The 55,158-nt window shown below is 68.1% G+C and carries 57 protein-coding genes and 2 tRNA genes (2 of these 59 running past the window's edge); 38 read left to right on the forward strand and 21 right to left on the reverse strand.

Going from position 1 to position 55,158, the window contains the following annotated elements:
* The 3 genes in view from pgmG to IFT87_RS06690 are tightly spaced (at most 34 nt apart) and all read right to left on the reverse strand, a layout consistent with a single transcriptional unit that may run on beyond the window.
* Positions 1-1,257, reverse strand: partial view of a phosphoglucomutase/phosphomannomutase PgmG gene (gene pgmG, locus IFT87_RS06680; RefSeq protein ID WP_192007916.1) — the 5' portion only. It extends 111 nt beyond the left edge of the window; the window shows 1,257 of its 1,368 coding nt (coding positions 1-1,257); it begins with the start codon at positions 1,255-1,257; its stop codon lies off the left edge, out of view.
* A 16-nt stretch (positions 1,258-1,273) separates the two neighbouring features.
* Positions 1,274-1,528 carry a molecular chaperone DnaJ gene (locus IFT87_RS06685; RefSeq protein ID WP_031396256.1) on the reverse strand — a complete coding sequence of 85 codons (255 nt, stop codon included), beginning with the start codon at positions 1,526-1,528 and terminating at the stop codon, positions 1,274-1,276.
* A 34-nt stretch (positions 1,529-1,562) separates the two neighbouring features.
* Positions 1,563-2,417, reverse strand: a complete 855-nt coding sequence (locus IFT87_RS06690) for a division plane positioning ATPase MipZ (RefSeq protein ID WP_042467017.1) — start codon at positions 2,415-2,417, stop codon at positions 1,563-1,565.
* A gap of 75 nt (positions 2,418-2,492) precedes the next feature.
* On the opposite strand from IFT87_RS06690, the gene panC reads away from it, so the two are divergent.
* Both panC and IFT87_RS06700 read left to right on the forward strand, forming a co-directional pair.
* Entirely contained in the window at positions 2,493-3,344 is an 852-nt protein-coding gene (panC, locus tag IFT87_RS06695) for a pantoate--beta-alanine ligase (RefSeq protein ID WP_031440480.1), read from the forward strand.
* A gap of 80 nt (positions 3,345-3,424) precedes the next feature.
* Positions 3,425-3,721 carry a sel1 repeat family protein gene (locus tag IFT87_RS06700; RefSeq protein ID WP_031440481.1) on the forward strand — a complete coding sequence of 99 codons (297 nt, stop codon included), beginning with the start codon at positions 3,425-3,427 and terminating at the stop codon, positions 3,719-3,721.
* 45 nt (positions 3,722-3,766) lie between these two features.
* Here IFT87_RS06700 and topA read toward each other — a convergent pair whose 3' ends face one another.
* Positions 3,767-6,388: a type I DNA topoisomerase gene (topA, locus tag IFT87_RS06705; RefSeq protein WP_031440482.1), complete on the reverse strand. Its 2,622-nt coding sequence runs from the start codon at positions 6,386-6,388 to the stop codon at positions 3,767-3,769.
* A 412-nt stretch (positions 6,389-6,800) separates the two neighbouring features.
* Between topA and IFT87_RS06710 the strand changes: the two genes are divergently transcribed.
* On the forward strand, positions 6,801-7,067 hold the full coding sequence (locus tag IFT87_RS06710) for a hypothetical protein (RefSeq protein WP_037531701.1): 267 nt from the start codon (positions 6,801-6,803) through the stop codon (positions 7,065-7,067).
* Here the strand turns inward: IFT87_RS06710 and dprA are convergent.
* A complete protein-coding gene (gene dprA / locus IFT87_RS06715) occupies positions 7,036-8,172 on the reverse strand; it encodes a DNA-processing protein DprA (protein WP_426290461.1) in 1,137 nt (378 codons plus the stop codon). The genes IFT87_RS06710 and dprA overlap by 32 nt on opposite strands.
* Positions 8,165-8,782, reverse strand: coding sequence for a glycerol-3-phosphate 1-O-acyltransferase PlsY (plsY, locus tag IFT87_RS06720; RefSeq protein ID WP_107930828.1), 618 nt, complete (start codon positions 8,780-8,782; stop codon positions 8,165-8,167). The genes dprA and plsY overlap by 8 nt, the downstream gene beginning before the upstream one ends.
* Before the next feature lie 306 nt (positions 8,783-9,088).
* Here plsY and murI point away from each other — a divergent pair, with 306 nt between their 5' ends.
* A complete protein-coding gene (gene murI / locus IFT87_RS06725) occupies positions 9,089-9,883 on the forward strand; it encodes a glutamate racemase (RefSeq protein ID WP_192007921.1) in 795 nt (264 codons plus the stop codon).
* A gap of 136 nt (positions 9,884-10,019) precedes the next feature.
* Complete coding sequence (hemA, locus tag IFT87_RS06730) at positions 10,020-11,282, forward strand: 5-aminolevulinate synthase (protein WP_192007922.1); 1,263 nt, start codon at positions 10,020-10,022, stop codon at positions 11,280-11,282.
* Between the two features lie 11 nt (positions 11,283-11,293).
* On the opposite strand, the gene IFT87_RS06735 is transcribed toward hemA, so the two are convergent.
* The 4 genes from IFT87_RS06735 to IFT87_RS06750 are packed head-to-tail and all read right to left on the reverse strand — an operon-like array spanning position 11,294 to position 13,487.
* Positions 11,294-11,758, reverse strand: coding sequence for a DUF3429 domain-containing protein (locus IFT87_RS06735; RefSeq protein WP_031440101.1), 465 nt, complete (start codon positions 11,756-11,758; stop codon positions 11,294-11,296).
* The gene (locus IFT87_RS06740; RefSeq protein ID WP_320481827.1) at positions 11,758-12,477 is read right to left on the reverse strand and encodes an anti-sigma factor; all 720 of its coding nucleotides are present in this window, start codon (positions 12,475-12,477) and stop codon (positions 11,758-11,760) included. Before IFT87_RS06740 ends, IFT87_RS06735 begins: the two co-directional genes overlap by 1 nt.
* Entirely contained in the window at positions 12,470-13,039 is a 570-nt protein-coding gene (locus IFT87_RS06745; protein WP_031441039.1) for a sigma-70 family RNA polymerase sigma factor, read from the reverse strand. Before IFT87_RS06745 ends, IFT87_RS06740 begins: the two co-directional genes overlap by 8 nt.
* A 10-nt stretch (positions 13,040-13,049) precedes the next feature.
* On the reverse strand, positions 13,050-13,487 hold the full coding sequence (locus IFT87_RS06750; protein WP_192007923.1) for a hypothetical protein: 438 nt from the start codon (positions 13,485-13,487) through the stop codon (positions 13,050-13,052).
* Positions 13,488-13,647: 160 nt separating this feature from the next.
* Between IFT87_RS06750 and rpiB the strand changes: the two genes are divergently transcribed.
* From rpiB to IFT87_RS06775, 5 genes are all read left to right on the forward strand, one after another.
* Entirely contained in the window at positions 13,648-14,106 is a 459-nt protein-coding gene (gene rpiB, locus IFT87_RS06755) for a ribose 5-phosphate isomerase B (protein WP_037529906.1), read from the forward strand.
* Positions 14,103-15,413, forward strand: a complete 1,311-nt coding sequence (locus IFT87_RS06760; RefSeq protein WP_031441042.1) for a serine hydroxymethyltransferase — start codon at positions 14,103-14,105, stop codon at positions 15,411-15,413. The genes rpiB and IFT87_RS06760 overlap by 4 nt, the downstream gene beginning before the upstream one ends.
* A gap of 5 nt (positions 15,414-15,418) precedes the next feature.
* On the forward strand, positions 15,419-15,598 hold the full coding sequence (locus IFT87_RS06765; RefSeq protein WP_031394946.1) for a hypothetical protein: 180 nt from the start codon (positions 15,419-15,421) through the stop codon (positions 15,596-15,598).
* A complete protein-coding gene (nrdR, locus tag IFT87_RS06770; RefSeq protein ID WP_031394945.1) occupies positions 15,599-16,063 on the forward strand; it encodes a transcriptional regulator NrdR in 465 nt (154 codons plus the stop codon).
* 194 nt (positions 16,064-16,257) lie between these two features.
* Positions 16,258-17,394 (forward strand): TrmH family RNA methyltransferase, encoded by a 1,137-nt coding sequence (locus IFT87_RS06775; protein WP_192007925.1) that lies wholly within the window; start codon positions 16,258-16,260, stop codon positions 17,392-17,394.
* A 266-nt stretch (positions 17,395-17,660) separates the two neighbouring features.
* On the opposite strand, the gene IFT87_RS06780 is transcribed toward IFT87_RS06775, so the two are convergent.
* On the reverse strand, positions 17,661-17,960 hold the full coding sequence (locus IFT87_RS06780; RefSeq protein ID WP_031394943.1) for a chorismate mutase: 300 nt from the start codon (positions 17,958-17,960) through the stop codon (positions 17,661-17,663).
* A 192-nt stretch (positions 17,961-18,152) separates the two neighbouring features.
* Between IFT87_RS06780 and rpsD the strand changes: the two genes are divergently transcribed.
* Positions 18,153-18,767 (forward strand): 30S ribosomal protein S4, encoded by a 615-nt coding sequence (gene rpsD, locus IFT87_RS06785; protein ID WP_031394942.1) that lies wholly within the window; start codon positions 18,153-18,155, stop codon positions 18,765-18,767.
* A 118-nt stretch (positions 18,768-18,885) separates the two neighbouring features.
* On the opposite strand, the gene IFT87_RS06790 is transcribed toward rpsD, so the two are convergent.
* Complete coding sequence (locus IFT87_RS06790) at positions 18,886-20,880, reverse strand: alpha/beta hydrolase family protein (RefSeq protein ID WP_249403232.1); 1,995 nt, start codon at positions 20,878-20,880, stop codon at positions 18,886-18,888.
* Between the two features lie 187 nt (positions 20,881-21,067).
* On the opposite strand from IFT87_RS06790, the gene IFT87_RS06795 reads away from it, so the two are divergent.
* Genes IFT87_RS06795 through aguB form a run of 4 tightly spaced genes read left to right on the forward strand, consistent with a single transcriptional unit; the run spans position 21,068 to position 24,887 of the window.
* On the forward strand, positions 21,068-22,699 hold the full coding sequence (locus tag IFT87_RS06795; protein ID WP_037529910.1) for a M28 family peptidase: 1,632 nt from the start codon (positions 21,068-21,070) through the stop codon (positions 22,697-22,699).
* The gene (locus IFT87_RS06800) at positions 22,700-23,668 is read left to right on the forward strand and encodes an agmatine deiminase family protein (RefSeq protein WP_037529911.1); all 969 of its coding nucleotides are present in this window, start codon (positions 22,700-22,702) and stop codon (positions 23,666-23,668) included.
* Positions 23,668-24,018, forward strand: a complete 351-nt coding sequence (locus IFT87_RS06805) for a DUF3147 family protein (RefSeq protein WP_031441049.1) — start codon at positions 23,668-23,670, stop codon at positions 24,016-24,018. The genes IFT87_RS06800 and IFT87_RS06805 overlap by 1 nt, the downstream gene beginning before the upstream one ends.
* Positions 24,019-24,026: 8 nt before the next feature.
* Positions 24,027-24,887 carry an N-carbamoylputrescine amidase gene (aguB, locus tag IFT87_RS06810; protein ID WP_037529912.1) on the forward strand — a complete coding sequence of 287 codons (861 nt, stop codon included), beginning with the start codon at positions 24,027-24,029 and terminating at the stop codon, positions 24,885-24,887.
* A 6-nt stretch (positions 24,888-24,893) separates the two neighbouring features.
* Here the strand turns inward: aguB and IFT87_RS06815 are convergent, their stop codons facing one another.
* Positions 24,894-25,565, reverse strand: a complete 672-nt coding sequence (locus IFT87_RS06815) for a uracil-DNA glycosylase (protein ID WP_031441050.1) — start codon at positions 25,563-25,565, stop codon at positions 24,894-24,896.
* A gap of 22 nt (positions 25,566-25,587) precedes the next feature.
* Between IFT87_RS06815 and folK the strand changes: the two genes are divergently transcribed.
* The 5 genes from folK (at position 25,588) to IFT87_RS06840 (ending at position 27,857) form a co-directional block, all read left to right on the forward strand.
* On the forward strand, positions 25,588-26,064 hold the full coding sequence (gene folK / locus IFT87_RS06820; RefSeq protein ID WP_037529913.1) for a 2-amino-4-hydroxy-6-hydroxymethyldihydropteridine diphosphokinase: 477 nt from the start codon (positions 25,588-25,590) through the stop codon (positions 26,062-26,064).
* Positions 26,065-26,082: 18 nt separating this feature from the next.
* A tRNA-Lys gene (locus tag IFT87_RS06825) sits at positions 26,083-26,158 on the forward strand.
* 75 nt (positions 26,159-26,233) lie between these two features.
* Positions 26,234-26,653, forward strand: coding sequence for an HIRAN domain-containing protein (locus IFT87_RS06830; protein ID WP_183936088.1), 420 nt, complete (start codon positions 26,234-26,236; stop codon positions 26,651-26,653).
* Between the two features lie 175 nt (positions 26,654-26,828).
* A complete protein-coding gene (locus tag IFT87_RS06835) occupies positions 26,829-27,098 on the forward strand; it encodes a DUF1488 family protein (protein WP_031395725.1) in 270 nt (89 codons plus the stop codon).
* Between the two features lie 6 nt (positions 27,099-27,104).
* A complete protein-coding gene (locus tag IFT87_RS06840) occupies positions 27,105-27,857 on the forward strand; it encodes a phosphatase PAP2 family protein (protein ID WP_192007926.1) in 753 nt (250 codons plus the stop codon).
* Positions 27,858-27,869: 12 nt separating this feature from the next.
* Here the strand turns inward: IFT87_RS06840 and galE are convergent, their stop codons facing one another.
* A complete protein-coding gene (gene galE / locus IFT87_RS06845; protein ID WP_031395727.1) occupies positions 27,870-28,850 on the reverse strand; it encodes a UDP-glucose 4-epimerase GalE in 981 nt (326 codons plus the stop codon).
* A 92-nt stretch (positions 28,851-28,942) separates the two neighbouring features.
* Here galE and msrA point away from each other — a divergent pair, with 92 nt between their 5' ends.
* Complete coding sequence (gene msrA / locus IFT87_RS06850) at positions 28,943-29,485, forward strand: peptide-methionine (S)-S-oxide reductase MsrA (RefSeq protein ID WP_197975165.1); 543 nt, start codon at positions 28,943-28,945, stop codon at positions 29,483-29,485.
* 88 nt (positions 29,486-29,573) lie between these two features.
* On the opposite strand, the gene IFT87_RS06855 is transcribed toward msrA, so the two are convergent.
* Positions 29,574-30,578: an L-threonylcarbamoyladenylate synthase gene (locus IFT87_RS06855; RefSeq protein ID WP_031438853.1), complete on the reverse strand. Its 1,005-nt coding sequence runs from the start codon at positions 30,576-30,578 to the stop codon at positions 29,574-29,576.
* A gap of 46 nt (positions 30,579-30,624) precedes the next feature.
* On the opposite strand from IFT87_RS06855, the gene IFT87_RS06860 reads away from it, so the two are divergent.
* Entirely contained in the window at positions 30,625-32,337 is a 1,713-nt protein-coding gene (locus IFT87_RS06860; RefSeq protein ID WP_031438852.1) for an acyl-CoA dehydrogenase, read from the forward strand.
* A 418-nt stretch (positions 32,338-32,755) separates the two neighbouring features.
* Positions 32,756-33,586, forward strand: a complete 831-nt coding sequence (locus IFT87_RS06865) for an arylamine N-acetyltransferase family protein (protein WP_192007928.1) — start codon at positions 32,756-32,758, stop codon at positions 33,584-33,586.
* A gap of 35 nt (positions 33,587-33,621) precedes the next feature.
* Here the strand turns inward: IFT87_RS06865 and IFT87_RS06870 are convergent, their stop codons facing one another.
* Together IFT87_RS06870 and IFT87_RS06875 are read right to left on the reverse strand one after the other, a co-directional pair.
* On the reverse strand, positions 33,622-33,978 hold the full coding sequence (locus IFT87_RS06870; RefSeq protein ID WP_031394568.1) for a GntR family transcriptional regulator: 357 nt from the start codon (positions 33,976-33,978) through the stop codon (positions 33,622-33,624).
* A gap of 37 nt (positions 33,979-34,015) precedes the next feature.
* On the reverse strand, positions 34,016-34,591 hold the full coding sequence (locus tag IFT87_RS06875; protein WP_192007929.1) for a nitroreductase family protein: 576 nt from the start codon (positions 34,589-34,591) through the stop codon (positions 34,016-34,018).
* A 164-nt stretch (positions 34,592-34,755) separates the two neighbouring features.
* Between IFT87_RS06875 and IFT87_RS06880 the strand changes: the two genes are divergently transcribed.
* Positions 34,756-36,549, forward strand: a complete 1,794-nt coding sequence (locus IFT87_RS06880) for a peptide MFS transporter (protein ID WP_192007930.1) — start codon at positions 34,756-34,758, stop codon at positions 36,547-36,549.
* 153 nt (positions 36,550-36,702) lie between these two features.
* On the opposite strand, the gene IFT87_RS06885 is transcribed toward IFT87_RS06880, so the two are convergent.
* Both IFT87_RS06885 and IFT87_RS06890 read right to left on the reverse strand, forming a co-directional pair.
* Entirely contained in the window at positions 36,703-37,695 is a 993-nt protein-coding gene (locus tag IFT87_RS06885) for an aldo/keto reductase (protein ID WP_037531563.1), read from the reverse strand.
* Positions 37,670-38,944 (reverse strand): dicarboxylate/amino acid:cation symporter, encoded by a 1,275-nt coding sequence (locus IFT87_RS06890; RefSeq protein ID WP_056406869.1) that lies wholly within the window; start codon positions 38,942-38,944, stop codon positions 37,670-37,672. Before IFT87_RS06890 ends, IFT87_RS06885 begins: the two co-directional genes overlap by 26 nt.
* 69 nt (positions 38,945-39,013) lie before the next feature.
* Here IFT87_RS06890 and glmM point away from each other — a divergent pair, with 69 nt between their 5' ends.
* The 7 genes from glmM to IFT87_RS06925 all read left to right on the forward strand — a co-directional run bounded on the left by glmM (position 39,014) and on the right by IFT87_RS06925 (position 45,718).
* Positions 39,014-40,354, forward strand: a complete 1,341-nt coding sequence (gene glmM / locus IFT87_RS06895) for a phosphoglucosamine mutase (protein ID WP_031439764.1) — start codon at positions 39,014-39,016, stop codon at positions 40,352-40,354.
* Positions 40,354-40,569 (forward strand): DUF1272 domain-containing protein, encoded by a 216-nt coding sequence (locus tag IFT87_RS06900; protein ID WP_031439763.1) that lies wholly within the window; start codon positions 40,354-40,356, stop codon positions 40,567-40,569. The genes glmM and IFT87_RS06900 overlap by 1 nt, the downstream gene beginning before the upstream one ends.
* A 206-nt stretch (positions 40,570-40,775) precedes the next feature.
* The gene (gene thiD, locus IFT87_RS06905; protein ID WP_192007931.1) at positions 40,776-41,567 is read left to right on the forward strand and encodes a bifunctional hydroxymethylpyrimidine kinase/phosphomethylpyrimidine kinase; all 792 of its coding nucleotides are present in this window, start codon (positions 40,776-40,778) and stop codon (positions 41,565-41,567) included.
* Positions 41,555-42,193, forward strand: coding sequence for a ribonuclease HII (locus IFT87_RS06910; protein WP_037531641.1), 639 nt, complete (start codon positions 41,555-41,557; stop codon positions 42,191-42,193). Before thiD ends, IFT87_RS06910 begins: the two co-directional genes overlap by 13 nt.
* Before the next feature lie 177 nt (positions 42,194-42,370).
* Positions 42,371-43,513 carry a site-specific DNA-methyltransferase gene (locus IFT87_RS06915; protein WP_037531642.1) on the forward strand — a complete coding sequence of 381 codons (1,143 nt, stop codon included), beginning with the start codon at positions 42,371-42,373 and terminating at the stop codon, positions 43,511-43,513.
* A 157-nt stretch (positions 43,514-43,670) separates the two neighbouring features.
* Positions 43,671-44,729, forward strand: coding sequence for a dihydropteroate synthase (folP, locus tag IFT87_RS06920; protein ID WP_192007932.1), 1,059 nt, complete (start codon positions 43,671-43,673; stop codon positions 44,727-44,729).
* A gap of 104 nt (positions 44,730-44,833) precedes the next feature.
* Complete coding sequence (locus IFT87_RS06925; protein WP_031396098.1) at positions 44,834-45,718, forward strand: bestrophin family protein; 885 nt, start codon at positions 44,834-44,836, stop codon at positions 45,716-45,718.
* Between the two features lie 42 nt (positions 45,719-45,760).
* Here IFT87_RS06925 and IFT87_RS06930 read toward each other — a convergent pair whose 3' ends face one another.
* Positions 45,761-47,176 (reverse strand): sigma-54-dependent transcriptional regulator, encoded by a 1,416-nt coding sequence (locus tag IFT87_RS06930; protein WP_031439238.1) that lies wholly within the window; start codon positions 47,174-47,176, stop codon positions 45,761-45,763.
* Positions 47,177-47,383: 207 nt separating this feature from the next.
* On the opposite strand from IFT87_RS06930, the gene IFT87_RS06935 reads away from it, so the two are divergent.
* The 7 genes from IFT87_RS06935 (at position 47,384) to IFT87_RS06965 (ending at position 53,045) form a co-directional block, all read left to right on the forward strand.
* Complete coding sequence (locus IFT87_RS06935; RefSeq protein WP_031396100.1) at positions 47,384-47,506, forward strand: aa3-type cytochrome c oxidase subunit IV; 123 nt, start codon at positions 47,384-47,386, stop codon at positions 47,504-47,506.
* Positions 47,507-47,510: 4 nt separating this feature from the next.
* Positions 47,511-48,632 (forward strand): NAD(P) transhydrogenase subunit alpha, encoded by a 1,122-nt coding sequence (locus IFT87_RS06940; RefSeq protein WP_192007933.1) that lies wholly within the window; start codon positions 47,511-47,513, stop codon positions 48,630-48,632.
* Positions 48,633-48,701: 69 nt separating this feature from the next.
* Complete coding sequence (locus IFT87_RS06945; RefSeq protein ID WP_031394789.1) at positions 48,702-48,995, forward strand: NAD(P) transhydrogenase subunit alpha; 294 nt, start codon at positions 48,702-48,704, stop codon at positions 48,993-48,995.
* Positions 48,996-49,023: 28 nt separating this feature from the next.
* A complete protein-coding gene (locus IFT87_RS06950; protein WP_192007935.1) occupies positions 49,024-50,457 on the forward strand; it encodes an NAD(P)(+) transhydrogenase (Re/Si-specific) subunit beta in 1,434 nt (477 codons plus the stop codon).
* Between the two features lie 100 nt (positions 50,458-50,557).
* Positions 50,558-51,508 carry a hypothetical protein gene (locus IFT87_RS06955; RefSeq protein WP_192007936.1) on the forward strand — a complete coding sequence of 317 codons (951 nt, stop codon included), beginning with the start codon at positions 50,558-50,560 and terminating at the stop codon, positions 51,506-51,508.
* 75 nt (positions 51,509-51,583) lie between these two features.
* A tRNA-Val gene (locus IFT87_RS06960) sits at positions 51,584-51,659 on the forward strand.
* Between the two features lie 66 nt (positions 51,660-51,725).
* Positions 51,726-53,045, forward strand: coding sequence for a M20/M25/M40 family metallo-hydrolase (locus IFT87_RS06965; RefSeq protein ID WP_037528846.1), 1,320 nt, complete (start codon positions 51,726-51,728; stop codon positions 53,043-53,045).
* Positions 53,046-53,067: 22 nt separating this feature from the next.
* Here the strand turns inward: IFT87_RS06965 and IFT87_RS06970 are convergent, their stop codons facing one another.
* Positions 53,068-55,158 carry the 3' portion of a hypothetical protein gene (locus tag IFT87_RS06970; RefSeq protein WP_052380808.1) on the reverse strand. 345 nt of this gene lie beyond the right edge of the window, so the window shows 2,091 of its 2,436 coding nt (coding positions 346-2,436); the start codon falls outside the window, past its right edge — the gene reads right to left on this strand; the stop codon is at positions 53,068-53,070.

The following is a 55,158-nucleotide window of genomic DNA, read 5'->3' on the forward strand; positions in this document are numbered from 1 at the left end:
GTTCGACGCGCGCAGCAGCCACCAGCCCTCGGGCGTGGTGACGCGCGCGCCATCGGTCAGGTCGACCACCGCGCCGTCGCGCGCCAGCCGTGCGACGACCGCGTCCACCACCGCGAACTTCTCCGCGTCGTCGACCGGGAAGCGCAGATCGGGCGTCGCGACCAGCGCCGGCATCGCATCGTGCAGCGCGGTCAGCGATTGTCCCGACAGATGCACCGCGCGAATGAGGCGGACCGCGGCATAGGCGGCGTCGTCGAACCCGTAATAGTCGCCGGCGAAGAACAGGTGCCCGCTCAGTTCCCCGCCGAGCGGGGCGCCGGTGCGCGTCATCGCGGTCTTCATCAGGCTGTGTCCGGTCGGCGCCATCACCGCCTTGCCGCCAAGCGCGGCGATCCGGTCGAACAGTGCCTGGGACGACTTCACGTCCGCGACGATCGAGGCGCCGGGATGCTCGCGCAGCGCGGGCTCGACCAAGATGGACAGGATCTGATCCCCCCAGATCACCCGCCCCAGCGCGTCGACCGCACCGATCCGGTCGCCATCGCCATCAAAGGCCAGTCCGAAGTCGAGGTTGTTTTCCGTGACGAGCCGCTTCAGATCGGCAAGGTTCGATTCTTCGGTAGGATCTGGATGATGATTGGGAAAATTGCCGTCGACTTCGGCGAAGATCACATGATGCTCACCCGGGAGGAGCTTGACCAGCGCCTCGATCACCGGGCCCGCGGCGCCGTTGCCGGTATCCCAGCCGATTCGGTACGCGCCGCCGGCATAGCCCGCCATCAGCCGGCCGACATAGGCGTCGCGCAGGTCGACGGTGGTAACCACGCCGGCGCCTTCGCTCCACGCGCCCGACGCGGCAAGCGCGGCAAGATCCTGGATGTCGTCACCGAAAAATGGGGCGTGACGCAATACCATCTTGAAGCCGTTATACTCGGCGGGATTATGGCTGCCGGTTACGTGGATGCCGCCATCCACTTCTAGCGTCGCCTCGGCATAATAGAGCATCGGCGACGGGCCGAGACCGATCCGGACGACGTCGACCCCGCCCGCGACCAGCCCGGCGACCAGCGCCGCCTCGAGCGCGGGGGAGGACAGGCGACCGTCATAGCCGACCGCCACGCGGGTGCCGCCGATGCCGCGGACGCGCGTCGCGAACCCCCGGCCGATCGCAGTGGCATCTGCAGGGCCGAGGCTTTTGCCGACGATCCCGCGAACGTCATATTCGCGCAGCGCGCTGGGGTCGAACTGGTGCGTCATACGTCTCTGTGTCGGCTTATCGCGTGCGTTTGAGCAGCAGGTCGCGCGCGGCGTTCACCCGCCGCGTCAGGTCGGTTGAGCCGCCGCGGTCGGGATGGACCGAGGCGATCAGCCGCCGGTGCGCGCTGCGGACCGCGTCGGCGTCCGCAAGCGCGTCGATCCCCAGGATCGCGCGCGCTTCCGCCTCGTCGGTCACCACGCGCTGTTTCGGCTTGGGGCGCAGATACCGCCAGGCCAGCCAGATCAGCAGTGCGGTGGCGATCCACGTCACGCCGCGGCCCTGCGGCGGACCGTGGTGCGGTCCGTCATGCAGCGACATCCGACACGGGGCCGGGCGACGCCGGCGCAGCGGCGCGCGGCGCGGTTTCGGCGACCAGCTCGGGCAGCTGCAGCGCCGCCATCATCTCGCGCAGTTCCTGGCGCGCGGCGACGTGTGCCAGCCCCATGCCGCCGAATTCCTTCGCATCGATCATCGTCAGCCCGGCGGGGAACATCTCACGGTAGATGACGCGCTCGCCGAGCCCCGGAATGATCCGGAATCCGACCCGCTTCGACAGCTGGACCAGCGCATCCGAGACGCGGCGCATGTTGCGCGCCTCGATATGCTGGAGGCGGTTGCGCAGCACGACCCAGTCGATCGTCGTCCCGTCCGCGCGGGCGCGCTGCTTGCGCGCATCCCAGATCAGCTCGGAATAGAAACTCGGCCGCGTCACCTGGAAGGTTTCGGGATCGACCTGCCCGATCAGATCGAAATCGACGAAGCTGTCGTTCATCGGCGTGACCAGCGTGTTCGAGAGCGCGGCGGCGGTGCGCGCAAACGGATCGTCGCGGCCGGGCGTGTCGACGACGAGGAAATCCGAGTCCGCGCACAGCGAATGCCACAGATCCTCGAACTGGTCCTCGGTCTGCGCCGACAGCGTCGCGTGACGCGGCATCGGCAGCGCGGAGCCGGTGCGCTTGATCGTCTCGGCGCGGTTGTCGAGATAGCGGCCGACGGTGCGCTGGCGGTGGTCGAGGTCGAGACAGGCGACGCGCGCGCCCCTGGCGGCCAGCGCGATCGCGACATGGACCGCGGTCGTCGATTTGCCCGTGCCGCCCTTCTCGTTGGCGAACACGATGACGTGCGTCGAAGCGTGAGGGGAATCCGGGCCCGTGGCCAACGCGCGTTTCCTTATTGATCGTGAGTGACGCCCTTCATAGAAGCCGCGACCGTACTTATCGAGTGGGAGTTTCACGTGGACACCGTCAGGGACCTGAATATGCTGCGCGAAAGCGTCGCCGCGTTCCGCGCGGCCGGCCAGCGCGTTGCGCTCGTCCCGACGATGGGGGCGCTCCACGCCGGCCATGTCGCGCTGATCGAGGCGGCGAAACGCCCAGGCACGAAGGTCGTCGCGTCGATCTTCGTGAACCCCAAACAGTTCGGCCCGAACGAGGATCTCGCGCGCTATCCGCGGCGCGAGATGGCCGACATCAGGCTGCTGAACGAGGTCGGCTGCGACCTGCTCTGGGCGCCGGGCGTCGAGGTCATGTATCCCGAAGGCTTTGCCACCAACGTCAGCGTCGCCGGGGTGAGCGAGGGCTTTGACGGGGCCGCGCGCCCCGGCCATTTCGACGGCGTCGCGACCGTCGTCGCCAAGCTGTTCAACCAGGTCGGCGCGGATGCCGCCTATTTCGGTGAAAAGGACTTCCAGCAGCTCGCCGTCATCCGCCGGATGGTCACAGATCTCGACTTCGCGATCGAGATCGTCGGCGTCCCGACGCAGCGCGACGATGACGGCCTCGCCATGTCGTCGCGCAACATCTATCTCGACGACGACCAGCGCCGGCAGGCGGTCGCGCTGCCGCGTGCGCTCGGCGTCGCCGCGCGTGCGATCGCCCGCGGCGAGGATGTCGCCGCCGTGCTCGACGACGCCCGGACCGCGCTGGTCGGCGCGGGCTTCGCGATCGACTATGTCGCGCTCGCGGATGCCGAGACTCTCGTCGAGCAGACGGGTGCGGAACAGCCCGGCGCGGCCCGCCCCCGGCGGCTGCTCGCGGCCGCGCGGATGGGCACGACCCGGCTGATCGACAACATCGCGGTCGACTAGGCAATCCTACGGAATGCCCCGTTAACCATTGAGCAGGCCGAGTCGGTCCAGTCTGTCGGCAGGAACAGCGGGGACCGACAATGGCTGGCAGGCTCAAGACCAAGAATTTCCTGATCGAACGGCGCCTCGCCGATGCCGCGCGCGGCGACGAGCGCGCCTGCTACGAACTCGGGATGGTGTATTCGACCGGCACCGCGGGCGTCGTGCTCGACCTGATCGAGGCGCATAAATGGTTCAACCTGGCGGCGGTGTCGGGCAATCACGCGGCGCAGGAATGCCGCGCGCAGATCGCCGAGGACATGAGCCCGCGCGACATTGCGGTGGCGCAGCGCGCCGCGCGCGACTGGATGCAGTTGACGCAACGCCGCGCGGCGTAAGCCTTCTGTCTGTATCCTCCCCCCTGACGGGGGAGGATCAGGGCGTCATTCCGCTGCGGCCTTCTTCTTCGGCGCTGCCTTTTTCGCAGGCGCCTTCTTGGCCGGAGCCTTCTTAACCGGCGCCGCCGTCGCCTCCCCGTCCTTGGCCGCCGCGGCCTTGGCCGGTGCCTTCTTCGCCGCGGGCTTCTTGGCGGGCGCCTTCTTCTTCTTCGTCGCAGGCGCCGCCGCGGCCCGCGCGTCGATCAGCGACGCGGCTTCCTCCAGCGTCAGCTGGTCCTTCTCGATCGACTTGGGCAGGGTCGCATTGGTCGTGCCGTCGGTGACATAGGGACCGTAACGCCCCTCCATCAGCTTGATCTCCGCCTCGGTGCGCGGATGGTTGCCGAGCACCTTGAGCGGCGCCTGCGCCCCGCGCGCGGTGCGACCGCCGCCGGCCGCCGCTTCGGCCAGCTTCACGACCGCCGCGTTCATGCCCGTCTCGAACACGTCCGCGGTCGTGGTGAGACGCGCATATTTGCCCTGATGCTTCAGATACGGCCCGAACTTGCCGATCGTCGCGATGATCGGCTCGCCGGTCTCGGGATGATTGCCGACCGTCCGCGGGAGCGAGAGCAGCTTGACCGCCCATTCGAGGTTGAGCTCGCCGATGTCCTTCGGGATCGACGCCATCTTGCGATCCTCGCCCTCGCCGATCTGCAGATACGGGCCGAAGCGTCCCGACTTGCGCTCGATCGGCTGGCCGGTGTCGGGATGCGTGCCGAGCGTCGACGGACCCGCATCCGTCTCGGCGTCACCGCCGGGCTGCGCGAAGCGGCGGGTGTATTTGCACTCGGGATAGTTGGAGCAGGCGATGAACGCGCCGAACTTGCCGCCACGCAGCGCGAGCTGCCCCTCGCCGCAATTCGGGCAGAGCCGCGGATCGCCTCCATCCGCCTTGGCGGGGAACAGGTACGGCGCGAGGAAGGTGTCGAGCTCGGCGGTGATCGCGCTGGGCTGCTGCTCCATCACCTCGGACGTGCGCGGCTTGAAATCGCGCCAAAACGCGTCGAGCACCGACTGCCACTGCGCGCGGCCGCCCGAGACGTCGTCGAGCTCCTCCTCGAGTTCGGCGGTATAGTCGTAGCCGACATATTTCTCGAAGAAGCGTTCGAGGAACGCCGTCACCAGCCGCCCGCTCTCCTCGGCGAAGAAGCGGTTCTTCTCGATCCGGACGTACGCGCGGTCCTTCAGCGTCTTGATGATCGAGGCATAGGTGGACGGGCGACCGATGCCCAGCTCCTCCATCCGCTTGACGAGGCTGGCCTCCGAGAAGCGCGGCGGCGGCTGCGTGAAGTGCTGCTCGGCGTCGACCTTCTTCTTGGCGGGCGCATCGCCCTCCTTCATCCGCGGCAGGCGGCGTGCGTCCTCGTCCTGCGTGTCGTCGGCGCCTTCCTCGTACAAGGCGAGATAGCCGGGGAAGAGCACGACCTGACCGGTTGCGCGCAGGATGTTGCGACCCGTGCCGTCGGCCATCTCGACCGTCGTGCGTTCCATCCGCGCCGACGCCATCTGGCTGGCGAGCGCGCGCTTGAAGATCAGGTCGTAGAGGCGCGCATGATCGCCGCCGCCGGCCTTGTCCTTGGAAAAGTCCGTGGGGCGGATCGCCTCATGCGCTTCCTGCGCGTTCTTCGCCTTCGACTGGTACTGGCGCGGCTTGTCGGGGACGTAGCTCGCGTCGAAGCGGTTCGCGACCGCGAGGCGCGCGGCGCTGATCGCGCTGCCGTCCATCTGCACGCCGTCGGTACGCATATAGGTGATCGCGCCGTCCTCGTAGAGGCCTTGCGCGATCCGCATCGTGTGATCGGCGGAGAAGCCGAGCTTGCGCGACGCCTCCTGCTGGAGCGTCGACGTGGTGAACGGCGGCGGCGGGTTGCGCGTGGCGGGCTTGGTCTCGACCGTCTGGACCGAGAAATTGCCGTCGAGCACCGCCTGCTTGGCCCGCAGCGCATCGCCCTCGTTGCCGATCGACAGGCGATCGAGCTTGTTGCCCTCGAACTGCGTCAGGCGCGCCTGGAACGCGGTGCCGTCATGCTCCATTTCGGCGGTGACGGACCAGTATTCCTGCGGCTTGAACACGTCGATCTCGCGCTCGCGCTGGACGATCAGGCGCAGCGAGACCGACTGGACGCGGCCCGCGGACTTGGCGCCCGGCAGCTTGCGCCACAGCACCGGCGAGAGCGTGAAGCCCACGAGGTAATCGAGCGCACGGCGGGCGCGGTAGGCGTCGATCAGGTCGTCGTCGAGCTCGCGCGGGTTCTTCATCGCCTCGGTGACGGTGGCCTTGGTGATCGCGTTGAACGTGACGCGCTCGACCTCCTTCGGCAGTGCCTTGCGCGCACGCAGCACTTCGCGGACGTGCCACGAAATCGCCTCGCCCTCGCGATCCGGATCGGTCGCGAGGATCAGGCGGTCGGCGGTCTTGGCGAGGTCGGTGATCGCTTTCAGCTGCTTCGACTTGTCGGCGTAATTCTCCCACGTCATCGCGAACTGATCGTCGGGATCCACCGAGCCGTCCTTGGGCGGCAGGTCGCGGACATGGCCGTAGCTGGCCAGCACGCGATAGTCGCTGCCGAGATACTTCTCGATGGTTTTGGCCTTGGCAGGCGATTCGACGATGACAAGCTGCATGGGGAAACCGGGATCCTTACGTGTACGCGTACGAGGGTGACGGCGTTCGGGTGGTGCCGTCAAGCAGGCGCTTGGTCGGCATGAATGCGCCAGATAGGGCGCCCGCGCCCGTTTGTCAGAGGCGGGGCGGGCGCGGTGGCGGCATCGCGATGCGCGATCGCGGGGGCGCATCGTGCAGACCGGCTGGCGTCCCCGCCCGGGACGGATCGAAGTGATGTCGATAGAGCATATGCTGGATAGTTGATCCAAATCAGGTTAATTGTTGGTGTAAGATCGCATCGATCGGCGCTCATTTCGGCGGATTGCATGACATATCAGGCCCTCTGCCGCGCTGTACTGCCCCCGACCGGGAAAGCGCGTCCTGCCGCGCTGCGACGTTGACCAGTGTCCAGTTGAATCCGGCGGGCGTCGCATGACCCCCGCGGCACTCGTCCTCGCGCAACGCAAATGCGCGGTGCTGGCGCGACGGATCGCGACGCTGCGCCGGGCCGCGCTGCGCACGACCACGCCGCTGCTGATCGAGGACGATCAGCGCGAGCTCGACGGACTGATCGCGACGATCGAGCGGGCCTGCGACGACGCGGACGCGCTTGCCCGGAAACAGCGTGCGGCGATCGCGCTGGCACTCGCGACCACCGGCGGCGCGCCTAGTCGGCGGACGCGGCCCAGATCAGGCTGACGCGCCCGCCCGCATGCCGTTCCAGCCGGCCCGCCAGTTCGAGTTCGAGCAGGATCAGCTGGACGATCGCGGGCGCCCGGTGCGACTGGCGGACGAGTTCGTCGATGCCGACGGGGACGGGGCCGAGCAGGTCGGCGACCGCGCGCCGGTCCGCCTCGCTCGCATCGTCGAGATACCCACCGCCGGTGTCCTGCCCGGTATAGGCGTCGACGGGGGAACGGACCGAGCGGCTGTCGAACGGGCGGATCTGTTCGAGAATGTCCGCGGCCGACTGGACCAGCGTTGCCCCCTCGCGGATCAGCAGATTGCACCCCTGCGCCCGCGGATCGAGCGGGCTGCCGGGCACCGCCATCACCTCGCGCCCCTGCTCGGCGGCGAGCCGCGCGGTGATCAGCGAGCCCGATTTGGGCACCGCCTCGACCACCACCGTCCCGATCGAGAGCCCTGCGATGATGCGGTTGCGCGACGGGAAGTTGCGCGCCTTGGGTTCGGTCCCGGGCGGCTGTTCGGCGAGCAACAGCCCGTGCGTGGCGATCGCGTCCTGCAGCGCGGCGTTGTCGGGCGGATAGGCAATGTCGATACCGCTCGCGATGACGCCGATCGTGCCGCCGGATCCAGTCCCCGTGCCGTTCTTCCCGAGCGCACCGACATGCGCGGCGGTGTCGATCCCGCGCGCGACGCCTGACACGACCGTCGTGCCCGCCTCGGCGAGCGCATGCGCGAGTTCGCGCGCGAAACGGCACGCGGCGGCAGAGGCGTTGCGCGCGCCGACCATCGCGATGCACGGCCGTGTCGCATGCACGATGTCACCGTGCAGGATCAGCACCGGCGGCGCGGTCTCGGTCTCGGCCAGCAGGCGGGGGTAATCGGGGTCGTCGACAAAGAGGTAGCGGGCGCCGAGCCGCGCCGTCGCCGCCATCTCGCGGTCGACCAGCGTCCGGTCCGCGACCCGCGGGACGCGCCCGCCGCCGCGTGCGGCCAGCGTCGGCAGCGCGTCGATCGCGGCCTGCGCGCTGCCGAAGCGCGCGATCAGCTGGCGATAGGTGACCGGTCCGATCCCGGTCGTACGGATGAGCCGAAGTCTGGCGACCGCGGTGTCAGCCACCGCGCGGCCGGCTGGTGCCACCGATCCGCGGCTCGGTCCCGGCGAGCAGCCGCTGGACATTCTCGCGGTGTTTCCACCCGACGATCAGCGCGAGCGCGAGGAGCAGCAGGACCAGATCCATGCGTCCGAACAGTGCGGCGGCGAGCGGTGCGCTGAACGCCGCGGCGATGCCCGCGACCGACGAGATCCGCAGCGTGCCGAGCAGGCCGAGCCACACCACCGCATAGACCAGCCCGAGCGGCCAGTGGAGCGCGACGACGATTCCCATCAGCGTCGCGACGCCCTTGCCGCCGCGGAACCGCAGCCAGACCGGGTAGCAATGGCCGATAAAGGCGCCGGCCGCCGCGAGCAGCGCGTTGCCGGGGAACAGATGCGCGACCAGCAGCACCGCGACCAGCCCCTTGGCCATGTCGAGCAGCAGCGTCGCCGCGGCGAGGCCCTTGCGCCCGGTCCGCAGCACGTTGGTCGCGCCGATATTGCCCGATCCGATCGTCCGCAGATCGCCCGCGCCGCCCAGCCGCGTCAGGATGACGCCGAACGGGATCGACCCCAGCAGGTAGCCGAGCGCCAGCGACAGCGTCGGCGCGACCCAGAATATGTCCGTCTGCAAGAAAGCTCCCCCGTTCCGCCCCGCTATAAACGACCCGCGGCGGACGGCAAATCCCGCGTCCGTGGGCGTTGGGTGCGCGCCCGGACATCTCCACCCCGTCATCCTGACGAAAGTTAGGATCCAGAGCCAGGTAGGACGGCGCCCGTAACTCTGGATCCTGACTTCCGTCAGGATGACGGAAGAAGGGGGCGGATACCGTAAGGCGCGGGCGGCGGGAGCGCCGTGCGGGCGACGGGCAACACCCCTGCCAACCTTCGGCCCGCCCCCAGGCTGTCACCCGCCATCGATACCGCCTAAGGCGCGGTGATGGACGTTCGCCCCATCCTGTTCTTCGATTCCGGCGTCGGCGGCTTGTCGATCGTCGGCCCCGCGCGCGCTGCCTTGCCCGACGCGCCGTTCGTCTATGCCGCCGACTCGGCCGGCTTTCCCTATGGCACCAGGAGCGAGGCGGAGATCGCCGCGCGCGTGCCGGTGCTGCTCGGGCGGCTGGCGGAACGGTATCGGCCGCGGCTGATCGTGATCGCGTGCAACACCGCGTCGACGATCGCGCTGCCGGTGGTGCGCGCCGCGCTCGATCTGCCGGTGGTCGGCACGGTCCCCGCGATCAAGCCCGCCGCCGCGCTGTCGGTGACGCGGACGATCGGCGTGCTCGGCACCGAGGCGACGGTGCGCCAGGTCTATGTCGACGATCTCGCGGCGCGGTTCGCGGCCGACTGCACCGTCCTGCGCCACGGCTCGGCGGCGCTGGTCGAGATGGCGGAGGCCAAGCTCCACGGCCGCGCGGTCGCGCCCGACCGCTATGCCGCCGTCCTCGACGGCCTGTTTGCGCAACCCGGCGGCGAGGCGATCGACGTGATCGTCAACGCCTGCACGCATTTTCCGCTGGTCGCCCCCGAGCTGGCCGCCGCCGCCGGGACGCGGGACATCCGCTTCGTCGATGGCGGCCCCGGCATCGCGCGCCGGATCGTCCACCTGATGCAAGGGGAGTCTTGGGCCGGTGGCGGCGAAGGGGTCGCGGTCTTCACGCGACTCGGCCCCGACGAGCAGGCGCTCGCCCCCGCGATGGCCCGGCACGGGTTCACCCGGATGGAGCAGCTCTGACGCGCGGCTTGGGACAATATGCCCGCTTGCGTCATGCGCGCAGCATGGCAATGTTCTACAAGGACGAGGAAAGCGATCACCGTAACAACGGTATTGCGCTGGATTAGACGGAAAGCGAGGCGTAGTGCCCCAGGTCATGATTACGGATGTCTCCACGACGGCCGACGGCATTGCGGGCCCACGAGTCGATTATTCGCGCGTCTTCACGCAGGCGATCGACCGCCTCCATGCCGAGGGCCGCTACCGCGTCTTCATCGATATCCTGCGCAACAAGGGCGCGTTCCCGAACGCGCGCTGCTTTGCCGGGCATAACGGCCCCAAGCCGATCACCGTCTGGTGCTCGAACGATTATCTCGCCATGGGCCAGCATCCCAAGGTGATCGCGGCGATGGAAGAGGCGCTGCACGATGTCGGCGCGGGCTCGGGCGGCACGCGCAACATCGGCGGCAACACGCATTACCATGTCGACCTGGAAGGTGAACTCGCCGACCTGCACGGCAAGGAAGCGGCTTTGCTGTTCACCAGCGGCTATGTCTCGAACGAGGCGACTCTGGCGACGCTCGCCAAGGTCCTGCCGGGCTGCATCATCTTTTCGGACGAGCTGAACCACGCGTCGATGATCGCGGGCATCCGCAATTCAGGCTGCGAAAAGCGTGTGTTCCGGCACAACGACCTCGCGCATCTCGAGGAGCTGCTCGCTACCGAGGACCCGAGCGCGCCCAAGCTGATCGCGTTCGAGAGCGTCTATTCGATGGAAGGCGACATCGCGCCGATCTTGGCGATCTGCGATCTCGCCGATCGCTACAACGCGCTGACCTATTGCGACGAAGTTCATGCGGTCGGCATGTACGGCGCACGTGGCGGCGGCATTTCCGAACGTGATCAGGTCGCGCAGCGGATCACGATCCTCGAGGGGACGCTCGGCAAGGCGTTCGGCGTGATGGGGGGCTATATCGCCGCCGATCGCACGATCGTCGACGTGATCCGAAGCTATGCGCCGGGGTTCATCTTCACGACCTCGCTGTCGCCCGTACTCGTCGCGGGCGTGCTCGCCAGCGTCCGGCATCTGAAGGCGTCGAGCGTCGAGCGCGACGGGCAGCAGGCGTCGGCGGCGATGCTGAAGGCGATGCTGAAGGATGCCGGGCTGCCGGTGATGATCGGCGACACGCATATCGTGCCCTTGATGGTCGGCGATCCGGTCAAGGCGAAGAAGATCAGCGACGTGCTGCTCGCCGAATACGGCGTGTACGTCCAGCCGATCAACTATCCGACCGTGCCGCGCGGTACCGAGCGGCTGCGCTTCACGCCCGGCCCCGCGCATACCGAGGCGATGATGCGCGAACTGACCGACGCGCTGGTCGAGATCTGGAGCCGTCTGGACCTGCGCAAGGCGGCCTGAGCCGGACCGGCCTATAGTGCCGCCGCCGTGAGGGTCAGGACACCGAGCCCCAGCGACAGCGGCACGCGCAGCGCCATCCACCCCGGTGGCGCGATGCCGGCGCGGACCAGCGCCCGATCGACGAGCAGCGCGCCGATCAGGCTGATTCCGAGCACCACCAGCGACGGCCCCGGCCAGCGCAGCCCGACCATCCACGGCCAGGCGGTCACCAGTGCGATCAGCGACGGTGCCACGCTCGCGAACCACAGCCAGCGCGGCGCCCCCTCGGTGCGCGCGGCCAGCCCCCACCACAGCCCGCCGAGAAAGCTGAGGATCAGCGCGGCATAGGCATAGGCGACCGCCAGCGCGGAAAATCGGCTCGCAGGGTCGTTGCCGAGCAGCAGCGCGACCGCGCCGATCTGCGGCAACAGCCCCGACAGCCCGAGCAGCCGCGCGATCGGCGGAATGCCACCGGAGGGCGCAGGCGCGGGCGCCATCAGACGCGCGCGACCACGCCGGTCGCGACGACCGGACCGGTCGGCAGCCCGGTCGGCGAGCCGCCCAGCGGTTCGATCGAGATCGCCAGCGTCGCGCCCGGCGCGATCCGGCCGCGATCCGCGCCCCGCGGCGCCAGCACCGTCGGCCGCGCGGCAAGCAGCCCGAGCGAATGCGGCACGCCGTCGCCGCCGATCACCCAGAGCTGCGCGACACGCGCATCGGGCACACCCGGCCCGGCCGCGACGCGCAGCGCCCCGGTCGCGGGGTCGTACACCGCGGCGACGGGCGACTTGGCATCGCCCAGCATCGCGACCAGCACGCTGCTCGGCCGCGCCGCCGGGATCGGCTGCGACACCGGTGGCGCCGACCGCGGCTCGACCGCGATGAACAGCAGCAGGCAGGCGGCGACCGCGCTGCTCGCCGCCGCCAGCCACGGCCAGGGCGACCGCGCCCCGCTGCGGAGCGTGGTCACGCCGTCGGCCGTGCGACCCGATTGGCGGGTGAGGGCGTCGAGACTCGTCTCGACCCGCGCCGCGAGCTGCGGTGGCGCGTCATGCTCGGGCCACAGGTCGAACAGCGCCGCGAACTGCGTGCGCCACCATTCCACATCGGCGGCGAAACCGGGTTCGGCGAGCAGGCGGCGCACCGCCGCCGCCCGCTCGTCGCCCTCGAGCAGGCCCAGGGCGAATTCGCCCGCAAGCGGATCACGATCAGCCACCGAGGCAATCCTTCAATCGGGCCAGCCCGCGCCGCACCCAGCTCTTCATCGTCCCGAGCGGCACCGCGCGACGCAGCGCGAGCTCGGCATAGGTCACGCCATCGAAGAACGCGGTCCGGATCACGTCGCGCTGCTGCTGCTCCAGACCCTCGAGACAGGCGTGCAACCGCCGCGTCGCCTCGTCGTCGAGCAGCAAGGCCTCGGCGCTCGGCTGCGGGTCGGCAATGTCCGGTGCATCGTCGATCGGCGAGGCGCGGCGGACGCCCTGTGCGCGCTGCCAGTCGATCGCACGATTGCGCGCGATCGTCGCCAGCCAGGTGATCGGGCTCGCACGACCGGGTTCCCAGCCGCCGGCGCGCTTCCAGATCGTGAGATAGACGTCGTGCAGCACATCCTCCGCGGCTTGAGCATTGCCACAGATACGCAGGGTGATCCCGAAAAGCTTCGCCTGGGTCAGCGCATAAAGCTCGCGAAAGGCGTCACGGTCTTCCTCGCCGGTCCGGATCAGGACACTCGAGAGATGGGCGCGGGCGGCATCCGCCTGGGGCTTGGACAGGGTCACGCGACCGACACTAGCGCGTTGATCCGCGGCGACAATAGCCTTCGCCCGTCTTGACCGTCAGGCAGTCGGTCTTGCCGGCCAGATATTTCAGACCCGTCGCGTCGCCGTTCGTCGGCCGCAGGATCTCGCGCACCCCGTCGCGCGTGAAGACGATCGTGTCGCCGACCGCGCGCGCATCGAACACCCCCTTGTGGTCGAGATCCCACTGCATCGCGAGCCGGAACTGCCCCGGTTCACCCGCCGGCGTCACGTCGAGGACCATGCCCTCGACGCCGATCCACCGCCCCGACAGGTCGCGCGTCGGTTCTGCGACGACCTTTTCGGGGCGCGTCGTCTCGGTTGCGCCCACCGACGTCATGCTCGCATCGCCGCGCGTCTCGGGTGCCGGTCCGGAACAGGCGGCGAGGACGAGGGCGGCAAGGGCGGCGGTTAGGGCGAGAGCTTTCATGGGGATCTCTTTGCAGGCGGCAGGGCGGTCATTGCAATCCTCCCCCTGGCGGCGGGGGATCGTCAGGCTCTATGCGCCGCCTTCGCGAACAGGTGTGGCAAATCCCGGCTCGGCTCGGTAAAGGGCTGGGCACCCGATCCCGATCACAGGAATACGCCAGGTGCGCATCGCCATCGCGTCCGACCATGCCGCCGTTTCGTTGAAAGCGGTGCTGACCGCGTGGCTGCGCGAGGCCGGGCACGACGTGCTCGATCTCGGGCCCGAGGGCACCGCGAGCGTCGATTATCCCGATTACGGCTATGCGCTGGCCGCCGCGATCGAGGACGGTCGCGCCGAGCGCGGCATCGCGCTGTGCGGCTCGGGCATCGGCATCTCGATCGCCGCCAACCGCAATCCCGCCTGCCGCTGCGCGCTCGTCTCCGAGCCGCTGTCGGCGAGCCTCGCGCGGATCCACAACGACGCCAATGCCATCGCGATGGGCGCCCGCCTGATCGGCGAGGAAATGGCAAAGGCGTGCGTCGAAGCCTTCCTGTCCGCCGATTTCGCCGGCGGCCGTCATCAACACCGTGTCGACAAGCTCTCCGCCGTCGACCGGACTTCCGCAAAGGTCCCCGCATGAGCACCCAGCCCAACACGCTCCATGACGTCCAGCCGGACGGCTTCTTCACCCGCGGCCTCGCCGATGCCGATGCCGCCGTCTTCGCCGGCGTCGAGGCGGAGCTCGAGCGCGAGCAGACCCAGATCGAGCTGATCGCTAGCGAGAACATCGTCTCCAAGGCGGTGCTCGAGGCGCAGGGCTCGGTCTTCACCAACAAGTACGCCGAGGGCTATCCGGGCAAGCGCTATTACCAGGGCTGCGCGCCGTCGGACACGGTCGAGACGCTCGCGATCGAGCGCGCCAAGCAGATCTTCGGCTGCGGCTTCGTCAACGTCCAGCCGCATTCGGGCGCGCAGGCGAACGGCGCGGTGATGCTCGCTTTGGTCAAGCCCGGCGACACGATCCTCGGCATGAGCCTCGACGCGGGCGGCCATCTGACTCACGGCGCCAAGCCCGCCCAGTCGGGCAAGTGGTTCAACGCGATCCAGTACGGCGTCGACGCGACAACGCACCTGATCGATTACGACCAGGTCGAGGCGCTGGCGGTCGAGCATCAGCCGAAGCTGATCATCGCGGGCGGCTCGGCCTATCCGCGCGTCATCGACTTCGCCCGTTTCCGCGCCATCGCGGACAAGGTCGGCGCCTATTTCATGGTCGACATGGCGCATTTCGCGGGCATCGTCGCGGCGGGGCTTCACCCGACGCCGTTCGGTCACGCGCATGTCGTGACCACGACCACGCACAAGACGCTGCGTGGTCCGCGCGGCGGCATGATCATGACGAACGATGAGGCGATCGCGAAGAAGATCAACTCGGCGGTGTTCCCGGGGCTCCAGGGCGGGCCGCTGATGCACGTGATCGCAGCCAAGGCGGTCGCGTTCGGCGAGGCGCTCCAGCCCGACTTCAAGAGCTATATCGCCGCGGTCGTCGAGAATGCGAAGGTGCTCGCGGCGACGCTCAAGGAGCGCGGCTCGGACGTCGTCTCGGGCGGCACCGACACGCATCTCGCGCTGATCGACCTCACCCCGCTCGGCATTACCGGGCGCGACGCGGACGAGGCGCTCGAGCGTGCAGGCATCACCTGCAACAAGAACGGCATCCCCAACGATCCGCTCCCGCCGATGAAGACCAGCGGCATCCGCGTCGGCACCCCCGCCGGCACGACGCGCGGCTTCGGCCCCGCCGAATTCCGCGAGATCGGCAACATGGTCGCCGACGTGCTGGACGGGCTCGCGAAAAAGGGCGAGCATGGGGACCCGCAGGTCGAGGCGGACGTTCGGGCACGTGTTCGCACGCTGTGCGCGCGCTTCCCCATCTATCAAGGATAACGAGCATGTCGAAGATCGATGACATCCAGAACGACATCAAGGCGACCCCCGGCCTCGGCAAGAGCATGGCCAAGTGGAGCGCACTCGGCGCGGTCGTCGCGATCCCGGTGCCGGTGATCGGCCCGATCTTCGGCGCGCTCGCGGGCGCGGGCTATGCCTATTACAAGGGCAAGAAGAAGGTCTGAATGCGCTGCCCCTTTTGCGGACATGAAGACAGCCAGGTCAAGGACAGCCGCCCCACAGAAGACGGGGCGGCGATCCGGCGCCGGCGCCAGTGCGAAGGCTGCGCCGCGCGTTTCACGACGTTCGAGCGCATCCAGCTGCGCGAGTTGTTCGTGCTGAAAAGCGAGGGGCGCCGGGAGCCGTTCGACCGCGAGAAGCTGCTCCGCTCGCTCTCGATCGCGACGCGCAAACGCGCGATCGAGCCGGGACGGATCGACAAGCTCGTCAGCGGGATCCAGCGCCGGCTCGAGACGCTCGGCGAGAACGACGTCACGTCGAAGCGGATTGGCGAGATGGTGATGGACGGGCTCAAGGGGCTCGATTCGGTCGCGTATATCCGGTTCGCTAGCGTGTACCGCGACTTCAGCGAGGCGAAGGACTTCGAGGCATTTGCCGGGAGTGTCGAGGAGGTCGGGCGGGCGGAGTGATCTGACCGTCGGTCGTTTCCCTGGCGGGGGCCCTTCGACTTCGCTCAGGGCGAACGGAAGGGGGCGAGGTCCTGCGGGCCACCCGGCCCCGAGAGCCCGCGCGCTCGTCGAGACGCGCACCACCCCCACCCCGTTCGTCCTGAGCGAAGTCGAAGGACTTGTTTGACCACCACGCCACCGCGTAAGCCCCGGCCATGACATTCTGGGCCTATATGGTGCGCTGCGCCGACGACAGTTATTACACCGGACATACGGACGATCTCGAACGCCGGATCGGCCAGCACAACCTCGGCGAGGTGGCTGGCTACACGCAGACGCGCCGCCCCGTGACGCTGATGTGGAGCCAGGACTTCCCGTCCCGACACGAGGCCCTCGCGGCCGAGTTCCAGGTCAAGGGCTGGTCGCGGCGCAAGAAGGAAGCGCTCTCGCGTGGCGATTGGGCGGATCTGCACGATGCGGCGATCCCCCCGCGGGAGCGTGCCCTTCGACTTCGCTCAGGGCGAACGGAGGAAGAGGAGGGTGCCGCACCACCCTCCGCCGTTGATGCCTCACTCCCTCCCCCCGTTCGTGCTGAGCGAAGTCGAAGCACCGTGGCGGACCCAACCCCACCCCCCGTCATAATCCTAGTCCGCCCCCAGCTCGGCGAAAACATCGGCAAGGCCGCGCGCGCGATGCTGAACTTCGGGCTCGTCGAGATGCGGCTCGTCTCCCCGCGCGACGGCTGGCCCAACCCGTCGGCCGGCCCCGCCGCCAGCGGCGCCGACATCGTCCTGCAAAACGCCAAGGTCTATGACAGCGTCGCCGCCGCCACCGCGGACTGCGCACAGGTCTTCGCGACAACGGTCCGCAAGCGCGGCGTCACCAAGCCCGTTATGACCCCCGAACAGGCCGCGACCGAGATCCACACCGCCCCCGGCCGCTCCGCCATCCTGTTCGGACCCGAGCGCTCAGGGCTAGAAACCGACGACGTCGCGGTCGCGCGGACGATCATCACCGTGCCGATCAACCCCGAATTCGGCTCGCTCAACCTCGCCCAGGCGGTGATCCTGGTCGCCTATGAATGGTCGAAGGGGCTGACCGCGGAGCGCGAGCTCAGCCAGCCGTCGATCAACCCGATCATGCCGCCCGCACCGCAGGAGGAGCTCGACGGGATGATCGGCCAGCTCGACACGATGCTGATGGGCGCAGGCTTCTTCTATCCGCCCGACAAGATCCAGACGACGCGCCGCACGTTGCGCACGCTGCTGACCAAGCCGGGCTGGTCGAGCCAGGAAATCCGCACGATGCGCGGCGTGCTCTCGTCGCTGGCGGGGAAGAAGCCCAGGGCCTGACGGGGGGCGAGAGGTGCGTTCAGGCCCGTTCTCCTACCCCCCCCGTTCGTCCTGAGCGAAGTCGAAGCGCATGCCCCAAGCGAAGGTGCTTCGACTTCGCTGAGCACGAACGGGATGGGGAGGGGAGGGGGCGGTTGCATTACCCTCGGCCCCGTCGCGTCCTCCTACCCCCGTTCGCCCTGAGCGAAGTCGAAGGGCATGCCCCAAGCGCAGGTGCTTCGACTACGCTCAGCACGAACGGGGCAGGGGGGCGTACGTTGGAAGACTCAACGCCGGTCGAACGCCGCCAGCTCATACGCGATCGACGCCTCGACCAGCCCCTCCCACAGATCCGCGATCGCCGCGTCCGGCAACCCCAGCCGCGCGGCCTCCGCCCGGGCATTCTCGATCACCTGAGTCTTGCGCGCCTCGTCGCGCACATGCCCCCGCTCGGGCTTGATGCGCGCGGCGGCGTCCATATAGGCAAAGCGTCTGGCCAGCAGCGCGACGAGCTCGCGGTCGAGCGCGTCGACGCCCGCGCGGACCTCGGTCATGGTGGTACAGTCGGGGCCGGATAGGATGGTCATGCCGCCTCTTGCCGAGCGGCCCGCACGCTGTCCAGCTTGACTCTGGCAGGCGCGGCGTCTAGGCGCCCGCCTTCGCAATGGCCCTGCACCCCGGTGAAGCGGTGGCCCTGCCTTGTCCGGACCCTTGGGTCCTATGACGACCAGCAGAGCGATACCGGGACCAACGTTGTTTGCATTTGCAAAGGTTTTATCATGTCGAAGCGTCAGAGCGCAAAGTACAAACTCGATCGCCGTATGGGCGAGAACATCTGGGGTCGCCCCAAGTCGCCGGTCAACAAGCGTGAATACGGCCCCGGCCAGCACGGCCAGCGCCGCAAGGGCAAGGTCAGCGACTTCGGTATCCAGCTGCGCGCCAAGCAGAAGCTCAAGGGCTATTACGGTGACGTGACCGAGAAGCAGTTCCGCGCCTGCTATTTCGAAGCCGCGCGCATGAAGGGCGATACCAGCCAGAACCTGATCGGCCTGCTCGAGCAGCGCCTCGACATGATCGTCTACCGCGCCAAGTTCGCGCCGACGATCTTCGCGGCCCGCCAGATCGTTTCGCACGGCCACATCCGCGTCAACGGCGTGAAGTGCAACGTCGCATCGCGTCGCTGCTTCGTCGGTGACGAGATCACGCTGGGCACCAAGGCGCAGGAGATGGCGCTGGTGATGGAAGCACAGACCCTCGCCGAGCGCGAGATCCCCGACTATGTCGCCACCGACGGCGCCGCCAAGGTCACCTTCACGCGCGTGCCCACGCTCGACGAAGTGCCCTACCCGGTGAAGATGGAACCGAACCTCGTCGTCGAGTTCTATTCGCGCTAAGTCGAGCGACGCGAGACCGGCCGGCGTCGCGCAGGCGACGTCCGACGACGTGGCCCCGCCACGGCGCGGTTCGAAAAAGGAAAAGGGCGGTCCTCCGGGGCCGCCCTTTTTCGTTGCGCTACATCCCCATCGCGTTGCGGAGAAATGCATCCGCCTTGGCAAGCATCAGGGTACGCGCACCATCGTCGTCCAGCTGGTGATCGAGACCGGGGAATTCGACGAGCTCGACCTTGCCGCCCGCCCCCTTCAGCCTCGATGCCATCAGCCGCGATTCGTCGATGCCGACATTTCGGTCGCGGTCGCCGTGGAACATCAGGACGGGCGCGGTGATCCGGTCGGCATGGCGCGCGGGCGATCCCGCCTGAACGTGCGGACCGTGACCAATAAAGGCGTCGACCACCGTATAACTGGTAAACCCGCGCGCTTCCTCGCGAAATGCATCGAGATCGGTCACCGGCGCGACCGCGACGATCGCCTTGAACAGCCCGGGTTCGGTGACCGCCGATTGCAGCGCGGCATAGCCGCCATAGGACCAGCCGACGATCGCCAGCGTGGCGGGCGCGGCAATTCCCTGTGTCACCAGCCAACGGCCGGCATCGTCGACATCGCCGATCGCGGTGCGCCACGACTGGAAGCCGTTTTTCTGGAACCAGGCCGAGCCATAGCCGGTCGAGCCGCGGAAATTGGGCTGAAGCACGGCAAAGCCGCGCGCGGCGAAGAATTGCGGGAGCCAGTCGAACCCCCATTCGTCGCGCGCACCCGGCCCGCCATGCGGCATCACGATCGCGGGCAACCCCTTGCCGCTGCTGCCGGCGGGAAGCGTCAGATAGCCCGGGATCATTGTCCCGTCGGCCGCGCGAAAGCTGATCGGCTTGACGCTGCCGAGCGGGATGCCGGCGAGCTGCGCGCGCGCCGGCATCACCTCGCCCATTTTCCGGGTCTTGCGGTCGAGCAGGTAATAGCGGCCGGGATCGACGTCGCTGCCCGCGAACAGCAGCAGCGTGTTCTCATCCGCACTGGCATCGATGAACGTCACGATCGGCTTCCCCGGCAGCGCCGCGTTGAGCGACGCCGCCAGCGCGCGCAGCGCAGGGTCGAAGAACGCCACCTCGCGCCGATCGGTCGCATAGGTGGCGCCGACCACGCGGCTCTGCCGGCCGATGCGGATCAGGCCGTCGACATCGACATCGGGGTGGGCCAGCACGAGCTCGCGCTTGAGCGTGCCGTCCAGCGCGACCTTGAACAGCGCCTGGCGGCCATCCTTGTCGTCAAAGCCATAGGCGATGTTGAGCGCCGGATCGACGGCATAGGGATTGAACCCGGTACCGTTCTGATCGCCCTCCAGCCGGCTCAGCGGCAACCAGGCGCGATCGCCGGGCTTCCGGTACAGATAGTCGGTCCGCCCGGTTTCGTAGCCGGAGTTGCTTCGGCTGCGCAGCCCCATGATCCGCACCATGCCGCGACCGTCGCTGATATACTCGTCCGCCGTCCCGCGCGGCGCCTCGATCGTCCGCCGTGCGAGCGTGACGCTGTCGATCCGTTCGACTCCCAGGCCCTCGCCGCTGCTCGCAGTCTGCATCCCGGTCGTCATCTCGGGCACGAAGCTGCGCGTCATCAGCACAGCGCCGGCGACGCCGTCGGCGGTCCAGTCGATCACGCTGCCGCCGTCCTGCATCATGCCGAGCGAACGGTCGTTGGTGCGGGCGCTGAGCATCTTCATCGCGCTGCCGTCGCGATTGATCGCGACCGTCCGGCTGAAGCCGATCAGCCCGAAACTGCTCTTCGACGCGGTCCGGATCTGGCAGATCACGCGGATGTCGGTGGCCCATCGACAGGAGGTCAGCGTTTCGGGATCCCCCGCCGCGGACAGGATCGGCTGTGCCACTTCGCCCGTGGTCATGTTCGCGATCCGCAGCGCGGCACCGTGCCCGCGAACGGGTACGATCATCGCGACATGCGTCCCGTCGGGCGACAGGCTCATCTGCTGGACCGCCTCGCGCGCGCCGAACGCCGCCGCCATCGGCCCGGCCGGGTCCGCGGCGCCCGCCGTCGTTGAAATCCCCACGCACAGCGCCATGCCCGCGCGCACGCGCATCATCGATCGCAACCGCATTCTTATCCCCCGAACCAAGCCCCGCTACGTAACCTAGCAACGCCGCGCGCGATGACAAACGCGCACTTTCGTCCAATTTGCACCAGACCGGGGGCGGGGACCGAGGCGACCACCGCGGGGGTGGCGCATGCCTTGCGCGGCGGGGGGCACGCTGCCAGAACGCGCGGCACTTACTCGGGAGATCCCTATGCGCGCTGCCCTTCTGCCCTTGCTCCTTCTCGGCACCGCCGCCTCGGCGCAGACCGCGCCCGCCATCTCGGTCGAAACGCTCAAGACCGTCACCCAGACGCTGTCATCGGACGCCTATGAAGGCCGCGCGCCGACCACGCCGGGCGAGGCGAAGACGGTCGCCTATCTCGTCGCGCAGATGGAGGCCGCGGGGCTGAAACCCGGCAACAAAGGCAGCTGGACCCAGGACGTGCCGATGGTCGAGATCACCGCCAAGGACGTCCGGCCGTTCGTCTTCACCGGCGGCACCGCTCCCGTCAGCCTCGCCTATCGCACCGACATGGTCGCCGGCACCTACCGCGTCGCGCCGACGTCGACCGTGACGAACAGCGACGTCGTGTTCGTCGGCTACGGGATCACCGCGCCCGAAAAGGGCTGGGACGATTATGCCGGCGTCGACGTGAAGGGGAAGACCGTCGTCATCCTCATCAACGACGCCGACTGGCAGACAATGGGCCGCGAAGGCCCGTTCGAGGGCCGCGCGATGACCTGGTATGGTCGTTGGCCGTACAAGTTCGAGAATGCGGCCAAGCACGGCGCGGCCGCGGCGATCATCGTCCACGACACCGAACCCGCAGCCTATCCCTGGGCGGTGGTGCAGTCGTCCTGGACCGGGCCGCAGCTCGAGCTCGACGAGAAGGGCGATCATCTCGACCAGTCGCAGGTCATCGGCTGGATGCAGAAGCCTGCCGCCGAACGCGTCTTTGCGAGTGCGGGCAAGGACTATGCCGCGCTCGCCGCGGCCGCCAAGGTGAAGGGCTTCAAGGCGGTACCGCTCGGCCTCAAGCTGTCGACGGGCTTTGCCAACACGATCCGTCGCCAGGCATCGAAGAACGTCATCGGCGTGCTGCCAGGCACGACCGCACCGGACGATTACGTGCTGTATTCGGGGCATTGGGATCATCTCGGCCGCTGCGATGCGGTGGGTGGCGACGACATCTGCAACGGCGCAGCGGACAATGCGACGGGCACCGCAGGGCTGATCGCGCTCGCACAGGCGCATGTGAAGGCCGGCCCGGCGAAGCGCTCGATCGCGTTCCTCGCGGTAACCGCGGAGGAATCGGGGCTGCTCGGCTCGCGCTATTATGCCGAACATCCCGTCTATCCGCTCGCGCGGACGGTCGGCGGCGTGAACATGGACGTGCTGAACGTCGACGGCCGCGTGAAGGACTTCGTGCTGACGGGGGCGGGCAAGTCGGAGATCGAGGATCTGGTCAAGCCGTTCGTCGCCGCGCAGGGCCGCGTGATCGGCGTCGAGGCCAACCCCGAACGCGGCGGCTATTATCGCTCGGACCATTTCAGCTTCGCCAAGCTCGGCGTGCCGATGCTTGACGGCGGCAGCGGCGAGGACCTCGTCGTCGGCGGCACCGCGGCGGGTCATGCCGCGCGCGAGGACTATGTCGCCAACCGCTATCACAAGCCCGCGGACGAATATGACGCCACATGGGACTGGTCGGGTGCGGTCGAGGATCTGACGATCTATTACGGGCTCGGCCGCAAGCTCGCCGACGACACCGCGCTGTGGCCCAATTGGTATAAGACCGCCGAATTCCGCAACATCCGCGACAAAGATCGCGCAGGAGCCAAGTAAGTGACGACACTCCCCCCGCCCGCCGAATGGGCGCATCACAAGGCCGTGTGGATCGGCTTTCCGAGCCATGCCGATCTGTGGCTCGACGATCTCGAACCCGCGCGTGACGAGGTCGTCGCCTTTGCCTCCGCAGTCCATGCCGACGGCAAGGGCGAGACGGTGATCCTGGTCGCCGCGGACGAGGGCTCGGCGCGGACCGCACGCCGGCTCGCGCCGTTCGCCGAGGTCGTGGTCGAGCCGTTCGGCGATATCTGGCTGCGCGACACCGCGCCGATCATCGTCGGCGACGGCACCGCGCATCAGTTCGTGTTCAACGGCTGGGGCGGCAAATACGACCTGCCCGGCGACGACACGATCGGCCGCCGTCTGGCCGAGAGCCGCGGCAAGACGCTCGCGGCGTTCGACTGGGTGCTCGAAGGTGGCGCGGTCGATGGCGACGGCACGGGCGTGGTCGTCACGACCGAACAGTGCCTGCTCAACCGCAACCGCAACCCCGACCTCGACAAGGCGGGGATCGAGGCGCGGCTGAAGTCCGACCTCGGCTTCAGCCAGGTCGTGTGGCTCGGCGACGGGCTCGTCAACGACCATACCGACGGCCATGTCGACAATCTCGCGCGCTTCGTCGGCGAGGGCCGCGTCGCGATCCCCGAGGCAGCCGAGAACGACCCCAACTGGCAGGTCTATCAACTCGCGAAGCGCGATGCGGAACGTGCCGGCCTGACGGTGGTCGGCATCCCGTCGCCCGGCCGCGTGCTGCGCGACGAGGAGATCGTGCCGGCCAGCTACATGAACTTCTACATCGGCAATGCCGCCGTCGTCGTGCCGCTCTACGGCGCGGAGAATGACGATGCCGCGGTCGCGGCGATCCAGGCGATCTTCCCCGACCGTCAGGTCGTCGGGCAGCGTGCGGACCATATCCTGACCGGCGGCGGCAGCTTCCACTGCATCAGCCAGCAAATCCCCGGCTGATGCTCGCCTTCGCGGTCCGCGCGGTCCTGTCCGGGATCATCGTCGCGCTGATCGCGCTGGTTGCCCGGCGGAGTCCGGCGGCAGGGGCGCTGGTCGCGTCGCTGCCGCTGCTGTCGGTGCTCGGCATGATCTGGCTGTGGCACGACACCGGCGACCGCGTCCGGCTGGCCGCGCATGCCGAGGCGACCTTCTGGTACGTGCTGCCCTCGCTGCCGATGTTCCTGCTGATTCCGGTGCTGCTGCGGCACGGCGTCGGCTTCTGGCTTTCGCTCGCTGCCGGTTGCGTCCTGACGATCCTTCTCTATCTCGCGGTCGTCGCAATCGCGGCGCGCTTCGGCGTGACGCTATAGGAATTCGCATGACCGAGATCACCGTCGCCGCGCTCCAGCTCGGCTTCACTGCCGATATCGACAAGAACATCGCCAACGTCTCGCGGCTGGTTCGCGAGGCCGCGGCGCGCGGCGCGCAGGTGATCCTGCCGCCCGAATTGTTCGAGGGCGAATATTTCTGCCGCGTCGAGGACGAGGGCCTGTTCGCCAACGCCGCCCCCGTCGGCGAACACAAGGCGGTGCTCGCGATGCAGGCGCTCGCCGAGGCGCTCAAGGTCACGATCCCGACCAGCTTCTTCGAGGCCGATGGCCCGCATCACTATAACAGCCTCGCGATGATCGGCCCCGACGGCGAGGTGCAGGGCGTCTATCGCAAGAGCCACATCCCCGACGGCCCGGGCTATGAGGAAAAATTCTATTTCCGCCCCGGCAATACCGGCTTCAAGGTCTGGCCGCACACTGCAGCGCAGGGCCGCTCGACGCTCGGCGTCGGCGTCTGCTGGGACCAATGGTATCCCGAGACCGCGCGCGCGATGATGCTGATGGGCGCCGAAGTCCTGTTCTACCCGACCGCGATCGGCAGCGAGCCGCACGACACCAGCCTCGACACCGCGCGGCTGTGGCGGCGTGCGATGGTCGGGCATGCTGTCAGCAACGTCGTCCCGATCGTCGCCGCCAACCGCGTCGGTGTCGAGCATGGCCAGACCTTCTACGGCACCAGCTTCATCGCCGACGAGCGCGGCGACATTCTCGCCGAACTCGGCCGTGACGACGAAGGCGTGATTACCGCGACGATCGATCTCGACATCGTCAAGCGCCACCGCGCCGCCTTCGGCTTCTTCCGCGACCGCCGCCCCGATCTTTACGGGCGGCTCGTCGCGGACGTCTGACGCAGCTTATGCTGCGGCGATGCTGCGCCGCAATTCCAGCGCCCGTGCGAAGACCGCCTCGAACATCTCGGGGGTCAGGACGCGGGTGTTCTGGTTGTAGCGCGAGCAGTGATAGCTATCGATCAGGATGCGGCCGTCGGGCATGACATGCTCGGCGAGATGGCCGAACTTTGCCTTGGGCAGGCGTCCGCCGAGCAGCTTGACGCTGGTCTGGTGCGCGATCTGGCCGAGTGCGATGAAGATCCGCGCCTTGGGCAGTTCGGCGAGCTGCGATTCGACGAACGGGCGGCAGGTGCGGATTTCCTCCGGGGTCGGCTTGTTCTGCGGCGGCAGGCACTTGACCGCGTTGATGATGATTGCGCCGTTGAGCTTCAGCCCGTCATCGGGTTTCGCCGCGAAGACGCCGTCTGCCAGCCCGAATTTGCCAAGCGTATCGTAGAGCAGCTGCCCCGCGAAATCGCCGGTGAACGGGCGGCCGGTGCGGTTGGCGCCGTGCTTGCCGGGGGCGAGGCCGATGATGCCGAGCCATGCGTCGGGATCGCCGAAGGCGGGGACGGGCGCGTTCCACCAGGTCGGGAATTCGGCGCGCAGCTCGTTGCGGAAGGCGACGAGGCGCGGGCAATTGGGACAGTCGTGCGGCGGCTCGGTTTCGGGCAGCGGGGAGGGTGCGAAGTTCATCGCGGTGCGTTAGGCGGGTCGGATGGAGCGGACAACCTATGCGATCGCGCTCGGCTCGAATCGGCGCGGGATCCACGGCGCGCCCGCCGCGACGATTCGCGCCGCGCTGGCCGCGGTCGGCGGTGTCGTCGCCGTGTCGCCGATCATCGCGAGCGCACCGCTCGGGCCGTCGATCCGGCGCTATGCCAATGCGGTCGCGCTGATCGAGACGCGCGACTCGCCGCCCGTGCTGCTCGCGCGGCTGAAGCGAATCGAGACCGCGTTCGGGCGGCGGCGCGGGCGCCGCTGGGGATCGCGGGTGATCGATCTCGACATCATCCTGTGGTCGGAGGGCGTTTGGCGGGGGCCGGGGCTGAACGTGCCGCACGCCGCCTATCGGGACCGAGGCTTCGTGCTGGCACCGCTCGCGCGTATCGCGCCGCGCTGGCGCGACCCGCTGACCGGGCAAAGCGTCCGCCATCTCGCGCACAAGGTTGACCGACCGCGGCTGCGCCCCTAGTGGCTCGCAGCCGATGTCGGGTCCGTAGCTCAGTTGGTAGAGCAAGCGACTTTTAATCGAGAGGTCCCGGGTTCGAGCCCCGGCGGACCCACCATCGGCACCTCCTCCTCTCGCAAGCCCCCGATTCGCACCGCTTGATTGGCAATGCCCGCGCGCGCATCGTCGCGCGATGGACGAATTTACCACCTCGATCGTCGGCATCGACTTCCCCAATGCGGACAAGACCAGGAGCAACCGGCGGATGGAAATCCTGCTCTGTGCGCCGGGCGACCGCGTGACCCTGCGCCGCGAACCGAAGAATCCGCATGATTCGAATGCGGTCGGCGTGTGGAGCGAGCGCGACATCCAGCTCGGCTATATCAGCGCCGAACGCGCGCCGATGATCGGCCGGCGGCTGCAGGCCGAGGAGACCAGCGCGCTGTTCCAGGCGATGCATCAGGGCAGCGCCTATATCCGCATCCGCTTCGGCGGGGGCGACCCCGCGCTGCCGCCGCCGATCGCGGATCCCGGCCCGCCACCACCCCCGCCCGAACCCGACCGCGACGACGGCTTCTACCGCGACGAGGACGGGCCCGAATGGGGCGCCTGATCGCTGGAGGTGGTGAAACACCGCAGCGCGGACCTTTCCCGGATCGAAGGCCGGGCTCACGGGTTATCGCTGCCTGACCAACCCTGTATCGGCGAAGCGCAAAACGCGTTTTACCGGCTTGCCCTGCACGAGGGGCGAGGGCAGGGACGATCGCGTAACCCCGGGAGTTCAAGACATGGCCAGCAGCCTCGTAATCGACCAGAACAGCCTTACCGACAACGACCGCGAGCGGCAGGTCGAGTTCACCGCCGAGATCGACGGCGACGACCGTGATTTCGCGGTGAAATATGCCGTGCTGAAGGAACTCAGCGGCGACGAGCCCGAGGACGACGCGCTCGAGCTGTTCGAGCGTTTCAGCGACGAGATCGTCGACGTCTGCGCCGAAGCCGCGATGAAGAAGCCGTCCGCGTCGCTGATCGTCATCGACGAGGGCGATCTGGAATAATTCCGCATGACGGCGTCGGCCGGCCGTGGCGACGGTGATCGCAGCGTGACGCCCGGCGTCGCCACCCCGGGCGAGGCGCATCGCCGTCGCCTGCCGGTGGTGCTTGCGGGCGCATCGGTCGGCGCGGTCGCGATCGCGCTCGTCCTGCTGATCGGTCTCGCGGTCGGACACTGGCCGTTCGATTTCGACCGCGCGATCATCCTCAACCTGCGCGCCTGGGGCGGGCCGTCCTGGCTGCCCAAGGTCGCCGCCGACGTCACCGCGCTCGGCGGCGGCGTCGTGTTGACGATCATCGTGGTGCTGGCGGCGGGGCTGCTCGCGGTCCAGCGGCTCTGGCTCAGCGCGGCGGCGACGCTCGCCGCCAGTATCAGCGGCGGGATGGTCGTCGCGCTGGTCAAGACCGAGGTCGCGCGCCCGCGACCCGACATCGTCGACCATCTGGTCCAGGTGTCGAACATGAGTTTCCCGAGCGGGCATTCGGCGAACAGCGCGATCGTCTATCTCACGCTCGCCGGGCTCGCGTCGCAGGTCACCGTGTCGAATGCGGCGCGGCGCTACATCCTCGTCATGGCGATCCTGATGGTCGGGGCGATCGGATGCAGCCGCGTCTATCTCGGCGTCCACTGGCCGAGCGACGTGCTCGCCGGCTGGAGCTTCGGAACGCTGTGGGCGCTCGGCTGGTGGCTCGCCACGGCGCGCGCCCGGGCGGCGATCGGCGGCGAGCGCCACGCCTTTGGCCGCCCGCCCACCGACGCCTGATCGGGCCTGTCGCTAGCGCTGGCGTTCGGCGAGCGTGCGTTCCCAGGCCAGCGCATCGCGGACGATCCCGTCGAGATCGGCATGCCGCGGCGTCCAGTCGAGCGTCGCGAGGATCGCGCTGTTGTCCGAGATCAGCATCGCCGGATCGCCCGCGCGACGCCCCTCGAGACGGCGGTCGATCGTCATGTTGGTGACCTTGTCGACCGCATCCAGCACCTCGAGCACCGAGAAGCCCGTGCCATAGCCCGCGTTCAGCGTGTGGCTCTTCGCCGGCTCGGCGACCAGCAGGTCGAGCGCGGCGACATGCGCGGCGGCAAGGTCGCTGACATGGATATAGTCGCGCACGCCGGTACCGTCGGGGGTGGCGAAATCGGTGCCATAGACGCCGACATGGCTACGCTTGCCCGTCGCCGCCTCGACCGCGATCTTGATCAGGTGAGTCGCGCCGACCGTCGACTGGCCGCTGCGCCCCTGCGGATCCGCGCCCGCGACGTTGAAGTAGCGCAGCGCGGCATAGTTGATCGGGTGCGCCGCCGCGACGTCGCGCAGCATCGCCTCGGTCATCAGTTTCGACATGCCGTAGGGATTGATCGGCACGGTCGGATCGCCCTCGGCGACCGGCACCTTTTCGGGCGTGCCATAGGTCGCCGCGGTCGACGAGAAGATGAAGTGCGGCACGCCTTCCGCCACCGCGCTCTCGATCAGCGACCGGCTGGCGGCGGTGTTGTTGCGGTAATATTTGAGCGGGTCGCTGACCGATTCGGGCACCACGACCGAGCCTGCGAAATGCATGATCGCGCGGACCTTGTGATCGCGGATCGCCGCGCGGACCTTCGCATCGTCGGCGACATTCGCCTCGACCAGGGTTGCGCGCGGATCGACCGCCCAGTCGAAGCCGGTGACCAGATTGTCGACCACGACCACCTCGTGCCCCGCGTCGAGCAGCGCCAGGACCGCATGGCTGCCGATATAGCCGGCGCCGCCCGTTACCATCACCCTGCCATCAAGCCTTGGACCGTCGATCACATGCGTCTCCTCTTTGTTGCGGGGTAGCGGCTTCCTATCTTGGCGGAAAGGAGATCGTGATGACGGATTATGTAACGCTGGCGGGCGGGTGCTTCTGGTGCACCGAGGCCGTGTTCAAGGACGTGATCGGCGTCGAGAGCGCCGAGAGCGGCTATATCGGCGGGCATGTGCCTGATCCGACGTACAAACAGGTATGCGGCGGCGATACCGGCCATGCCGAGGCGATCCGGATCGGCTTTGATCCCGAACAGCTGAAGCTTGGCGACCTGCTCGACATCTTCTTCGCGACGCATGACGCGACGACGCTCAACCGGCAGGGCAACGACGTCGGTACGCAATATCGTTCGGCAATGTTCCCCGCCGACGACGCGCAGAAGGCCGAGATGCAGGCCGCGCTCGAGCGTGCGCAGGCGGACAGCGCCAAGCCGATCGTCACGACGATCGAGCCGATGACCACCTGGTACGAGGCCGAAGGCTATCACCAGGACTATTGGGAAACCTCGGGCCGTTCCAACCCCTATTGCATGGCGGTGATTCCCCCCAAGCTGCAAAAGCTCCGCAAGAGCTTCGCCGCGCGGTTGAAGGCGGCAGTCAGCGCGTAACGATGCCGTTCCCCCGCGGATGCGGGGGTCCAGCTAACTACCGGATGCCAACGCGACTCCTGGACCCCCGCCTGCGCGGGGGTACAGGTCAGCGGTGCGCGGCGCGGCGGAGGCGGTCGTTGATCGCCTCGCCGATGCCTTCGGACGGAATGGGTGCGACGGCGATCCTCGGACGGTCGTTCGCATCGGCAGCGTGGAGCAGGTCGAACAGCTTCGCGGCTGCTTCGACGAGGCTGCCTGACGTCGACAGCGAGACATCCCCTGCAACCGCCCCGAACCCGATCAGCCACTCGTCGGCCTCGGCATCGAGCGCGTTCAACCGAAGCGCCTTGCTCGGCGCATAATGGCTTTCAAGCTGCCCGGGCGCCGTAACCGCACGCCCCCCCGGCGAAGGCCGGGGCCCAGTTGGGGGACGATCGTGAGGCCCGTCGTCCTCCGTTACAGCGACCTTTCCACCTGGGCCCCGGCCTCCGCCGGGGAGGTGGTCGAGCAGAGCCGCGCGGGTCACCGGCCCCGGCCGCAGCACCGTCCGCCCCGCCACGATCGTCGATTCGAGCCCCGCCTCGGTCGCGCCATCGTCGAGGATCAGCGGCACGTTCCCCCCCAGACTCGCCGCGACATGCGCCGCGGTCGTCGGCGAGATCCCCCCGCTCGCATTGGCTGACGGTGCCGCGAGCGGCCGCCCCGATGCTGCGATCAGCGCCTGCATCGCGCGGTGTCGCGGTACCCGGATCGCGATCGTGTCGAGCCCCGCGGTCACCAGCGCGGCAATCCCCGAATCGCTGCGCACCGGCAGCACCAGCGTCAGCGGCCCCGGCCAGAACGCCGCGGCCAGCGCGCGCGCATCCGCATCGAACACCGCGATCCGTTCGGCCGCGGCGAGATCGGCGACATGCACGATCAGCGGGTTGAAGCTCGGCCGTCCCTTGGCGGCATAGATGCCCGCCACCGCCTGCGCGTCGGTCGCGTCCGCGGCGAGTCCGTAGACCGTCTCGGTCGGCACCGCGACGAGTCCGCCGGCGCGAATCACCGCCGCCGCCTGCGCGACCGCCGCTGTGCCGTAGGGTAAAATCAGGGGGTGTGGACGCGTCATTCTGAAGGCCTATAGCGGGCGCAAAGCATAGCGATAAGAGGATGCCATGGCCTTCACCCCAGCAACCACCGAACAGCGTTTCGTGCTCGATCACGTCGTGCGGATCGGCGAACTCGCCGCCACCGACCGGTTCGCCGCCGCCAGCGACGACGTCGTCGACGCGGTGCTCGAAGGCGTGGGACAGTTCGCCGCGGGCGAATGGGCGCCGCTCAACCGCGCAGGGGACACCGTCGGCGCGAAATGGACCCCCGACGGCGTCGTCATGCCCGACGGCTTCGCGCAGGCGTACAAGGACTATGTCGAGGGCGGCTGGGGCACGATCGGCGTCGAGGAGGAATGGGGCGGGCAGGGCCTGCCCTTTGCGATCCAGACCGCGGTGCTCGATACGCTCGGCTCGGCGAACATGGGCTTCGCGCTCTGCCCGACGCTGACTGTTGGCGCGATCGAGGCGCTCGCGCATCACGGCAGCCCCGAGCAGCAGGCGCTCTATCTCCCGCATCTCGCGACCGGCGAATGGACCGGCACGATGAACCTGACCGAGCCGCAGGCCGGCTCCGACGTCGGCGCGCTGCGCGCCACCGCCACCCCGCTGGGTGACGGCAAATGGTCGATCAAGGGCACCAAGATCTACATCTCGTTCGGCGATCACGACATGGCGCCGAACATCGTCCACCTCGTCCTCGCGCGGACGCCCGGCGCGCCCGCGGGTACCAAGGGCATCTCGCTCTTCCTCGTGCCGAAATACCGTCTGAACGACGACGGCACGCCCGGCGACTTCAACGACGTCCGCGTCGTCTCGATCGAGCACAAGATGGGGCTTCACGCCTCGCCGACCTGCGTGCTGAGCTTCGGCGATAATGACGACTGCGTCGGCGAGCTGATCGGTGCGGAACTCGGCGGCATCCGCGCGATGTTCACGATGATGAACAATGCGCGGCTGAATGTCGGGCTCCAGGGCGTGCAGGTCGCCGAGGGCGCCACCCAGGGTGCGGTCGCCTATGCGCTCGACCGGGTCCAGTCGGCGCGCGCGGGCTCGCCGAACAAGGAGTCGGTCAAGATCGTCGAGCATCCCGACGTTCGCCGCATGCTGCTGCGGATGAAGGCGCAGACCCAGGCGGCGCGCGCGCTCGTCTATTATGCCGCCGGGCAGGTCGACCGCGCCAATATGGGCGACGCCGCGGCGCGCAACCGCCTCGAACTCGTCACCCCGCTGGCCAAGGCGCACGGCACCGACATCGGCAACGAAGTCGCCTCGCTCGGCATCCAGGTGCACGGCGGCATGGGCTATGTCGAGGAAACCGGTGCCGCGCAGTATTTCCGCGATGCGCGCATCACGCCGATCTACGAAGGCACCAACGGCATCCAGGCCGCCGATCTGGTCGGCCGCAAGCTCGCGCTCGACAATGGCGGCGCGTTCGCCACGCTGATCGCCGACATCCGCGCGGAAGCCAGGGACGAACGGCTGCTCGCGCTCGTCGACGCCTGCGACGCGATCGGCCGCCGCCTCGCCACCGCGGACGCCGACGACAAGCTCGCCGCGAGCTACCCCTTCCTAACGATGCTGTCGGTCGCGACCTGCGGCTGGCTGATGGAGCGCCAGGGCGCGGTCGCCGGCACCGACGATTTCGGACGGATGAAGGCGGCCTCGGTGCGCTTCTACCTCGAACAGATCGTCCCCGAAGCCATGGGCCTCGCCGCCGCCGCCAGCGCCAGCGCGGCGGTGCTCTACGCGATCGAACCGGCGCTGTTCGCGGCGTAAGCCCCCCTCCCGTCATCCTGACGAAAGTCAGGATCCAGAGCCACGCATGCGGGCGTCCGTGGCTTTGGATCCTGGGTCGAGCCCAGGATGACGGAGGGGGCTGGTGCGCACACCCACCCCGTTCGCCCGCTTCCATTCGCCCCATTCCCAAACACCCCACCCCCATTCGCCCTGAGCGCAGTCGAAGGGCCGCCCCAAGCCCAGGTGCTTCGACTTCGCTCAGCACGAACGGCGGGGGCGAGGGGCGAGGGGTGAGGGACGGGACGGCGACGGAGGCGCGGGGCGGGGGCGGGACCTAGGCGCACGCCCGCCCCAAAACCGCGGCCATGCCCCCCAACAGCCCCCACCCGCCCTTCAGCACTCGACGGCCGCGCCACACGCACGGTAAGGGCAAACCCAAACGAGGACCCCCCGACCGATGTTCGATCTCGACGCCTATCTGACCCGTGTCGCCATGCCCGCGCGGCCCACGCTTGATTCGATCGGCCTCGGCCGGTTGCAGCTGGCGCACCGGCTCGCCATCCCGTTCGAGGATCTCGATGTCGTGCTCGGCCGCGGCATCGCGATCGACAGTGCCTCGGTGTTCGCCAAGCTCGTGACCGCGCGCCGCGGTGGCTATTGCTTCGAGCATAACCGGCTGTTCCTCGACGCGCTCGCCGAGCTGGGCTTTGCCGCCCGCCCGGTGCTCGCCCGCGTCTGGATCGCCGCGACCGAAGTGCCGCCGCTCACGCACACCTTCGCGCTGGTGACGATCGACGGGCAGGCCTGGATCGCCGACACCGGCTTCGGCGGCAGCTACACCCCCGTTCTCCCGCTCGCGGACGGTGCCGAGGCGACCGCGCCCGATGGCGCGCGCTTCCGGCTCGAGGCGACCAGCCGCGATCACGGCGAACAGGGCTGGATGCTGCTGCGCGACGGCGATCCGATGACCACCGACGGACGCGGCGCGAGCGGCGGGTTCCAGCCGCAATACAGCTTCACGATCGCCGAGGTGTTCGACGCTGACCTGCTGCTCGGCAATCACTGGACGTCGACCGCCCCCGCGAGCCGCTTCACCCAGACCGCGATCGCCAGCATCGTCCTGCCCAACGGCTTCGCGTCGCTGATGGGGCGCACCTATCGCCGGCGGTCCGGCACCGACACGGCGGCAGGCGAGATCACCGACCCGCGCGTCTACCGGATCCGCATGAGCCTGTTGTTCGGGATCGACCTGAGCGTCGAGGACATCGCCGCGCTGAATCTGTTCTGAGCCACCCGCCGCGCGGGATCACCCCGCGGGGTGGCTCAGGCCCGTTCGTGCGCCAGCAGGTCGCGCGCGTCGAGGCCGAGCAGGTCGATATGCCCGAGGATGCGCGGCCAGTGCGTGGTGACGAACGTCTCGCGTTCCGCCACGCGCAGGGCCTCCGCGGCCCCCGGCAGGACGAACATGCCGACGCCGCGCCGGACCTCGACATAGCCGTCGTCCTGGAACGTCTGATAGGCCTTGGCGACGGTCAGCGGGTTGGCGCCATGCTCGGCGGCAAAGGCGCGGACCGAGGGCAGCTGATCACCCGCGCGATAGTCGCCGCGTAATATCCCGGCGGCGATCGTGGCGCGGAGGCGGAGATATACGGGGCTGTCTTCGCTGCTGAGCGCTGTCATGCTGCCTTAATACAGCAATTGGCCATTTCGTCGAGTCCTAGGGCCGCCAGCGCGAGACGACACGTTCCATATCGGGGCGGGGCCGTTCGTCGAGCGGCCGCGACGGCGTGCCGACGAACAGGAACCCGGCGATCCGCTCATGGCCCTCGCCGAACGCATCGCGCACCGTGTCCGAATAGCTCGGCCAGCCGGTCAGCCAGCCGCCCACAAAGCCCAGCGCATGCACCGCGTGGAGCAGGTTCATGCACGCCGCGCCGGTCGACAATTCCTGTTCGAACACGGGGATATGGCTCGGCTTGGGTGACGACAGCACGACGACCAGCGCGGGGGCCTGATGCGCAAACTGGTCGAGCGCCTCGATCTCGGTCCGCGACGCGGTCGGCCGCTCGACGCGGTACGCATCGATGATCAGCGCGGCGAGCGTGGTGCGCTGGTCCTGGCCGACCACCACGAAGCGCCACGGCGCCAGCTTGCCATGATCGGGGGTGCGCGCCGCGATCGCCAGGATCTGCGCGAGCTGGTCGGCATCGGGACCGGGCGCGACAAGGTCGCGCGGCTTGCCCGAACGGCGGGTCGCGAGCAGCGAAAGCGGGCTGGAAGTGTCGTTGAACATCGCCCCGCAGATAGGCACGGGGCGCGGCAATTTACAGCCGCATCCGCGATTTAGCGGGCGGTCCCGCGGCCACCGATATTTACAGTCCCGGCTTTGCCGCTAGGTAAGGCCGCAATGAAGCCGCCGCGTTCGACGGCGGCCCAGCGTTTCAGGGAGCGTAAAAGATGGTGGACACCCCGACCGCGGATACGCCGCGAGAACCGGATATCACCCATGTGAACCCCGCCAGCGGGGAGACGTGGTTCGGCCATCCCCGCCAGCTCGCGCGACTGTTCACCACCGAGATGTGGGAGCGTTTCGGCTATTACGGCATGCGCGCGCTGCTCACGCTGTACCTCACCAAGCATTTCGTGTTCGGCGACCGCGAGGCGACCGGGCTGTACGGCGGCTATACCGCGCTGGTGTATCTGACGCCGCTGGTCGGCGGCTATCTCGCCGACCAGTATCTCGGCTCGAAGCGCGCGGTGAAGTTCGGCGCGATCATCATGGCGATGGGCTATCTGCTGCTGTGCTTCGGCGGCGAGACCGCCAAGCCCTATGCGACGATCGCCAACCAGCGCTACGAGATCCAGGTCGTCGAACAGGCCGACAGCGAGGTCCGCTACCTCGTCGACGGCGCGAACAGGCTGAAGATCAAGGGCAATGACGACGGCACCGTCTCGCTGCTCGCCGCCGACGGATCGACCGCGCGCACGGTCGAGAAGGGCGGCTTTGAATCGGGCGCGGAACGCAGCAGCTTCTACGTCACGATCATGCTGCTCGCACTCTGCATGATCTCGGTCGGCAACGGCTTCTTCAAGCCCAACATCTCGACGATGGTCGGCGAGCTCTATGCGCAGGGCGACAAGCGCCGCGATGCCGGGTTCACGATCTTCTACATGGGGATCAACCTCGGCTCGCTCTTCTCGCAGCTGCTCTGCCCGTTCCTCGCGGTCGCGTTCGGCTGGTGGGCCGGCTTTGGTCTGGCGGCGATCGGCATGCTGTTCTCGTGGACGCTGATCCAGTTCGATGGCGGCAAACTGAACGGATATGGCGAGCCGCCGGTGCGCAGCGGCCCCGACCGCGCGCTCGGCATCTATGCGCTCGCGCTGCTCGGCATCCCGATCTTCTACCTGCTGTTCGTCAACCTGATGAACGCCGAGCCGCCGGTGCCGGGGTCCGGGATCATCGGCTACATCGTCTCGCTGTCGCTGATGGGCAAATTGCTGTTCGGCACGTTCCTGGTCGCGGTGCCGGGCATCCTGATCTGGTCGTTCGTCAATGGCGAGCGGCGCGAGTTCCAGATGATGCTCGCGGCAATGGTGCTGATCGTCTTCAACGTCGTGTTCTGGACGCTGTTCGAGCAGGCCGGCTCGAGCCTCACGCTCTTTGCGGACCGCAACACCGATCTCAGCGTGTTCGGCCTGTTCAGCATTTCGGCCGGGCAGACTCAGTTCTTCAACGCGTTCTTCATCGTCGCGCTCGCGCCGGTGATGTCGATCCTGTGGACCAAGCTCGCCGCCCGGGGCATCGAGCCGTCGATCCCGGTCAAGTTCGGCATCGCGCTGATCGGCGTCGGCGTCGGCTTCCTGTTCCTCGTCTGGGGCGCGAGCATGGTCGGGCCGACGTTCAAGGTCGCGATCTGGTGGCTGGCCGGGCTCTACTTCATCCACTCCTTCGCCGAGCTCTGCATCTCGCCGGTCGGGCTCAGCATGATCACCAAGCTGTCGATCGCGCGCGTCGTCGGGCTGATGATGGGCGTGTGGTTCCTGTCGATCTCGGTCGCGCAATATGTCGCGGGCATCGTCGCACAGGTCGCCAGCGTCGAGACGGTCGGCGGTCAGGTGACCAATCTGAAGGTCAGCCTCGACACCTATGCCGGCGTGTTCTGGACGATCGGGCTGGTCTCGGCAGGAATCGGCGTGCTGCTGCTGGTCATCTCGCCGCTGATCAAGAAGTGGATGCACGGGGTCCAGTAATTCGGCTGGACCTACCAACGCATCATTCCCAATAATCCGTCATCCCCGCGGAGGCGGGGATCCAGACACTCTGCAGTTCGTGATAGACCACGGCTTGCCAGTCTGGATCCCCGCCTGCGCGGGGATGACGATTCTAGGGGGTTAGCGGATCTCTCAGATCCGCGTCATCGACAGTGCCTTCTCACCGTAGCGCGGCCCCGCCGTGCCGCCCCTCGGCGCCGCCGCATCAAGCTTCGCCAGATCATCCGCCGACAGCGTGACCTCGGCCGCCTTCATGCTGTCCTCCAGCGTGACACGGCGCTTCGACCCCGGGATCGGCACGATATCGTCACCCTGCGCCAGCAGCCACGCCAGCGCGACCTGCGCCGGGCTCGCGCCATGCGTGTCGGCGATCGCCTTCACCACTGCGACCATCTCCATGTTCTTGGCGAAGTTTACGTCCGAATAGCGCGGGTCGTTGCGGCGATAATCGCCCTCGGGCAGATCCGATCGCGCGGTAATCTGCCCGGTCAGGAACCCGCGCCCCAGCGGCGAATAGGGCACGAACCCGATCCCCAGCTCACGGCACAGCGGCAGGATTGCGTCCTCGACCCCGCGCTCCCACAGCGAATATTCGCTCTGCAGCGCCGCGATCGGATGCGTCGCCGCCGCGCGCCGGATCGTGTCGAGCCCGGCCTCCGACAGCCCCAGATGCCGCACCTTGCCCTCGCGGACGAGCTCCGCCATCGCGCCCACCGTCTCCTCGATCGGCACGCCCGGATCGACGCGGTGCTGGTAGAGCAGGTCGATCGTCTCGACGCCGAGCCGCTTGAGCGATCCCTCGCACGCGCGCCGCACATTGGCGGGCGTGCTGTCGACGCCGGTCATGCCGTTCTCGTCATAGCGGAAGCCGAACTTGGTCGCGATCACGACGCCGTCGCGCTTGCCCCGGATCGCCTTGCCGAGCAGCTCCTCGTTGATCAACGGACCATAGATTTCGGCGGTGTCGAACAGCGTCACGCCCAGTTCGATCGCGCGGTGGATCGTCGCGATGCTCTCGTCGGCGGGGGCGCTGCCGTACATGTCCTTGCCGACCCCGGCCATCGGCATGCAGCCGAGGCCGAGCGCGGAAACCTCGAAATCAGGGCCGAGCGTGCGATACTTCATGCGGAATCTCCTCGGCGCCGCCGCCGTGATCGGACCGCGCCGCGACGGAGATAGTGACGGCGGTGTCCATCGTCACGTTCCCGACCGTGCGAAACAGGTCGGGAATGGTCTCCACCGCGATGAGCAGACCGAGCACCTCGAGCGGGATGCCCATCGCCAGCGCGACCGGCGCGACCGAGGCGACGAAGCTGATCGTGCCGGGCAGCGAGATCGATCCCATCGTCGTGATCGCCGCGGTCGCGACGCCCGCGGCCATCTGCCCCGGCCCGATCGGCAGCCCCAGCCAGTGCGCGACGTACAGCGCGACCGCGAGGTTCATCGCCGGGCTGGTCGCGCGGAACACCGCGACCGACAGCGGCAGGACGATCCCGGCGGTGGCGGGCGACGCGCCGAGCTCGGTCGAGGCCTTCAGCATCGCCGGCAGCGAGGCGAGCGACGACTGGGTGCTGATCGCGACCGCCTGCGCCGGCGCGACCGCACGCGCGAACCGGCCCAGGCTGACCCGGCCGCCGATCATCCCGATCGGATAGGCGCTCAGCAGGACGATGAAGCCGATCGCCGAGACGCAGACGATATAGTGCAGCAGCGCGCCGAACGCCGCCGTCCCGGTGCGCGCACCGACCCCGTAGGCGAGCGCGAAGATGCCGATCGGCGCGAGCTTCAGCACCCATTTGATGATGATCAGCAGCGCGTCGACGACCGCCTGGAAGAAGCCGGTCAGCACCCGGCGGCGATCGTCGGGCAGTTTCGTCACGGCAAAGGCGAACGTCAGCGCGAAGACGGTGAGCGGCAGGAACGAATCGCTCGATGCCGCAGCGACGATGTTGGTCGGCACGATCGTGTCGAAGAACGCGCCGATCCCCGGCACCGGCCCGACCGGGGCGGCACCGGTCAGCGCGGCGCGCAGAGCGGCGCCGAGCCCGCGTGGCAGCGGGAAGGCATCGAGGATCAACGGCATGACCAGCGCGGACATGATCGTCGAACTCCACAGGATGACGACGATCATCACCATCGCCCGCATCGTGATCCGCCCGGCGCGTGCCGCCTCGGTCGTCGCGCCGATTCCGGTGACGAGCAGCCCGACGACGAGCGGCACGATCACCATCTGCAACCCGTGCAGCCAGGCCGCGCCGATCGGCTGGGTCACCGCCGTCGCCGCGAGCGCGTGGGCCGGCGACCAGGCGGCCGCGGCGATGCCGATCCCGATGCCGCCGAACAGCGCTGCGAGTATCCGTGTAGTCTGCGACATGCTCGCCCTTCGTGTTCCACCGCGCTATCAGCGATGCCAGAGAGCGATACCGGACGGAAAGCATTGACGATGGCAAGGAAATATTTTGGCACCGACGGCATTCGCGGTGCCACCAACGCATCGCCGATGACCGCGGAGATGGCGATGAAGGTCGGCATGGCGGCGGGCGCCTATTTCCTGCGCGGCGATCATCGCCACCGCGTCGTGATCGGCAAGGACACGCGGCTGTCGGGCTATATGCTCGAATCCGCGCTCGTTGCGGGCTTTACCAGCGTCGGCATGGACGTGGTGATGGTCGGGCCGATGCCGACGCCTGCGGTCGCGATGCTGACCCAGTCGATGCGTGCGGATATCGGCGTGATGATCTCCGCCAGCCACAACCCCTATGCCGATAACGGTATCAAGCTGTTCGGCCCCGACGGCTTCAAGCTGTCCGACGAGGCCGAGACCGCGATCGAGGCGCTGATCGACGGCGACGTGCCGCTGGTCGCGTCGAGCAAGATCGGCCGCGCGCGCCGGATCGACGATGCGCAGGGGCGCTACATCCATTTCGCCAAGTCGACCTTCCCGGAAAATCTGCGGCTCGACGGGATGCGGATCGTGCTCGATTGCGCGAACGGCGCCGCCTACAAGGTCGCCCCCTCGGCGCTGTGGGAACTCGGCGCGGACGTCGTCGCGATCGGCGTCACGCCCGACGGCACCAACATCAACGACGGCGTCGGCTCGACCGCACCGCAGGCGCTTGCCGAGACGGTCGTCGCGAGCGGCGCGGATATCGGCATCGCGCTCGACGGTGACGCCGACCGGCTGATCGTCGTCGACGAGACCGGCACGATCGTCGACGGCGATCAGCTGATGGCGACGATCGCGGCAAGCTGGGCGCGGCAGGGGCGGCTCAAGGGCGGCGGCCTCGTCGCCACCGTGATGTCCAATCTTGGCCTCGAACGCCATCTCGCCGCGCAGGGGCTCGGGCTGGTCCGTACCCAGGTCGGCGATCGTCACGTGCTCGAAAAGATGCGGTCGAGCGGCTATAATGTCGGCGGCGAGCAGTCGGGGCACATCATCCTCAGCGACTATGCCACGACCGGCGACGGCCTGGTCGCCGCCCTCCAGATCCTCGCCGAGGTCAAGCGCTCGGGCGCGCGCGCGGGCGAGGTGCTCCACCGGTTCGAACCCTTGCCGCAACTGTTGAAGAACGTACGGTTCGGCGGCGGCAAGCCGCTCGACGACGAGGCGGTGAAAGCGGTGATCGCGCAGGCCGAGGCCGAGCTCGCCGGCAAGGGGCGGCTCGTCATCCGCCCGTCGGGCACCGAACCCGTGATCCGCGTGATGGCGGAAGGGGATGATCCGGGTCAGGTCGGGCGCGTCGTCGACCGGATCTGCGAAGCCGTCCGCAAGGTCGCCGCCTGATGCTCGAGATGCGCCCCACCTGCGAACGCTGCGCCGCCGAGCTTCCCGCCGACGCGCCCGGCGCGTTCATCTGCTCGTACGAATGCACCTTCTGCGCCTCCTGTGCGGACGCGCTCGACGAGCGCTGTCCCAATTGCGGCGGCGAACTCCTCGACCGCCCGACCCGGTTCGGCGATGCCCCGCCACAGAGACCCGCCTCGGGCCGGCGGCACTAGACCCCGCTCCAAACCTCAACCACCCCGGCGAAGGCCGGGGCCCAGTTGGCAAGGTCGAGGTAACGGATCGCTGCCCTCCGTCAGGAGCAGTCCCCAACTGGGCCCCGGCCTCCGCCGGGGAGGTGGCGAGGGCATGGCCCTGTCCCGCACCGCACCGACTATGCCATAGCCCGACCCATGACCTCCAACCCCGCCCGGCACCGCCAATGACCGCGAGACTCCTCATCATCGCCGGCTCCGATTCAGGCGGCGGCGCCGGCATCCAGGCGGACATCAAGACCGTCACGATGCTCGGCGGCCACGCGATGACCGCCATCACCGCGATCACCGCGCAGAACACGCTCGGCGTGCAGGCGGTCCACCCGGTGCCCACCGACATCGTCCTCGCGCAGATCGACTCGGTCGTGTCCGACATCGGCGTCGACGCGGTGAAGATCGGCATGATCGGCTCGGCCCTGACCGCCAACGCCGTCGCCGACCGCCTGACGTCAATGTTTTCCCGCGACCCGATACCGATCATCTTCGACCCGGTCATGATCGCCAGCAGCGGCTCGGTGCTCGCCGCCCCCGACACGATCGCCGCCTTCGCCCGCCTCATGCGGATCGCCACGCTCGTCACCCCCAACCTCCCCGAACTCGCAGCGCTCGGCGGCGAAGCCGCGGTACGCGCACTCGGGCCCGCCGTGCTCATCAAGGGCGGCCACGCCGAAGGCCCGCTTGTCACCGACCGCCTCGTCACCGACGCCGGCGAAACGCTGTGGACCAACCCCCGCATCGAAACCCGCCACGCGCACGGCACCGGCTGCACGCTCGCCAGCGGGATCGCCACCGGGCTCGGCCAGGGCATGCCGCTCGACGCAGCCATCGCGCGCGCGATCGCGTTCGTCCACGCCGCGCTTGCGCAGCCGCCGGGGCTTGGCGCAGGGCACGGGCCGATGGGGCACGCGCTCGGCGTCAGCCCGTTCGACCAGCTGAAAGACCGCACATGCCCGGCATGAAACATGAAAAGCTCTGCGTCGGCCCCGTCGCCGGCGTCGACGAAGCCGGTCGCGGTCCGCTCGCCGGCCCGGTCGTCGCCGCCGCGGTGATCCTGCCCGCAAAGGGCGTGCCCCGCGGCATCGACGATTCGAAGAAGCTCTCCGCCTCCGAGCGCGAACGGCTCTGCGCGCGGCTCAAGGGCTGTGCGATCGTCGGTATCGGCATCGTCGAGCCCGATGAGATCGACACGCTCAACATCTACTGGGCGACGATGAAGGCGATGACGCTCGCGGTCGATGCGCTTGCCACCGAGCTCGGCCACGCGCCCGGCCATGTGCTGGTCGACGGCAACCGCCTGCCGCGCTGGAGCTACCCCGCCACCCCGCTGGTCGGGGGCGATGCGAAATCGCTGTCGATCGCCGCCGCCTCGATCGTCGCCAAGCACACGCGCGACCTGATCATGATCGCCGCCGCCGACGTCCACCCCGAATATAACTGGCATTCGAACAAGGGCTATGGCTGCGCGCACCACATGAAGGCGCTGCGCGATCACGGTCCCACACCGATTCACCGCCGCAGTTTCGCCCCCGTCGCGGCGGCCTATCTGACGCGCGAGGGCCTTTTCGCGAAGGAAACGACGAGCTGAGTCTTTCGCGCCACACCCCAAGGGCTTGAGGCGCGAGTCTGTCACGACTCAACATCTGGGCGACGGCGACTCGTTTGGTCGCACCGACGGATTCGCGCGCGCGCGCCGTTCATGAAACTCTGCTTGACGGAGTCGGACAATTCCGCAGCTATGGGGGTCGACAAGGGGCGCAAAAACATGGGTTTGATCGACACGATCGCGCGGCCGCGCGCGGTAAAGAAGGGAACGGCGCCGGCGGTGCAGCCCGCGCTGCCGCTCGACCAGATCCTGCGCGGCGACTGTATCGAGCGCATGAAGGCGCTGCCGTCGAACTCGATCGACATGATCTTCGCCGATCCGCCCTACAATCTTCAGCTCGGCGGCGAACTCTATCGCCCCGATGGCAGCCATGTCGACGCGGTCACCGACGAGTGGGACAAGTTCGACACCTTCGCCGCCTATGACCGCTTCACCCGCGCCTGGCTGAAGGAAGCGCGCCGGATCCTCAAGGACGATGGCAGCATCTGGGTGATCGGCAGCTATCACAACATCTTCCGCGTCGGCGCGGCGGTGCAGGATCTCGGCTACTGGATCCTCAACGACATCGTCTGGCGCAAGACCAACCCGATGCCCAATTTCCGCGGCACGCGCTTCACCAACGCGCACGAGACGCTGATCTGGGCGTCGAAGGGCGAGAAGGCGAAATACACCTTCAACTACCGCGCGATGAAGACGCTCAACGACGAGCTGCAGATGCGCAGCGACTGGGAATTCCCGATCTGCGGCGGCCCCGAGCGCTTGAAGAAGAACGGCACCAAGGTCCATCCGACGCAGAAGCCCGAGGCGCTGCTCTACCGGATCCTGCTCGCCTGCACCAAGCCCGGCGACGTCGTGCTCGACCCGTTCTTCGGCACCGGCACGACCGGCGCGGTCGCCAAGCGGTTGGGGCGTAGCTGGATCGGGATCGACCGTGAGGGCGAGTATATCGAGGCGGCGCAGGAGCGGATCGAGGCCGCGCTGCCGCTCGACGAATCCGCGCTCGCGACGATGATGAGCCCGCGCGCGCAGCCCAAGGTCGCGTTCGGCGTGCTCGTCGAGAACGCCTATCTCGCGCCCGGCACGGTGCTGACCGACGGCAAGCGCCGCTGGCGCGCGACGATCCGTGCGGACGGCTCGCTGCTCAGCGATTGCGGCACGATCGGCTCGATCCACAAGCTCGGCTCGACGCTCCAGAACGCGCCGGCCTGCAATGGGTGGAGCTTCTGGCATTACGAGAGCGACAAGGGGCTGAAACCAATCGACGATCTCCGCCAGACCTATTTGCTGGCGACGACGGTCTAGCGAATTGCCGTTCGTGCCGAGGAGAGACCGAGCGTAGTCGAGGGCTCGTATCGAGGTACATGTCCCTCGATACGGCATCTCGACGTGCTCGATGCCTATACGGGACGAACGGGATTAGCCGTTTGAACGGCATGCGGATTTGGGGAAAAGGGGGGGCATGACCAGCCTCCACCTCCGCCCCGTCCAGTTCGTCGACACCCCGATCGGCCATCCCGACGGCAGCGTCGCGCGGCTCGCCGGCGGGATGCAGTGGTTCGCCGCCTATGAGGTGATCGAGCGCGGCGCCCGTCGCACGATCCCGGTCGCCGACGTCGCCACGCAGGGCGAGCGCGCGGCGCATCTTCACGCGCTCATCACCGCGCCGCGCGCGCCCCTCCCGCTCGGCGAGCGCATGCTGCGCTTCGACCAGCCGCTCGTCGCGGCTATTCTCAACGTCACCCCGGACAGCTTCTCCGACGGCGGCAAACATGTCGACGACCCCGCCGCCGCCGCCGCCGCCGGGATCGACATGGCCGCGGCGGGCGCGACGATGATCGATGTCGGCGGCGAATCGACCCGCCCCGGCGCGGCGGCGGTCTGGGAAGGCGACGAGATCGCCCGGCTCGTCCCCGTCGTCGAGCGGCTCGCCCGCGCCGGCGCGATCGTCTCGGTCGACACGCGCAAGGCCGGCGTGATGGCGACGACGCTCGCTGCCGGGGCGCACATCGTCAACGACGTCGCCGCCCTGCTGTGGGACGATCGCGCGCTCGAGGTCGTCGCCGCCAGCGGTTGTCCGGTCGTACTGATGCACTCGCCCGACCCGCGCGAGGGCGGCCACGGGCGGACCGGCTACGCAAACGTCGTCACCGACGTGTTCGACTGGCTCGAGGCGCGGATCGCCGCGGTCGTCGCGGGCGGGGTCGATCGTACGCGGATCATCGTCGATCCGGGCATCGGCTTCGGCAAAACGCTCGCCGACAATCTCGCGCTGCTCAACGGCCTGGCGATGTTTCACGGGCTTGGCTGCCCGATCCTGCTCGGGGCGAGCCGCAAGCGGCTGATCGGCGCGCTGTCGAACGAGGCCCCGGTCGGCGACCGGCTCGCCGGATCGCTCGCGCTCGCGCTCAAGGGCGTCGAGGCGGGCGTCCAGATCCTGCGCGTCCACGACGTCGCCGAGACCGTTCAGGCGTTGCGCGTCTGGCGCGGGATGCGCGACCTCGCGCTGGTTGGCGGCTAACCCGGCCCCGATCTTCTGGTCACATGTTCGGGGCGGAATATCGCCGCATTGCAGCGAAATGCGCGATCGCGCATTAGACAAGGCGTGAGCAAGGAGCCTTTCGTTTGATCGTTACCGCAACACCGCGCCTCAGCCAGATCCTCAGCGAAGTCTGGCGCCCGTTGCTCGGGCTCTTTGTCTGGGACGTCGTGGTGACCATCACCTATTATGTCCTGCCCTTTCACGCGCCGTCGCTGCCGCTGACGCTGTTCGGCACCGCGCTCGCGCTGTTCCTCGGCTTTCGCGACAACTCCGCCTATCAGCGCTGGTGGGAAAGCCGCGGCCTCTGGGGGCTGATGACCAACGCCTCGCGCAGTCTTGCCCGCATGACGCGCAACCTGCTCCCCGAACCCGAAGGCCATGATCTCAAGCGGACGATCGTCCTGCGCCAGATCGCCTATGTGAACGCGCTGCGCTGTCAGTTGCGCCGCCAGCCGGTCGCGCCCGATGTCCTGCGGTTCCTGTCGGAGGACGAGGCGTCGTTCGCACTCGCGCGGACCAATCCCGCCAACGGCCTGCTCGACGGCACCGGACGGCGGATCGACATCGCCCGCCGCAACGGCTGGATCGACACGATCCAGCAGGCTTCGTTCGAACGGCTGCTGGTCGATATCGCCAATGCACAGGGCGGGATGGAGCGGATCAAGAACACGCCGCTGCCCAACCAGTACCGCTTCTTCCCGACGCTCTTCACCCGGCTGTTCTGCATCCTGCTGCCGATCGGGCTGGTCGAGACGCTCGGCTTCGCAACCCCGATCGGCTCGACGATCGCAGGGCTGATGTTCCTCGCGGTGCTTCAGATCGGCGACGATCTCGTCGATCCGTTCGCGGACACGATCCACGACGTGCCGCTCAACGCGATGTGCCGCACGATCGAGATCGACCTGCTCCAGGCGATCGGCGACGAAGCCCCCGAGCCGCTGAAGCCGGTCAAGGGCGTGCTCTGGTAGGTCGCCGCCTTTAATCCGGCTTCAGGACAACGTCGCCCGGGGTCAGGCGACGTTGTCGATCCCGAGCTCCGCGAGCTTGCGGTACAGCGTCGACCGCCCGATCCCGAGCCGCCGCGCGACCTCGGTCATCCGCCCGCGATAATGACCGATGGCCAGCCGGATGAGGTCCGATTCGATCTCCTCCAGCGTGCGCAGATGCCCGTCGGCACTGAACAGCGTCACCCCGCCGCCACCGGCCGCGGTCGCGGGCTCGGGCCGGCGACGGCTGCCCAGCGCCGCGATCTGCGGGAAATCGGCCCGCGTCAGCGCGTCGCTCTCGCACAGCACCGCGGCACGGAAGAGCGCATTCTGCATCTGCCGGACATTGCCCGGCCAGTCATATTGGACCAGCAGCGCCAGTGCATCGTCGGTGATCCCGAGCGGGCGCAGCCCCGGTTGCTGCGCGATCCGCGCGAGCAGATGGCGTGCAAGCGCCGGGATGTCGCCGGTCCGCTCGCGCAGCGGCGGGATCGTCACCTGCACCGCGTTCAGCCGGTAATAGAGGTCCTCGCGAAACCGGTCCGCCTCGACCTCGTCGATCAGCGTCGTGTTGCTCGCGGCGATCACCCGGACGTCGACCTGCTGCGGATGCCGCGCACCGAGTGCATGGACGTCGCCCGTATCGAGCAGATGAAGCAGCTTGATCTGCGCGTCGATCGGCATCGCCCCGATCTCGTCGAGGAACAGCGTGCCGCCGTCCGCCTCGCGAAACCGGCCGATCTTGCGCTCGAACGCGCCGGTAAAGGCGCCTTCCTCGTGCCCGAACAGCTCGCTCTCGACCAGATTGGCGGGGATCGCGCCGCAATTGACGCTGATCATCGGGCGTTTGGCGCGCGGCGACGCCGCATGGATCGCCTCGGCCACGACCTCCTTGCCGACCCCGCTTTCGCCTTCGAGCAGGATCGCGACGCGACCGCGCGCGGCCTTGGCGGCGATCGCCAGCGCGGCGCGGAAATCGGGCGACGAGCCGACGATCTCGTCGAACGCGAGCAGCGCGGGGATCTTCTCGGTCAGCGGGCGCAGCTCGCCCGCGGTCGTGCCGGCGACGACTGCATCGAGCGAGGCGAGCAGCCGGTCGGGCGCGAGCGGCTTGACCAGGAAATCGGTCGCGCCCGCGCGCATTGCGTTCACCGCATGCTCGACCGATCCGTTCGCGGTCAGCATCAGGATCGGCAGCGCCGGGCGGCGATTGCGCAGCTCGGCGATCACCGCTGAGGCATCCTCATGCGGTGCGGAATGGTCGAGGATGATCGCGTCGAGCTGCATCCCGTCCTGCGTGCCGAGCGTGGCGATCGCCATCTCGCCGTCGCTCGCGAACACGGTCCGCCAGCCGCCACGCGACGCCAGTGCGGACACCAGCCGCCGTTGTGCAGGCTCGTTGTCGATCAATAGTAGCAGGCGCTGCCCGTTGCGCGTCATGGCGAATCCTGTCCCGTTTGCGGACAGTCTTTAGCGTTTTCAGGTAAAGGGCGACTTAAATATCGCTTTGGGGCGGTTGCGAAGCGCTCCGACCGTGTTGCTGCGGCTGCACGACAGCGTGAAGCCGGGGTTTGGAAGCGCGGGGGTTGAGGCTGAGGCACCGGCCCGATAAGGTCGCACCGATAACAGAATGGCGAGGGACGGATCATGGCGGACGATGCAAACATCAAAGGTCATGCTGCGACCTATGACAGCGTCATCGGTGTGATGAAGATCGGCGCGATCGCCTGTGCGGTGATCGTCGCGATCGTCATCTGGCTGATTTCCTGATCCGATGAAGATCGCCGTCCTCAAGGAGCAGGTGGACGGCGAGCGGCGGGTTGCCGCGACGCCAGAAACCGTCCGCAAGTTCGTCGCGCTGGGCGCGACGCTCGCGGTCGAGGCAGGGGCCGGCCAGTCCGCGTCGATCGCCGACGCCGCCTATGCCGATGCGGGGGCGAGCGTCGCCGACCGGGCGGCGGCGATTTCGGGTGCGGACATCGTGCTCGGCGTGCAGGCGCCGGATCCGGCATCGCTGGCAGGCGCCGCGCCCGGTGCATGGGTCGTCGCCAGCTTCAATCCCTTTGGCGAGCGCGCCCGGGTCGATGCCTATGCCGCGGCGGGCCTCGAGGCGCTGGCGATGGAGTTCATGCCGCGCATCACCCGCGCGCAGTCGATGGACATCCTGTCCTCGCAGTCGAACCTGTCGGGCTACAAGGCGGTGCTCGACGCCGCGGCCGAATATGGCCGGGCCTTTCCGATGATGATGACCGCGGCGGGGACGATCAGCGCCGCGCGCGTGTTCGTGATGGGGGTCGGCGTCGCCGGGCTTCAGGCGATCGCGACCGCGCGCCGGCTCGGGGCGCAGGTTTCCGCTACCGACGTCCGCGCCGCGACGCGCGAACAGATCCAGTCGCTCGGCGCGAAACCGATCTTCGTCGAAAGCGTCGCCGGGATCGAGGGCGAGGGGACGGGCGGCTATGCGGGCGAGATGAGCCCCGAATATCAGGCCGCGCAGGCCGAGCTTGTCTCCGGGCACATCGCCAAGCAGGACATCGTCATCACCACCGCGCTGATCCCCGGCCGCCCCGCGCCGCGGCTGATCTCGGCCGCGCAGGTCGCGAGCATGAAGCCCGGGTCGGTGATCGTCGATCTTGCGGTCGAACAGGGCGGCAATGTCGAGGGTGCGGTCGCGGGCGAGATCGTTGAGGTGAACGGGGTCAGGATCGTCGGCCATCGCAACGTCCCCAGCCGGCTCGCCGCCGACGCCAGTGCATTGTTCAGCCGCAATTTATTCAACTTTCTCAGTGCCTTCTGGGACAAGGAGACGGGGCGGCCGGTGCTCGATGCGGAAATCGGCGACGCGATCCGCCTGACCCGCGACGGCGCGGTCGTCAATCCGCGTTTGCAGCCATGACCCGGCACGATACAAAACCCCGTTTGCGTCTCAACATTCGCAACATTCGCGGGGCTCAGGAGGGTTGAGATGGACTTTATCGCGATCCTGTCGATCTTCGTCATGGCCTGCTTCGTCGGCTATTATGTCGTCTGGTCGGTGACGCCCGCACTCCACACGCCGCTGATGGCGGTGACCAACGCGATTTCCAGCGTGATCATCGTCGGCGCGCTGATCGCGTCCGCCGCGGCGGGATCGCCGGTCGCGAAATATCTCGGGCTGCTCGCGGTCGTGCTGGCGAGCGTCAACATCTTCGGCGGCTTTGCGGTCACCGCGCGGATGCTGGCGATGTACAAGAAAAAGGAACGGCCGGTCGCCAAGTGACCGTTACGGATCCGAGGGGAACTGAGTGATGCATGACGTAGCCGTGAACCCCTGGGTCGCGCTGGCCTATCTCGTCGCCGGCATGTGCTTCATCCTCGCGCTGCGCGGCCTGTCGAGCCCGGCGACGAGCCAGCGGGGCAATCGGTTCGGCATGATCGGCATGACCATCGCGGTCGTCACGACGCTGGTCACGCATCTCAACGTCGGCATCTGGGAGATCGTCGTCGCGATCGGCATCGGTGCCGCGATCGGGCTCGTGACCGCCCGACGGATCGCGATGACCGCGATGCCGCAGCTCGTCGCCGCGTTCCATTCGCTGGTCGGGCTTGCCGCGGTGTTGGTTGGGGTCGCGGCCTATCTGAACCCGCAGGCATTCGGGATCTCGGACCTGATGATCCCGCTGCTCGGCGATCCGGTCGCGATCATCCGGCCGGTCAGCCGGATCGAGCTGGGGCTGGGCGTCGCGATCGGCGCGATCACCTTCTCGGGCTCGGTCATCGCCTTCCTGAAACTCAACGGCAACATGGGCGGCAAGCCGATCATGCTGCCCGGTCGCCACGTCATCAACATTGCGCTGCTTGCCGCGATCCTCGGGCTGATCGCCTATTTCGTCACCAACCAGGAGCCGTGGATCTTCTGGACGATCACGGCCCTGAGCTTCGTGATCGGCTTCCTGCTGATCGTGCCGATCGGCGGCGCCGACATGCCGGTGGTCGTCAGCATGCTCAATTCCTATTCGGGCTGGGCGGCGGCGGCGATGGGCTTCACGCTGCACAACACCGCGATGATCATCACCGGCGCGCTGGTCGGCTCGTCGGGCGCGATCCTCAGCTACATCATGTGCCGGGCGATGAACCGCAGCTTCATCAGCGTGATCGCCGGCGGGTTCGGACAGTCTGCCGATGCCGGCGGCCCCGCGGCTGCCAGCGACCGCCCTTGGAAGCGTGGATCGGCGGAGGATGCCGCCTTCCTGATGAGCCAGGCCGAACAGGTCGTCATCGTGCCCGGCTACGGCATGGCGGTGGCTCAGGCGCAGCACGTCCTGCGCGAGATGGGCGACAAGTTGAAGGCGGAAGGGGTGCGCGTGAAATATGCGATCCACCCCGTCGCGGGGCGCATGCCAGGCCACATGAATGTCCTGCTGGCAGAGGCGAACGTGCCCTATGACGACGTGTTCGAACTCGAGGACATCAACAGCGAATTCGCGCAGACCGACGTGGCTTTCGTGATCGGCGCGAACGACGTCACCAATCCGGCGGCAAAGACCGACAAAGCGTCGCCAATCTATGGCATGCCGGTGCTCGACGTCGAGAAGGCGAAGACCGTGCTGTTCATCAAGCGGTCGATGGGCGGGGTCGGCTATGCTGGCGTCGACAACGACTTGTTCTACCGCGACAATACGATGATGCTTCTGGCGGATGCGAAGAAGATGGTCGAAGACATCGTCAAGGCGCTCGACTGACGGCGTCTGCCTGTCCGCCGGATCCGCCGAGAACCGACCCATTTGGCGTGTGAATCCGGTACGATCCATGGCCTAATCGCGTCTGGCGGGGGATGCGGCAATGACGGCGATCGACGCGCTATCGGCGGACATACGCTATGATGGCGGTGCCGCTGCGGTTCTGATTGCGGACCTTGGCGGTGCGGGGGCAGGGGATCGGCTCGCGACCGCGCTGGACCCGCTGGGCGGACGCCTGATGGCCCGGATCGACTGGCACGTCCCGCTCGATCGGTCCGCGACACCGCGTATCATTCTGGTCGATACGGTGGGGATCAACGCGCCGCTGCTCGCCGAACGGATGGCGCAGATTGTGGCCTGGGCCGCCGATACCGATGCTGCGCTGGTGGTGGCGCTGCGGCCCGACCAGATCGACGCGATCACTGCGCTGACACTGGGCGGTGCGACATCGCTGCTCGTCGATCCCGGGATCGGCGAGTGCGTGGCCGCGGTGGCGATCGCGATCGAACGATCGCGCCAGCCTGCCGGGGTCTTCGACGTCACCCGCGAAAGCGACGGGGCCCGGCTGGAGCGTCTGAGCGCGGAGGTCGGGCGCATTGCCGAGGCGCTTGCCCGGCTGACACAGGCGGATCATGATCGACCGTCCAATTCCCCGGCGATCGTCGGCGATCGATCGGTCGCCTATCAGGCGGCACCCGGGGCGACGCAACACGACGCGACCGACATTCGACGCGCGATCCGCGCGCGGCGGCTTCGCGACCAGTTTTTTGGCGGCACGCTGTTCGAGGATCCGGGCTGGGACATGCTGCTCGATCTCTACGCCGCCGATCTCGAGCGGCGCCGTGTGTCGGTGTCGAGCCTGTGCATCGCCGCAGCCGTCGCGCCGACGACGGCGTTGCGCTGGATCGCGCGCATGACCGATAGCGGGCTGTTCGAACGCCAGCCGGATCCGCATGATCGCCGCCGCGCCTATATGGCGCTGTCGCCGCCCGCGCGCGATGCAATGCGCGGCTATTTCGGCGCAGTCTTGCGCAACGAGCTGCGGATCGCCTGAACGCATGTGCTTTGGGGCTTGCCCCGACGCCGCAGCTTTGGCATCGAACCCCCACCTCAGGGTCTCATCCCGAGAGGGCGCTTAGCTCAGCTGGTAGAGCGGCTCGTTTACACCGAGTAGGTCGGCGGTTCGAACCCGTCAGCGCCCACCATATCTCCCGACACTGGACGCGGCGGCCGAACCCCGCTTTCATGCTGCCAAGGGAGTTGAGACGCTTATGGCACGAGAGAAATTCTGGTGGGTCGCGACGGTGGTCGGGAGTATCCTTCTGGCAGGGGCGGCGCAGGCGCGCCTCACGCCAGCAGAAATGCGGGCCGTCGCGACCGTCGATGCCGAGCATGAGCGCTCGATCGAACTGCTCAAGACGCTCGTCGACCAGAATAGCGGCACGATGAACCTCGAAGGGGTCGCCAAGGTCGGTGCGATGGTCCGGGCGCAGCTCGAACCACTCGGCTTTGCGGTGACCTGGAAACCGATGCCACAGACGCAGCGGGCGGGACATCTGATTGCGCGGCACCGGGGCAAGCCTGACGCCAAACGCCTGTTGCTCATCGGTCATCTCGACACCGTTTTCGAGCAGGATTCGCTGTTTCAACGGTTCGAACGCAAAGGCGAGAGCGCGACGGGGCCAGGTGCGGGCGACGACAAGGGCGGGATCGTCGTGATGCTGTCGGCGCTGCGGGCGATGAAGGCCGCCGGCCTGCTGGACGCCGCCGATATCGAGATCGTGCTGACCGGCGATGAGGAAGATGCGGGCGACCCGGTGGCGATCGCGCGGGGCGATCTGATCGCAGCGGGCAAGCGCGCCGACATCGCGCTCGACTTCGAAGGCCTGTCGGTCGTCGAGGGTCGCGACATGGGATCGATCGCGCGGCGGTCGTCGAACGGATGGGTGCTCACCACGTCGGGCAAGACCGGGCACTCGTCGCTGATCTTTTCGGACGCCTATGGTGACGGCGCCATCAACGAGATGGCCCGGATCCTGTCGGCATTTCGCAAGGATCTGCCCGAACCCAACCTGACCTTCAATACGGGCGTGGTCGCGGGCGGTGCGACGGCGGCGCTCGACAGCGACGCCGTCCGGGCGAGCGCGACGGGCAAGGGCAATATCATCCCTGCAACCGCGGTCGCCCGTGGCGACTTCCGAACCCTGAGCGAAGATCAGACCATGCGGGTCCGTGCGAAGATGGAGCGGATCGTCGCGGCGCATGCGCCCGGCACGAATGCCACGATCCGGTTCGAAAGCGGGTATCCCGCCATGCCGCCGACGGTGGGAAATCGCGCGCTGCTCGACCGGTTGAATCTGGTCAATCGCGACATGGGATTGCCCGAGATGACGGCGCTCGATCCGCTCAAGCGGGGTGCGGGTGACATTGCGTTCGTCGCGGGTGACGTCGACGGGCTGATCGGGCTCGGAACCGCGAGCAGCGGTGATCATGCACCGGGGGAGACGGTCGACCTTGCGAGCATTCGCCGTCAGGCCAAGCGCGCCGCGATCCTGATGGCCCGCCTCTCACGCGAGCCAAAGGATCTGTGACAAGGCTCGACGCCTCTCTGGGCTAGCGGTCGACGACGTTCGGCTTGGCGGTCGCAACGACTGAATCATCGTCGCGCAGCTTGAGGAACAGCGTGTCGGTCGGGCGCGGAATGGCGACCGTACTGGCGGTATAGCCGTCGGGAATTGCCGCAACGCCGGTGAACTGCGCGTCTCCGCCAACAGCGGCGAGCAGATACAGCGCGTCACCGGTCAGCAGGCAGCGCGGCGCGCCCTTGTCGCATGTCACGCCCGTGATGGTCGGCAGGCGGACGAGGGTGACGAGTGGCGCCCAGTCGCTTTCCGCACCGTCCTGCAGGAGGCGGTATCGCAGCGGGCCATAGGCCGATACGCCCAGCGCCTTGGCCGGTTCGATCGTCGCAATCGCGACTTGTGCACTCTGGACGCGGTAGCCGTTCGCTGCGGCGATGACCGTCGACGCGCGTCCGTCGACCGTGGCGATCTCGACCTGTTCGCGTCCGCTGAACCGGGTCGCCCCCGCGCCGCGGAGCGAAAAGGTCAGGCTGGCATCGACCGACATGACGGTGCCCGACGGCAATGTGATCGGCAGCGACGCTGCGTGCGCCGCCGGGGCGAAGGTCTTGTCGATGAGTGTGACCGACGGCCGCGCGGGAGCGACATGCACGGCGACCGGCAGCACGCGACCGTCCTTCAGCGTCACCCGCCCCGATCGATCCTGGCCTACGGTCCAGGCGGCGACCGGAGCAGGCGTGTGGACCGTCATGACGCGTTCGTCGGCCTTGCCGGTCCGTACCACCGCACCAGGGCTGAATACCGCGCCATCGACGCTTAGCGAGGCGACGGTGTCCAGCCGTGTGCCCGTCAGGACACCATGAAGATCGCCGGCGTGCAGCGTGAACGCGTCGATCCGCCCCGTCTCCGTCAAGGCGGTCAGGGCGATCGTGTCGACGTCTGCGATTCCCTGCTGGCGGACGAGCAGGCTGACCTGCCCCGCCGCGATCTGCGCCTTCGGGATCGTTGCAGTGATCCGGCCATCCGGCAATGCGGCCCATTTGAGCGGCTCGGTCGTGCCGGAGGTGCGGGCGAGCGCGATGTCCTCGACACAGGCGGCTGCTCCGCCCTCGATCGTCAGGCTGTTATCGCGTCCGGCGATCACCGTGGTGCCCTCGATCGCGCGCCAGCTGTTCGCGCGCGGACTCTGGATGCGAAAGCGTGGACCGTCGAACGGGGTGAAGCCCCATACGCCGTGAAGCGTGGCGTCAAAGCTGACTCGCAGATCGCCGCCGTAGCTGCCCGGGCCGGCGAGAAGGAAACCCCCGCGTTCGACATCGGCGCTGACCGGCAGATCGAGCGTGCTGCCGTCGGCACGCGTCACGCGGACCGCCATCGCATGCGCATAGCGCGTGGCATAGATCAGCGGCGCGCCTTCGACTGGAAGCAGCACACCCTCTCGTGCTCGACACAGCGCGCGACCGGGCGCGATCGTCCGCAGCGGCGGCGGCTCGGGCGCCTCGATCGCCGGAAGCGCCGCGACCATGACCGACTTGGGCTTTGCAAAGGAGGGGGCGGCGTTCAGCAACAGCGACAGGCGCGCCTCTGCCGCACGGCCGAGGGCGGGTATATACTGGAACTGGGTCGACTGGAATGCGCCAAAAATCCGGGCAAGATCGCGAACGACACCGATATAGGAGCTGTAATAGCCGTATCCGGCCTCGGGTGTTGCGGCGAGTTGCAAGGCCAGATCGGTGGGGGCGCCGACGAGGGTTTCGGTCAGCGATGCGCTGTGACTGTCGGCCAGCAGTAGCGAGCTTCGGCTCTGCGTCAGGCAGGCCGCCTGGAGATCGATCGCCTGCTCGAGGCATTCGGCCTTGAGCGTGATTGACAGGCTGCGGGTCAGGACGGGTGATACGGTCTCGATCCGTTCAGGATGCGTGCGCTCGAGGCGGTGGATCGAGTCCAGGAACGTGTCGAGCCGCGCGCGGTCGAGCGACGCCTGGTTGAGCTCCTGCGAGGCGCGGACGAACGCGCCGGGCTGTTTGCGGACGGCGTCGACGATCGAGTCATAACCCCCGCCGGTTTCCGGCGCGAGGAAGAGGATCAGCTGGCGTGCGCCAGCGGGCACGGTCAGGTCGAG

It is taken from the genome of Sphingomonas sp. CFBP 8765 (genome assembly GCF_014841445.1).
In the GTDB taxonomy this organism is placed as follows: domain Bacteria; phylum Pseudomonadota; class Alphaproteobacteria; order Sphingomonadales; family Sphingomonadaceae; genus Sphingomonas; species Sphingomonas aerolata.

What these genes read in the sequence shown, in the direction of transcription:
- rpsD (WP_031394942.1), top strand. Translation starts at nt 18,153, where the DNA reads ATGTCGAAGCGTCAGAGCGCAAAGTACAAACTCGATCGCCGTATGGGC.
- nrdR (WP_031394945.1), top strand. Translation starts at nt 15,599, where the DNA reads ATGCGCTGCCCCTTTTGCGGACATGAAGACAGCCAGGTCAAGGACAGC.
- glmM (WP_031439764.1), top strand. Translation starts at nt 39,014, where the DNA reads ATGGCAAGGAAATATTTTGGCACCGACGGCATTCGCGGTGCCACCAAC.
- IFT87_RS06710 (WP_037531701.1), top strand. Translation starts at nt 6,801, where the DNA reads ATGACCCCCGCGGCACTCGTCCTCGCGCAACGCAAATGCGCGGTGCTG.
- IFT87_RS06735 (WP_031440101.1), bottom strand. Translation starts at nt 11,758, where the DNA reads ATGGCGCCCGCGCCTGCGCCCTCCGGTGGCATTCCGCCGATCGCGCGG.
- IFT87_RS06915 (WP_037531642.1), top strand. Translation starts at nt 42,371, where the DNA reads ATGGGTTTGATCGACACGATCGCGCGGCCGCGCGCGGTAAAGAAGGGA.
- IFT87_RS06935 (WP_031396100.1), top strand. Translation starts at nt 47,384, where the DNA reads ATGGCGGACGATGCAAACATCAAAGGTCATGCTGCGACCTATGACAGC.
- IFT87_RS06930 (WP_031439238.1), bottom strand. Translation starts at nt 47,176, where the DNA reads ATGACGCGCAACGGGCAGCGCCTGCTACTATTGATCGACAACGAGCCT.
- IFT87_RS06870 (WP_031394568.1), bottom strand. Translation starts at nt 33,978, where the DNA reads ATGACAGCGCTCAGCAGCGAAGACAGCCCCGTATATCTCCGCCTCCGC.
- IFT87_RS06795 (WP_037529910.1), top strand. Translation starts at nt 21,068, where the DNA reads ATGCGCGCTGCCCTTCTGCCCTTGCTCCTTCTCGGCACCGCCGCCTCG.
- IFT87_RS06835 (WP_031395725.1), top strand. Translation starts at nt 26,829, where the DNA reads ATGGCCAGCAGCCTCGTAATCGACCAGAACAGCCTTACCGACAACGAC.
- IFT87_RS06830 (WP_183936088.1), top strand. Translation starts at nt 26,234, where the DNA reads ATGGACGAATTTACCACCTCGATCGTCGGCATCGACTTCCCCAATGCG.
- IFT87_RS06865 (WP_192007928.1), top strand. Translation starts at nt 32,756, where the DNA reads ATGTTCGATCTCGACGCCTATCTGACCCGTGTCGCCATGCCCGCGCGG.
- IFT87_RS06855 (WP_031438853.1), bottom strand. Translation starts at nt 30,578, where the DNA reads ATGACGCGTCCACACCCCCTGATTTTACCCTACGGCACAGCGGCGGTC.
- IFT87_RS06900 (WP_031439763.1), top strand. Translation starts at nt 40,354, where the DNA reads ATGCTCGAGATGCGCCCCACCTGCGAACGCTGCGCCGCCGAGCTTCCC.
- msrA (WP_197975165.1), top strand. Translation starts at nt 28,943, where the DNA reads ATGACGGATTATGTAACGCTGGCGGGCGGGTGCTTCTGGTGCACCGAG.
- aguB (WP_037529912.1), top strand. Translation starts at nt 24,027, where the DNA reads ATGACCGAGATCACCGTCGCCGCGCTCCAGCTCGGCTTCACTGCCGAT.
- IFT87_RS06780 (WP_031394943.1), bottom strand. Translation starts at nt 17,960, where the DNA reads ATGACCATCCTATCCGGCCCCGACTGTACCACCATGACCGAGGTCCGC.
- folK (WP_037529913.1), top strand. Translation starts at nt 25,588, where the DNA reads ATGGAGCGGACAACCTATGCGATCGCGCTCGGCTCGAATCGGCGCGGG.
- thiD (WP_192007931.1), top strand. Translation starts at nt 40,776, where the DNA reads ATGACCGCGAGACTCCTCATCATCGCCGGCTCCGATTCAGGCGGCGGC.
- IFT87_RS06955 (WP_192007936.1), top strand. Translation starts at nt 50,558, where the DNA reads ATGACGGCGATCGACGCGCTATCGGCGGACATACGCTATGATGGCGGT.
- IFT87_RS06790 (WP_249403232.1), bottom strand. Translation starts at nt 20,880, where the DNA reads ATGCGGTTGCGATCGATGATGCGCGTGCGCGCGGGCATGGCGCTGTGC.
- IFT87_RS06875 (WP_192007929.1), bottom strand. Translation starts at nt 34,591, where the DNA reads ATGTTCAACGACACTTCCAGCCCGCTTTCGCTGCTCGCGACCCGCCGT.
- IFT87_RS06945 (WP_031394789.1), top strand. Translation starts at nt 48,702, where the DNA reads ATGGACTTTATCGCGATCCTGTCGATCTTCGTCATGGCCTGCTTCGTC.
- hemA (WP_192007922.1), top strand. Translation starts at nt 10,020, where the DNA reads ATGATTACGGATGTCTCCACGACGGCCGACGGCATTGCGGGCCCACGA.
- galE (WP_031395727.1), bottom strand. Translation starts at nt 28,850, where the DNA reads ATGGTAACGGGCGGCGCCGGCTATATCGGCAGCCATGCGGTCCTGGCG.
- IFT87_RS06910 (WP_037531641.1), top strand. Translation starts at nt 41,555, where the DNA reads ATGCCCGGCATGAAACATGAAAAGCTCTGCGTCGGCCCCGTCGCCGGC.
- IFT87_RS06805 (WP_031441049.1), top strand. Translation starts at nt 23,668, where the DNA reads ATGCTCGCCTTCGCGGTCCGCGCGGTCCTGTCCGGGATCATCGTCGCG.
- IFT87_RS06750 (WP_192007923.1), bottom strand. Translation starts at nt 13,487, where the DNA reads ATGAAAGCTCTCGCCCTAACCGCCGCCCTTGCCGCCCTCGTCCTCGCC.
- IFT87_RS06950 (WP_192007935.1), top strand. Translation starts at nt 49,024, where the DNA reads ATGCATGACGTAGCCGTGAACCCCTGGGTCGCGCTGGCCTATCTCGTC.
- IFT87_RS06760 (WP_031441042.1), top strand. Translation starts at nt 14,103, where the DNA reads ATGAGCACCCAGCCCAACACGCTCCATGACGTCCAGCCGGACGGCTTC.
- IFT87_RS06940 (WP_192007933.1), top strand. Translation starts at nt 47,511, where the DNA reads ATGAAGATCGCCGTCCTCAAGGAGCAGGTGGACGGCGAGCGGCGGGTT.
- IFT87_RS06840 (WP_192007926.1), top strand. Translation starts at nt 27,105, where the DNA reads ATGACGGCGTCGGCCGGCCGTGGCGACGGTGATCGCAGCGTGACGCCC.
- IFT87_RS06860 (WP_031438852.1), top strand. Translation starts at nt 30,625, where the DNA reads ATGGCCTTCACCCCAGCAACCACCGAACAGCGTTTCGTGCTCGATCAC.
- IFT87_RS06815 (WP_031441050.1), bottom strand. Translation starts at nt 25,565, where the DNA reads ATGAACTTCGCACCCTCCCCGCTGCCCGAAACCGAGCCGCCGCACGAC.
- IFT87_RS06965 (WP_037528846.1), top strand. Translation starts at nt 51,726, where the DNA reads ATGGCACGAGAGAAATTCTGGTGGGTCGCGACGGTGGTCGGGAGTATC.
- IFT87_RS06890 (WP_056406869.1), bottom strand. Translation starts at nt 38,944, where the DNA reads ATGTCGCAGACTACACGGATACTCGCAGCGCTGTTCGGCGGCATCGGG.
- folP (WP_192007932.1), top strand. Translation starts at nt 43,671, where the DNA reads ATGACCAGCCTCCACCTCCGCCCCGTCCAGTTCGTCGACACCCCGATC.
- IFT87_RS06775 (WP_192007925.1), top strand. Translation starts at nt 16,258, where the DNA reads ATGACATTCTGGGCCTATATGGTGCGCTGCGCCGACGACAGTTATTAC.
- topA (WP_031440482.1), bottom strand. Translation starts at nt 6,388, where the DNA reads ATGCAGCTTGTCATCGTCGAATCGCCTGCCAAGGCCAAAACCATCGAG.
- murI (WP_192007921.1), top strand. Translation starts at nt 9,089, where the DNA reads ATGGACGTTCGCCCCATCCTGTTCTTCGATTCCGGCGTCGGCGGCTTG.
- IFT87_RS06880 (WP_192007930.1), top strand. Translation starts at nt 34,756, where the DNA reads ATGGTGGACACCCCGACCGCGGATACGCCGCGAGAACCGGATATCACC.
- IFT87_RS06885 (WP_037531563.1), bottom strand. Translation starts at nt 37,695, where the DNA reads ATGAAGTATCGCACGCTCGGCCCTGATTTCGAGGTTTCCGCGCTCGGC.
- IFT87_RS06700 (WP_031440481.1), top strand. Translation starts at nt 3,425, where the DNA reads ATGGCTGGCAGGCTCAAGACCAAGAATTTCCTGATCGAACGGCGCCTC.
- IFT87_RS06765 (WP_031394946.1), top strand. Translation starts at nt 15,419, where the DNA reads ATGTCGAAGATCGATGACATCCAGAACGACATCAAGGCGACCCCCGGC.